We start from the raw sequence: 57,671 nt of genomic DNA, 5'->3' as shown, positions 1-57,671 counted from the left end.
CCAGCCACCGGCGGATCGTACTCGATGATGCCAGCATCAAGATCGGCCTGCCGGAAGTCACCCTGGGCCTGCTGCCCGGCGGCGGTGCCTGCGTGCGCCTGCCCCGGCTTCTGGGGCTTGAGAAGGCCTTCCCCTACCTGATGGAAGGCAAGCAGATCGACCCGCAGACCGCCCTGAAGGAAGGCATGGTCGATGAGCTGGCCTCCTCGCAGGAAGAGCTCCTGCAGAAGGCCCGCGAGTGGATCAAGGCCAACCCCGAGAGCAAGCAGCCCTGGGACCAGAAAGGCTTCAAGATCCCCGGAGGTGGCCCCAACCATCCGGCCATGGCCCAACGACTGGCCATTGCCCCGGCCATGCTCAAGGACAAGACCAAGGGCTGCTACCCGGCCCCCGAGCGCATCATGGCCGCGGCCGTGGAAGGCGCCAGTGTGGACGTGGACACCGCAGACCGAATCGAGGCCCGCTACTTCACCGAGATCACCTGCAGCCAGGTGGCCAAGAACATGATCAATACCTTCTGGTTTGGCCTGAACGCCATCAAGGCAGGCGGCAGCCGCCCGGATGCGCCAGAGAAGTCGAAGGTGAAGAAGGTGGGCATCCTTGGCGCCGGCATGATGGGCGCGGGCATCGCCTACGTCAGCGCAAACCGGGGCATCGAGGTGGTGCTGAAGGACGTCTCCAACGAGAATGCCGAAAAGGGCAAGGCCTATTCGGACAAGCTCCTTGCCAAAAAGGTCTCACGGGGCAAGCTGGATGAAGCCGGCAAGCAGAAGGTGCTCGACCGCATCAAGGCCACCGGCAGCGCGGATGACCTGGCCGGCTGCGATCTGATCATCGAGGCGGTTTTCGAGGACAGCGACCTGAAAGCCAAGGTCACCCAGGAAGCGGAGCCGCACCTGGCCGACAATGGCATCTTCGCCTCCAATACCTCGACCATTCCCATCACCCAGCTCGCGAAGGCCTCCGCCAACCCGGAGAAGTTCATCGGCCTGCACTTCTTCTCCCCGGTGGACAAGATGCCGTTGGTGGAGATCATCAAGGGCGAACAGACCGACGACGAGACCCTGGCGAAGGCCTTCGATTACGTCATGCAGATCAGCAAGACGCCGATCGTGGTCAACGACAGCCGTGGTTTCTTTACCTCGCGGGTCTTCGGTACCTTCGTGAACGAAGGCGTGAGCCTGCTTGGCGAGGGTTTCCACCCGGCGTCCATCGAGAATGCCGGGGTGCTGGCAGGCATGCCCGTGGGGCCGCTGGCCATCTGTGATGAGGTGAGCCTCTCACTGATGACCCATATCCGGGACCAGTCGAAGAAGGACACGGAGGCCGCCGGCGGCACCTGGGACCCGCACCCGGCCGAGGCCGTGGTGGATGCCATGGTCAGCAAGCATGAACGCACCGGCAAGGCCGCCGGCGCCGGCTTCTACGAGTATCCCCAGAACGGAAAAAAGTACCTCTGGCCGGAGCTGGAAAACCTGTATGTGGACCAGGACAAGGCCCGCAACGCGGATCTGACCCTGCTCAAGGAGCGGCTGCTGTTCATCCAGGCCATCGAGACCGTGCGCTGCCTGGAGGAGAACGTGCTGATGGAGGTGCGCGATGCCAACATCGGCTCCATCTTCGGCATCGGCTTTGCCGCCTGGAGCGGCGGCGCCCTGCAGTACATCAACCAGTACGGCCTGCAGGCGTTCACCGAGCGCGCGGATGAGCTTGCCGCGTCCTATGGCAGCCGATTCGAGCCTCCGAAGCTGCTGCGTGAAAAAGCCCGGGCCGAGGAAGCGTTCGCCTGATCAATCCGGGATGGACAGGCCCCGACATGCGTCGGGGCCTGTCGATTTGTTCACAATTGTTCGGGGGGCTAGCCCCGGTGACTTCCCTACCCTACAATTCCCAGGAGAGAGACTGTTATCTTGTATCCGATTTCCTGAGTCAGGAGCCTATTCAACCTTGCGTATTCGTCATCTTTTTCCCCATTCCGTCCTTCCGGTACTGCTGGTTGTCATGGCCCTTTCCGCCCAGGCCAGTACTGATACCGAAAGAACCTATGATGCAGTCGAGCCGACGTCCGATCAGTCGCGTGCCAACATCCTGATCGCCCGTCAACTGCAGTTCGGTCATTTCAAAGACCAGGATATCGACGATGAACTGGCTTCCAATACCCTGGACGCCTATCTCGATCAGCTGGACAGCCAGCGCCTGTATTTCACCCGGCAGGATATCGAGGAATTCAACGAGTATCGTGATTCACTGAAACGCTCACTGACATCCGGTCGCCTTGAGCCAGCCTTCAAGATCTATAACCGTTACCAGAAGCGCACCATCGAACGACTCGAGCATGCGCTCTCGCTGATCGAAAACGGCATCGACAAGCTGGATTTCGACGGCGATGACGAGTATCGGATTGACCGCGGTGAAGCCGACTGGGCAAAGGACAAGGCTGCACTCGACCAGATCTGGCGCAACCGTATCCGCAATGCCGTGCTGAGCATGCGCCTCGACGGCCAACCGGACGAAGCCATTAAGGAAACGCTGACACAACGTTATGAGAGCCAGCTGGACAGGACCTACAAGCCACGCAGCGAGGACGCCTTCCAGTACTGGATGAATGCGTTCACCAGCCTCTGGGACCCGCACACCCAGTATCTGTCTCCGCGCAACTCCGAGAATTTCGATATCAACATGAGCCTGTCCCTGGAAGGCATTGGTGCCGTGCTGCAGTCTGAGGACGGCTACACCAAGGTGTCGCGCATTGTTCCTGGCGGTCCCGCGTCCGATGAGGGAAGTCTTGGCGCGGCGGACCGCATTGTTGGGGTCGGCCAGGAGGATGAACGCATCACCAACGTCATCGGCTGGCGTCTTGATGAAGTTGTGGACCTGATACGCGGGCCCAAGGGTTCTACCGTGCGCCTGGAAATCATCCCGGCAGGCACCGCCAACGACATGAACACCGATACCATCAGCATCGTGCGCGATGAGGTCAAGCTGGAGGAACAGTCGGCCCAGAGCGACATGCTGGAGATGAAGCGTGACGAACAACCCTGGGATGTCGGGGTCATCGATATCCCCACCTTCTACGCCGATCTCAAGGCGGCACGCGAAGGCAAGAAAAACTACAAGAGCACCACCCGCGATGTCCGGGAGCTGATTGAAGGGCTCAAGAAGGACGGCATGGATGGTCTGGTCATCGACCTCAGGGACAATGGCGGCGGCGCACTCACCGAAGCCAACCAGCTTGTCGGACTCTTTGTTGAAAGCGGACCGACAGTCCAGGTGCGGGGGCCCGACGGCTCCGTGCAGGTCTTTGAGGACGAGGAGAACGGCGTCGCCTGGGACGGCCCCATCATCGTGCTGGTGAACAACCTGAGTGCCTCTGCTTCAGAAATATTTGCCGGGGCCATGCAGGACTACGACCGCGCCCTGATCATGGGGTCACAGACCTTCGGCAAGGGCACCGTCCAGGCAGTTCGGCCGCTGAACCACGGCCATCTCAAGATCACCCAGTCCAAGTTCTATCGCATATCCGGAGCAAGCACCCAGAACCGGGGCGTGGTCCCCGACCTTGAAATCGCGGACCGGATCCATCGGGACCGTGTCGCCGAAAGCGCACTGGACGGCGCCCTGGAGTGGGACGAGATCGATCCGGTTGATCATATGACCTACTTCAATTTTGACAGCGTCCTGCAGAAGCTGAGCGACACGCATACAGAGCGGTTCAATGCCGTCAAGGAGTACCAGCTCCAGAAGAAGGAGATGGCCCTGCTGGAAGAGCGCCGGGACAGAACCCACGTCAGCCTCAATGCCGATAAACGCCAGAAAAACCTTGAGCAGTTCAGGAACAAGCAGCTGGCCCTCGTTAACGAGCGCCGTGAACTCCAGGATAAGGAGACCTTCGACTCCTGGCAGGCCTACCAGAAAGATGCGGAGTCCCGTGCAGCCAAGGGGCGGCGTAGCGACCTGGCCGAAGATGGCCCTGATTTTGTTGTACGGGAAAGCGGCCAGGTCCTGGCCGACCTGCTGAATCTGAACGCCGCCTTTGCGTCCATCTACCATGATGGGGCGGAAAGCGAAACGGTTGCAGGCGAATGGGATAAATGACAGGGAGCCACCCCGGTTATGGCAACTGATGACGAGAAGTCTGAAGCGCTGGAAACACTGCTGAAGGATTCCCTGCATACGCTGGAATCCCTGGAGAAATTCCAGCAGATCGAAGACGAGGAGCAGGAAGGACTCGAGGACGACGACTCCGAGCCCTCTTCAGAGGAGCACAGCAGCCACCAGCGCCATAAATCTTCCCGTGACGCGGATGATGCGGATGATGAGGACGAGCCCTCCCTGCTTGATCGTCTCGCGGGCTACACCGGTTCCGCCTACAAACTGGCACGGCGCACCACGGGTACGTCCCTGAAGGTCGGCAAGAAGATCATGGGCAGCCAGGACCAGTTGCGGATGATGCTGGCGGCCGGCGAATCCCTGCGGGACCTGCGCGAGGTGGCGGGGCTCACGGTCAATGATCTTGCCGAAGCCCTGAATATTCGGGACAAGAAACTGATCGAAGCCGTCGAGGACGGCACCGCCACCCTCTCCTTTGAGCTTATCCTCCGTCTCGCAGCGGTCCTGGCGCGCAATGATCCGGTTCCATTCATCCTCAAGTACACCCGAACCTACAGCCCCGAAACCTGGCGGGTACTTAATGACTGGGGCGTTGGCCGGCTGCCGCTGCACTTTGAGCGCGAACGCCAGTTCATCAACATCTATCGCGGACACGACGAAGCCAGGGACCTGTCGGATGAAGGATTCCAGCGCGTACTGGAGTTCACACGCAAGTCATTTGAAATGTCCCTGCACTTCGTCGCCGAGCAGGAAGGCTACCTCAACCAGGCGCTGGATGAACTGGAAGCTGAACAGGATGCCGCCATCCGCGAGGGGCGCCAACCAGTAACCCCCAAGCGCGAACGCCGCCACAAGAACCAGAATAAGGATCAGGACGCGGACCAGAACAACCGGGCGAGCCGGAACAGTAAGCCCAAGCGCAAATCCAGTTCCAGCAAGGGCGGCTCGAGCAAGAACAGCTCGAACAAAGGCACTTCAGACAGAGAGAGCGGCTCAGACCAGTGACGCCAGTGGATTCGTATGCCGCGCGGGGTTACGGACAACGCCCTGCTCCGTAACAATCACGTCAATCAGTGCCGCCGGCGTCACATCGAAGACCGGATTGAACGCCGCCACTCCAGCTGGAGCAATATCCCGCTCCCCAACGCGGCGTAACTCATTCCCGTCACGCTGCTCAATCACGATGCCACTGCCGTCAGGCGTCTCTCGATCCAGGGTGGAAGCAGGCGCAACAACCATCACCCCGGCCCCAAAGTGCCGAGCCAGAATCGCCAGGTTCAGCGTCCCGATCTTGTTGGCCACGTCCCCGTTCGCCACAATCCGATCAGCCCCAACGATCACCCAACGCACACGCCCACTGGCCAACAAAGTTGCCGCAGCACTGTCCACATTCAGGGAACAGCGAATCCCCTCCCGCATACACTCCCAGGCCGTCAGTCGACTCCCCTGCAACCAGGGCCGCGTCTCGTCCATATGCACCATGGACAACGCACCCCGCTCATGGAGCGTACGCACCACCCCCAGGGCCGTCCCGTGCCCCCCAGTGGCCAGCGCCCCCGTATTACAGTGAGTCAGAACCTCAACAGGCCCGTCACTCCCCTCCTGAATCACATCCGCGCCCAACTCCCCCATCCGCCGATTCGCCGCCGCGTCTTCTTCATGGATCCGAATCGCTTCCCTTTCCAACACCGCGCAGGCCTCGGAACCGGACCCAATACCCTCCAGACACCCCTGCATCCGCCTCAACGCCCAGAACAGATTCACCGCCGTCGGCCGCGACTCGGCAAGTTCATCAATGGCCCGTTCAATCGCAATCCGCCAGTCAACCTCATCCCGCGCTGCAAAAGCGGCGAGCACCACACCATAAGCCGCCGAAATCCCAATAGCCGGTGCCCCCCGAACCTGCATGGAAGCAATCGCCTCGAATACACCCACTGAATCCCGATACGAATGCCAAACCTCCTCCCCCGGCAAACGCCGCTGATCCAGAACCTCAAGACAATCCCCCCGCCATATAACGGGAACCACCTGCTCCGACATACAAACTTCCTCTAACCTTAAGCGACATCGCAATGTTGAATGAGCCCTTGGAGGAGCACTTCCCGGGAAGCTCCGGAGCCATGGATGGCGGAGGGCAGCCTACAGGGACGTACTTGTGGCGATTCCCGGGAAGTGCTCCTCCAAGGGCTCAAGCTCGTAAAAATTACCCATAGAGAAGTCGCCGCCGTGCGCTAACCCCAAGGCTTCCGTTATAATGCGCCAACCACAAACCAGAGCACCAGGAAACCACCAGCATGAGCGAAACAGCCGCCGTCGACAAACTGATTTCCGCCCGCTGGGTCCTCCCCATGACCAACGATGGCACGGTACTCGACAACCACAGCATCGCCATCACCAGCAACCGGATCACCGACATCTGCCCAACAGAAACCGCCAGGCAGAAATACCAGGCCCAGGAAACCCTGGACCTCGGCAACCAGCTCCTGATGCCCGGACTCATCAACGCCCATGGCCACGCCGCCATGACACTGCTGCGCGGCCTGGGCAACGACCTGCCCCTGATGGAATGGCTCGAGGACCACATCTGGCCCGCCGAAGGGCGCTTCGTGGACGAGGAATTCGTAAGCGACGGCACCCAGCTCGCCATCGCCGAAATGCTTCGCACCGGCACCACCTGCTTCAGCGACATGTACTTCTTCCCGGAGACCGTGGCCGAAACCGCCCAGAACCATGGTATCCGGGTCCAGGCCTGTTTTCCCGTACTGGATTTTCCCACCAACTGGGGCAGCGGCCCGGAAGACTACTTCCAGAAGGGGCTTGCCCTGCACGACCGGGTTCGCAACAGCAACCTGGTAACCATTGCCTTCGGTCCCCACGCGCCCTACACGAACTCCGACGAACCCTTGAAGCGGACCGCCACCCTGGCCGAGCAGGTCGACCTGCCCATCCAGATCCACCTTCACGAAACCGCCGGCGAGGTGCAGGACAGCATCCAGAACCATGGCCTGCGTCCGACCCGCCGGCTTGCAGAGCTGGGACTGATGTCGCCACGGACCCAGTGCGTGCACATGACCCAGGTGGACGAGCACGACCTGAACCTGCTGAAGGAAACCGGCGCCCACGTCCTGCACTGCCCGGAGGCCAACATGAAACTGGCCAGCGGTGCCTGCCCCATCCAGATGCTCATGGATGCAGGCGTCAACGTCGCCCTTGGAACCGACGGTGCCGCCAGCAATAATAACCTGGATATGTTCGGGGAGATGCAGAGCGCCGCCCTCCTCGGCAAGCTCTCCAGCATGGACGCCGGCGCGGCGAAAGCCATTGATATCCTGCGTATGGCGACCATCAACGGTGCATGCGCCATGGGTATCGACGACCGTGTCGGCAGCCTGGAACCCGGCAAGCAGGCGGACATCATTGCCGTGGACCTGGGCGATATCCTGGCGCAGCCGGTCTACGACCCGGTCCCACACCTGGTCTACAACACCAACGGGCGCCAGGTGACCCACAGCTGGGTTGCCGGCGAACCACGGCTGATCCAGGGCGAACTCCAGCGCATGGACCTGCACGGGCTGCGCGAACGCGTTCAACGATGGCAGATCGCCATCAACGAAGCCGACCAACACTGAACGGGAAGCAACCATGACCGACACCACCAGCACGCGTGGCAATGTGGATTCCAGCGAGATCGCCAAGTTCGATGCCATGGCGAGCCGCTGGTGGGATCCGGAAGGCGAATGCAAGCCCCTGCATGAGATCAACCCGCTGCGCCTGGGCTACATCGAGGAACGCACCGGCTCGCTTCAGGATCAGAAGGTGCTGGATGTGGGCTGCGGCGGCGGCATCCTGAGTGAGGCAATGGCACGCCGGGGCGCGCACGTGACGGGCATTGACCTCAGCGCCGAGGCCATCGAGGTTGCCAAGCTCCATGCGCTCGAGTCGGGGGTCGAGGTGGACTACCGGCAACAGTCCGTGGAGGAACTGGCCACGGAGCAGCCGGGCAGCTTTGACCGGATCACCTGCCTGGAAATGCTCGAACACGTCCCGGAGCCCGGCGCCACTGTTGCCGCCTGTGCTCGCCTGCTGCGTCCCGGTGGACACCTGGTGGTCTCCACCATCAACCGCAATGCCAAGTCCTGGCTCTTCGCCATCATGGGCGCGGAATACGTGCTGCAGCTCCTGCCCAAGGGCACCCATGAGTGGAAGCGCTTTATCCGCCCCTCGGAGATGGACCGCTTCTTCAGGGCCGCAGACCTGGAAACCCGGGACACCACAGGCATGACCTACAATCCCGTCACGGGCACCTACAAGCTGGGCCGGGATATTGACGTAAACTACCTGATGCACGCCGAGAAACCCGAGGAGTCTGCATCCTGATGCCCCAGGAAGCTGTTTTTTTCGATCTGGACGGAACCCTCCTGGATACGGCGCCGGACTTTATCTGGTGCCTGAACCAGCAGCGGGCGCAGTATGACCTGTCACCACTGCCGGAACCGGTTATCCGGTCGGTGGTGTCTGACGGCGCACGTGGGCTGGTGAAGCTGGGGTTTGACCTGACCCCGGAGGACGAGGATTACGGGGCGCGGCGGGGTGGGTTGCTGGATCTTTATGAGACCCACATTGCCGTTCGGACCGAGCTTTTCCCGGGGATGGAGGAGACGCTGGCGTGGCTTGAGGCCAATGGCCTGCCCTGGGGGATTGTGACCAATAAGCCGCGGTTCTATACCACCCTGCTGCTTGAGGCGCTGGGGCTGGATAAGCGCTGTGGGGTGGTGGTGTGTCCGGATGATGTATCGCGGACGAAGCCGGATCCGGAGTGCCTGTTCCTCGCGGCTGAGGCTGTGGGTGCTGAGCCGGGGCGCTGTCTTTATGCGGGGGATCATCGGCGGGATATTGAGGCCGGGTTGGCGGCTGGGATGACGACCGTTGCGGTTCGGTATGGGTATGTTGGGGAGCATGATCCGATTGAGGATTGGGGGGCGCATCACCTGATTGATCATGGGTCTGAGTTTTTGCCTCTTCTTCGGGGGTAGATGATTGCTGTTGGCATTGGGGGTGGAGGGGAGTGGGGACTGCTTTCCGGGAACCGCCAACAAATACGTCCCTGTAGGCTGCCCTCCGCCCGTCACGCTGCGCAGTCCTGCTCCGCGTGCCGGTCCTGGGTTGCCATCCGTGGCAACCCGTCAGGCCTGTCGGCCTGACCCATGGCTCCGGAGCTTCCCGGAAAGCAGCCCCCACTCCCCTCTTCAGACCTTTGAGTATGCGGTCCGCAAAGAAATTCCAGTCCATTCGTAAATAACATTTGAGAGTTAACGGAGCTTTGATGAGCGCTAGAACGATTGAGAACTACGAGCCTGCATCCAACCTGCTGGAAGGGCGTTTGATCATGGTCACGGGGGCCGGTGACGGGATTGGGAAAACGGCTGCCATGAGCTATGCGGCGCATGGGGCCACGGTGATCCTGCTTGGGAAGACGATCAAGAAGCTTGAGAAGGTGTACGACGAGATTGAATCCGCGGGGTATCCGGAGGCGGTGATTCTGCCGCTGGATCTGCAGGGGGCCACGGCGGCGGATTATGCGACGGTGGCGGAGCGGATTGAGGAGGATTTCGGGCGGCTGGATGGACTGCTGCACAACGCGGGTATCCTGGGGGATCTGACGCCGCTGGAGCATTATGATCCGGAGACCTGGAACAAGGTGATGCAGGTGAATCTTACGGCGGAGTTTCTGCTGACCCAGGCGATGATTCCACTTCTGAGAGCTTCCCAGGACAGCAGTGTGATCTTCACGTCATCAAGCGTTGGCCGCAAGGGGCGTGCGCACTGGGGGGCCTATGCGGTGTCGAAGTTTGCCACCGAGGGGCTGATGGAGACGCTGGCGGATGAGATGGACGACAAGCGTAACAATGCACGGGTGAACAGCCTGAATCCGGGGGCCACGCGCACCTATATGCGGCACATGGCCTACCCGGCGGAGGATCCGGGGCGGAATCCGAAGCCGGAGGCCATTATGGGGACCTACCTGTACCTGATGGGCCCGGATTCCAGAGGGATCACCGGCGAGAAGTTCGACGCCCAGGTCAAGCGCTGACCAGGGCCGAGGTGTCTTCCCCGCCGAAGGCGTCCAGCAGGGCTGGAACCAGGCGGGCGAATTCGAGGGTCATCAGGGTGAAGGCGGTATCAAACCGGGCCGCCCTGTCCTCGCCCCCCTCATCGTCCAGCCGGTCCTTGAGACCGTCGCCGAACTTCAGGCGGCGGATGGTGAGCTCATCGTCGAGCACCATTTCCAGGTTGTCCTCCCAGTTCAGTGCCAGGCGGGTCACGCTCATGCCGTTGTCCAGGTGGCCACGAACCTCGTCACCGCCAAGGTCCAGCCCACGGATGCGGATCACACCACCCTCCTCGCTGTCATCACGGAGCTCGCACTCATTACCGGGCTGCAGCGAGGCCGGCGGTTCCACCTCGCCCCGCAGCCACTGCGTCATGATGAAAGCCGGTGACTGCTGCACAGCCGGCGGCCGCACAGGGAGTGAGCCCAGGGTCTCGCGCAGCTCGGACAGCAGCATCTCGGCCGCATTGGAACTCGCCGAATCCACCACAATCAACGATTCCTCCGGTGCCAGGTAGGCGTAGATGAACCGCGAACGCGTAAACGCCTTCGGCAGCAACTCCAGCGTCACCTGATCCTTGATCTCATTCTTCTCCTTGCGACGCAGGGGCCGGCCCTGCTCCTCCTCCATGTGCTCGACGCGCTCATCCACCGTCTCCTTGATCACGGCCGCCGGCAGCACCTTCTCCTCGCGACGCAGACAGACCAGATGGTAATTCCCCGAAGTGAACACCAGCTGCTGATCCTCCCGCCCCAGGGGCGGCACCCAGCCAATGCGCTCACTGTCCTGGGGCGCACAGGGCTTGAAAGCGCGCGCTGCGAGCGCCTCCTCAAGAGCCTCCGCAGACCAATCGAAGGCTTTGGTGATACGATAAAGACGAGCGTTACGAAACCACATGCACACAAATCCCTGCGTGTTGATTGATGAAGGCGGGGATTATCCGGGGGAACAAAGCATCATGTCCACAGGCACCACCCTCTATTTTTACGTCACCGACCAGTGCGAACTCTGCAAACAGGCCGAACAGGTCCTGGTCGAAACCCCAATAGACACCCCCATCCCGGTGGAAGTCGTGGATATCGCGGAATCCGAAACACTGGTGGAACAATACGGAGAGCGAATCCCCGTACTGAGAATGGAACCCCAGGGCAAAGAACTGAACTGGCCCTTCACCCAGAAGGATGTCATCAACTTCCTGGGCAACCACTAGCACAAGATATGGGGCAGGGAGCGAGGTGACGCTTCCCGGGAAGCTCCGGAGCCATGGATGGCGTAGGGCAGCCTACAGGGACGTACTCGTGGCGATTCCCGGGAAGCGTCACCTCGCTCCCTGCCAAGGCACAATGTTAAACTCAACCCAATAGAACCCAAGGAAGAATAGCCAATGTTAATGGTCGTCTCACCAGCCAAAAAACTCGACTACGACAGCCCCCTACCCACGGACAAACACACCCAACCCCGCTTCCTGGAAGACGCCCGGGAACTGATCGACGAACTTAAGACCCTGGAACCCTACCAGGTCAGTAGCCTCATGGGCATCAGCGAACCCCTCGGCGAACTCAACGCCCAGCGCTACCAGGAATGGCACACCCCCTTCACCCCGGACAACGCCCGCCCCTGCGTATTGGCGTTCAAGGGCGACGTCTACGAAGGCATGGCCCCCCAGACCTTCAGCGACAAGGACCTCGACTTCGCCCAGGAACACCTCAGAATCCTCTCCGGCCTCTACGGCGTCCTCCGCCCCCTGGACCTGATGCAGCCCTACCGGCTGGAAATGGGCACCAAGTTCGAAAACAGCCGGGGCAAGGACCTCTACGCCTTCTGGAAAGAAACCATTACCAACTCCCTCAAAGAAGAGCTCCAGGCCGACGACGGCGTCCTCCTCAACCTCGCCTCCAACGAGTACTTCAAGGCGATAGACCACAAAAACCTGAACGCCCGCATCATCACCCCCCAGTTCAAGGACTGGAAGAACGGCCAGTACAAGATGATCAGCTTCTACGCCAAGAAAGCCCGAGGCATGATGGCCGCCTGGGTAATCCACAACAAACTAACCAACCCGGAAGACGTCCAGAACTTCGACACCGACGGCTACGCCTTCAACGAAGAACTCTCAAGTGGCGACAACTGGGTATTCACAAGAGGCGGGTAACTACAGAACAGGCAGCCTGCACGAAGCAGGCTTGGGCGGGGTGGTCCTTTCCGGGAAGCTCCGGAGCCATGGATGGCGGAGGGCAGCCTACAGGGACGTACTCGTGGCGATTCCCGGAAAGGACCACCCCGCCCAAGCCGTCACCAAAGGCAGAAAACAACGAAATCAGATCGGCGGCAACTCCCCATCAACCCGATCCAACTGCCAATCCTCCCGCGGCTCATTCAAACTCAACCGAAGGTCCATCACCTCCTCGTCGTCGTTATAAGTCACCTTAAACCCAAGCGCCCGAGCCAACCCATTCATCGACTCATTCCCCGGCAACACATTACCCACCATTTCCAGAGTACCCCGCGCGCGACAGTACCGGATCATTTTCTCCATCAACACGCGCCCAAGCCCCTCCCCGCGCATCTCATCCCGCACCATCACCGCAAACTCGCAGTGGATGTTGTCCGCATCCGTCCAGACACGAACCGAGCCGAGAGTCCGTTCATCCCCATCCTCAGTCGACTCAGTGGCGATAAAGACCATCTCCCGGTCATAATCGATCTGCACCATGCGCGCCACATCCTCGTGGCTGAACTGGTTGCGGTACTGGAAGAACCGGTAACGGATCGTCTCCGGTGACTGACTCTCGTGGAATTCCAGGTGCCTGGGCTCGTCCTCCGCACGAATCGGACGCAAAAGCACCTCCCGACCGGACTTGAGTACCACGGTCTCCTCGAGCTCCCGGGGATAGGGCTTGATCACGGGCGAGACCGCCTCGCCCAGGTTGATCGCCACATCGCAGGCCACGGCACCCTCCGTGCCAAACAGCAGCGGCAGGATCTCCAGACCTCGCACCTCGGGGATGTCACTGATGATCTGTGACAGTGTCACCAGCGTCTGGCAAACCCCGCGGCTATCGTCTTCCGGATGGTGGCTGTATTCACGCAGCAGACGGTACATATAACTGCGGGAGACCAATTCATAGGCGAGGTTCATATTCAGGGGAGGCAATCCAACACGCCGGTCCGTCATCACGTTGACCCGTGCCCCCGCGGAGCCGCACACGATCAGAGGCCCGAATACCGCGTCGCGTGTGATGCCGACACTGAACCCAATCCCCCCAAGATGGGCATCCGTCTGATGAAGCGCAAAACCAAGAAAACCACTGTTGGGGAAATGCTTGCGGTACTGTTCCAGCAGCAGGCGACAGGCCTTGGCAACCCCCTGCTCGTCGTTGAGGCGACGGATGGTTGCCTTGTAGCGTCCACGACCCGTGGTCTCTTCCAGAAAGGGATGGCAGCCCGCCTCGTGCAGCAGGGTCACATTCACGGGGCCACCCCACTCCCGGAACGCCTCGATGGCGTCGTCCTCGTCATCGCAGTAGGCCGTCTCCAGGGTCTCTATACCATAGGCCGAAATCAGTTGCCGCGCCTCCTGGTGAAGAAGGTGGTCACGCCGGCTACGGATCACCCTCTGAACCATCTTACGCGCCTCCTGGCGGTCCACCTCGGGCTCCGGCCAGGACTCCGGCGTCTCCGCCAACAGCCGCTGGCCACGCTGGTGCTGCACGAAATGCATAAAGGCCCGAATCGCTTTCTCCGGGGAGAAAAAGGTGGGCAGCCCTTCCTCGTAGAAGGCTTCCCGGGCATCCAGCACCGTGGCCTGCCCCAGCCAGCAGGTGAAAACATTCAACCGTTGACGCTTAACCGCCTTGAGAACGGAGTCCGCTATGTGGAGGGTATCCTCCAGCAGCGTCGGCGTGTACATCACCATCACATTGGCAACGGCCGGATCCTTGCCCAGGATTTCAAGCACATCCGCGTACAGCTGGGGCGACGCATCAAAGCCAAGATCCAGCGGATTGCGGACGCTCAGATAATCCGGCAGGCGTTTCTGCAGAGCTTCCACCGTCTTTTCCGAGAAGCTGGCAAGCTGACCGCCCTGATACTTGAGCCGGTCCACGGCAAGAACCCCGGGGCCAACTCCGTTTGACACCACCACGAGCTCCTCACGCCGTACCTTGCGCATACGCGACAGGCTCTCCAGGCCATCAAACATCTCGTCCAGCCCGTTGACCCGGAGCACACCCGCACGCTGGAGAGCCGCATCATAGATGGGATCGCTCTGGGTGAGCCCATCCGGTAACGGCTGTGGCATGTATTCGGACTCAGGGTAACGCCCGCTCTTGACCGCGATCACCGGCTTGGTGCGCGAGGCGGCACGCACCGCCGAGATAAAGCGCCGGGGGTTGGGGATGTGTTCCATGTGCAGGAGGATAGCGCGGGTTCCGGGATCCTCCGCGAGGTAATCGATCAGGTCGTCGTGGCCGATGTCCATGCCATCACCCAGGGTCAGAAGCCTTGAAAACCCCACTCCCCGGGCAAAGGCCCAATCGATGACCGCACTGCATACTGTGCCAGACTGCCCCACGAAGCCAATCTTGCCGGGAAGCACGCCCATGTGCGCATAGGTCGCGTTGAGGTTGGTGGAGGGCGACATGATCCCGATGGTATTCGGCCCCAGAACCCGGATGCCTGCCTTGCGCGCCGCGTCACGCACTGCGTACATCAACGGCTGGCCATTACGACTGTGGGAGCGGGACATTCCGCCAGTCATGACCATGGCGGTTCGCACCCCCGCCTCCCCCAGCTGGCGAACCACCTTGGGCACGGTCTCTGGGGGTGTACAGATAATGGCAAGATCCGGAACCAGCTTCATGCTCCTGACGCGCCGTACACAGGCAACGCCATGCACCTGATCGTAACCGTGACGATTGACGACAAGGAGCTTACCGCCATAGTCACCGGCCATCAGATTACGCAGCACCATACCACCAAGGCTGGTGGCACGCTCCGAGGCACCAATAACGACAATGGAGCGCGGATTGAACAGTGCGTTGAGATTCCTCGTGGACATAGTGCTCCCTGTTGACTTGCCACAATACGGCCGACGGCCCACAATCCTTCCTACAGTGTAACCATCATGCAGAGTCCAGACGATGTCCACCGCATTTTTCCATCACCCCGACTGTGAAGCCCACGACATGGGCGACGACCACCCCGAGAGCCCGAAACGCCTCCGGGCCATCGAGGATCGGCTGACCCAGACCGGGCTCATGGACAAGTTGCTGGTCACTCAGGCAGAAGAGGCCTCCCGGGATGAGATCCGTCGCGCCCACCCGGACAAGTACATCGACCAGCTCGAGCAGATGGCCCCCACCAAAGGCCGGGTCATGGCCGACCCGGACACCATGATGACCGCCTACAGCCTCAGGGCTGCGCGGCTTGCGGCAGGATCCGGTGTCCAGGCAGTGAACCAGGTTTTGGTCAACCAGGCCCGTAATGCCTTCTGTGCCATACGCCCTCCGGGCCATCACGCCGAGCGCAGCCGGACCATGGGCTTCAGTTTCTTCAACAACGTGGCCATCGCCGCGCTGCATGCCTTGAGCTTCCATCACCTGGAGCGGGTGGCGATCCTGGATTTTGACGTGCACCAGGGCAACGGCACCATTGATATATTCCACCACGACCCACGGGTGCTTATGTGCTCAAGCTTCCAGCACCCCTTCTACCCCTACAAGCATTATCACGATATGCCGGACCATGTTGTAAACGTCATGCTCAAGGCCGGCACGGACAGTAAAACCTACCGTCAGGCCATCACCGAAGGCTGGCTGGATGCACTCGATCGGTTCAAGCCCCAACTGATTCTGGTGTCGGCGGGATTCGATGCCCACCGGCTTGATCCGCTTGCGGACATCGAGCTGGAGACGGAAGATTACCGCTGGATCACCGACACCATCACTGATGTGGCGAAGGCCCACTGCCGGGGCCGGGTGGTTTCCATGCTGGAAGGCGGTTATAACCTGCAGGTTCTGGCTGACGGCGTCGAAGCCCATGTGCGGGGCCTGTTGGCGGCGGGGAACGCCTCACTCTGACCCATCGCTGGCAGAGATCGTTCTGAAGCGCGCCTCAAGGAGCCTGTCCATGGTGCCGTCCTTATGCATCGCCTTCAGGGCCTCGGCGATAAGCTCGCTCGCCTTGTCCCGAGAGGACCGCCTGGACATGTACAGCTTACCTTCGTTGGGTTCGAGTTCCAGAAGGATTTTCAGGGTGGAATCATCCGTGTGTTCGGGGTTGTAACCCGGGGGAATGGCGATTTCCGTCGCAACGACGGCTTTGAGGCGACCACGCTTGAGAAGGCGCACTCCATGCGCCACGTCGTTCACGGGCACCTTGTGAATCTTCTCATTCTTCTCAAAGGCGCGGCCGTACCAGGTTCCGTCCAGATACCCAACGTTGTCGCCGTTGAGTCCGGCCAGAGAGTTGATGGACTCATCCCCGTCACGTCCGAGCACCAGCACCCTCGCCGTTGCAATATGCCCTACTCGTTCGCCGATTCTCTCAACCCCGGGGGTGGCAAAACTTGGCACAAAGTCCGCGATCCCTTCCTCGAGCTCAAGAAGCGTGCGGCCGTGGGGGCGGACGTGATAACGAAGGGGAAGGCCCGTGCGGGAACGCAGTTCCTTGACGATCTCAACGAGCACGCCCTGAGGTTCTCCTCCCGGCACCTCCCTGGCATAGGGATCAATGGCGGCAAGACTGAACACGATGGGCTCCTCGGCATCGCCACCATCCCGTGCAGCAACAGCGGGCGCAGAGAGGGCAAGACCAATAACGACAACAAGGCTCCACACCAGGGACGCCAACCGGTCCTGTTTGACAGGGTTCCAGCGCATGAAAAAACTCCGGTCCGCTTAAAATGTGAGCTGATGCTGTATTAAAGCACAGGGACCGGAAGCCGTCAGCCCCCAGGTGGCATCGCGGTTTCCGGACAGGGCATCAGCCTCTACTTCTCAGCGCCAACGCTGAGAAAACGAGCCCAGTCTTCGGGCTCGTCCACGTCCCAGAGGGGCGCCAGGCACTGGTACCGGAGTCCTTCCTGTCTGAGCCTCCGGCAGGTCTGCTCAAAAGCCCTGGGGGTTCCCCAGTCAATACCGGCAAGCATAGCGTCGGTGGTGGTTCGCGCACCGATGAGCACATAGCCCCCGTCGTCGGCCGGACCAATAACCACATCCGCATTTTCAAGCCCCTCAAGGGCTTTCCCAATGTAATCCGCATCCACCGAGGGGCAGTCACTGCCGACGATAATGGCCCGCCCGGCAGAACCTATCCCCCACCTGAGAGCGCGGGTCATGCGGGCACCAAGATCTTCCCCCGACTGGACCTTCTGGGTGATCCCGCTCGTTTCCAGAATTCCGAGAATCCCTGCCGCCTCATCGGGGGGCACTTCCAATGACCGATCCCACCAGAAACTCACCGGATAGCCCGTAGCCATCAGTTGATCCAGTACCGCCCGCGTCAGCGCAACATGAGCATCGAGGGCGCCCTGCTCCCCCAATGCCGCAGCCAGGCGGGTCTTTACCCGTCCCTTCTCCGGCCACTTGGCAAACTGGATCAGGAGTGGTTCGTCAGTCGCTGCCAAAGCAATACCCTATACGGATTTCTTCATGGATAGTAGCGGGCCCGAAGCTGCTCCGCAGGCACACCGCGCCAGTAATCCCAGCGCAGTCGCCACATCAGCAGGATTGTTCGCCAGGCGCCATTGGCCTCCCATCGCCGGCTGTCGGTCACCACCGGTGAAGGGATACAGAAAGGGCGGGAGTGTTGCTTCAGTCGCCCACTGAATTCCACATCCTCCATCAAGGGAAGTGGCGCAAACCCACCCAGACCTTCAAACAGGGAACGGCGCACGAACTGGGCCTGATCCCCCGTGCAGATGCCAGTCAGGCGGGACCGCAGGTTCATGAAGAAGCCAATGACCCGAAAAAGCCCCCGATTGCCGGAGAGCCGCACATCAAAACGCCCCCAGTCCCGGTTGCTTCGCCAGAACCGCTCCAGCCATTCAGGGGCAGCCTCCGGGAGCAGCGTATCCGCATGCAGAAACAGAAGCAGGTTGCCCCGGGCCTGCGCCGCGCCGGCATTCATCTGAGCCGCGCGGCCCGGCATGGCGGCCACCCATTGATCATAAAGGCCGGCGGCAGCTTCCCGGGTGCCATCGGTACTGCCGCCGTCGCAAAGAACCACTTCGTGCCCGCCTCGCCTGAGTGCTTGCAACGCCTCCAGGGTCCGGCGAATACTGGCGGATTCATTAAGCACAGGCATGATGATGGAAAGCTGCATCGGGTCCATGGGCGCCGAGTCTAATCCCGCTTCACGCCCACAACAACAATTGCATTTGAAGCCCGGGCCATGGCTCGCTACCATACGCGCTTCCATGCCCCTGTAGCTCAGTCGGATAGAGCATCCGCCTCCTAAGCGGAAGGTCGCTGGTTCGAATCCAGCCGGGGGCACCATATCCTGCCCGATGACTCACCTAACGGACCAAAACCATGCCTACTTTCGATGTGGTGTCTGAAATTGACGAAGTGGAACTGCGTAATGCCGTGGACAACGCCAACCGCGAACTCGGCACACGCTTTGATTTCCGGGGCGTGACCGCCAGCGTTGAACTCAAGGACCTGACGGTGACGCTGACCAGCGAATCGGATTTCCAGGTGCGCCAGATAGAGGATCTGTTCCGCAAGGCCTGCGCCAAGCGTGGGGTCGATACGGCCGGCGTGGAAATGGAGGATGAACCCGTTCACAGCGGAAAGACCTTCTCCCTCAACATGACCTTCCGCCAGGGCATCGATCAACCCACGGCCAAGGCTATTGTCAAGCTGCTCAAGGAGAAGAAGCTGAAGGTCCAGGCGTCCATCCAGGGGGACAAGGTGCGGGTCAGTGGCAAGAAGCGCGACGACCTCCAGGAGGCGATCGCCGCGCTGCGCGAGTCCAGTATTGAACTACCGCTTCAGTTCAATAACTTCAGGGACTGACTACTTACTGACGACCATAGATCGCCATCTCCGTACCACTGATATCCAGATGATCAATGGCGATGGAACCGATGCTTGCAGCACCGCTACTGTCGCCACTGCCAACATTGATCGTTGGCATCCAGATATCGCTGACAAAGTTATCAACCTGGACCCGCAGGGTCTCGGAGGGTCCCGAGGCAGAGATCGAACCTGCCGCCCCGACCCTCAGCTGCGCGTTCACCGGTTGAAGAGCCAGGCGCACCGAGTTTGTGTCGGGGAACGCCGCCTCTTCTATCAGGCCATTGCTGCTACTATCCGTACCTTCCAGCGACCCCGGACCACCCATGCGGAGCCCTTTCAGTGACACTGCGGCCACGTCAAAATCCACATCAAGGTTTTCAATAGCGAAGAAAGCGTCCATCGCGAGGGACCCCGAACCGCCAGTATTGCCCTGCAGATCCTCGACCCTCGCCAAAACATCAAATCCGCTCACCCACATGCGCATATCGAAATTCGATATGAGCGTTGCGGACCCCGAACTACCACTCAATCCGACCGAGCCAACAGAGACCCCCAGGTCAACCGGGTTGAAGCCCATTGGACCGAAACGCAACAGAGCGTCTCCGTTTTCCTGGAGATCGATGTCGATCTTGATATCGAGGTTCTCGGTAATCTGATCGTTAAGCGGACCGAAACCACCAATCTCAATGTTATTGACCAACACCGACCCCGTGGAAGGACCCTGGGAATAGTCAATCTGGTCGATGGTGACGCGCGTGTCGAGTTCAATCGTCACGCCCGCCTGCCCAGTCACCTCGCTCAAGGCTGCATCGTCCAGAGGCGTGGTCCCGTAGGCTAGCCAGGGCGCCGCTGCGATGGCAGCCCCCAGCGTTACTTTTTTCAGGCCTTTCATATAATGACTCCTACAGCATTCCATTGTTTGTTTTTTTCTAATTATTTGTTCAGTCCCGGAGGACCTCACTGTCCGACATTAACAAAGAGAAAGCCGATTTAATGTGAAAACCTACCTTTTCGATTACCCACATTTAATATTTGTGTAACAATTCATACTCTGAACCCTTTTTCATCTTTTACAGATATGTCTCTACGGGAATACAGGGATTACACGGCGAGGGAGAGCAACTTCCTGAAGGAGACGGTGAGCATCAAGCTCTCGGAGGTGGAGGGGAGCGGGGAACGAAGATTGGGGTACGAAGAACCGCCTGCGGGATGCGGTTCAGCGCCGCGACCTGATCATTCAAGCTGGAATGGGGTAGGATCGCCCTTCCCTTCCCGGATGATTCTGGGCATATCGCCGCACAGATCCACCACCGTAGTCGGCTCCATGCCACAGAAGCCGCCCTCGATGACCAGGTCAACATGGTGCTCCAGCCGATCCCGGATCTCTTCCGGGTCGTTCATGGGCCACTCCTCACCCGGAAGGATCAGGGTGGAACTCATGATCGGCTCCCCCATCTCCGCCACCAGCGCGTCCACGATCCGGTGATCCGGCACGCGGATGCCGATCTGGCGACGTTTCGGGTGCAGCAAACGCCTGGGGACCTCACTGGTTGCATCCAGTATCCAGGTGTAAGGGCCCGGGGTATGGGATTTCAGGAGCCGGTACTGGACGTTGTCCACCTTGGCGTAGGTGCCGATCGCGGACAGATCCCGGCATACCAGGGTGAAGTTGTGCTTGTCGTCCAGGTTGCGCAGCCACTGGATCCGCTCCGCCGCCTTTTTCTCGCCCAGGCCACAGCCCAGCGCGTAGGCGGAATCCGTGGGATAGGCGATAACCCCGCCACGACGCAGGATCTCCACCGCCTGGCGCACCAGCCGCGGTTGCGGGGTTTCCGGATGGATCTGGAAATACTGGCTCATATCACCTCGCTCAGCCGGCTTTTGAACCGCCCATGCAGGGCGGGGACTGGGGGGCACCGCTTTCGCTGTTCTGCCACTCCTCGGGAGTGTAGAGGTGCAGCGTCAGCGCGTGGATGCCATTGTTCATTTCCTCGGAAAGCGCGCCGTAAACGGCCTGATGACGGGCAATGCGGCGCTTGCCCTCAAAGGCCTCGCTGGCCATGACCACACGGAAATGGGTTTCCGAGTTGGCGGGCACCGCATGCTGGTGGCTTTCGTTCTCCACCTGGAGAACGGAGGGATTGAATCCTTCGCTCAGCCGGTTTTCAATTGCCGCCTGCAGAGACATAAACCACGCTCCGGATGCTGAATTCGTTACAATACCGGATTGAGTTTAACACCCTTCACCGGTACTGTCCCTAACCCACGGGGTCCCGATGCGCCTTTATATTGCGGAAAAACCGTCACTTGCACGCGCCATTGCCAGTGCCCTGAGCAACCGGCCCGAGCGCGGCCAGGGCTACCTGAAGTGCGGAGAAAACATCGTGGTGAGCTGGTGCATCGGCCACCTGCTGGAACCGGTAGAGCCGGCCCACTACAACCCCCAATGGCAGCGCTGGCGGCTGGATACCCTGCCCATCATCCCCGACAACTGGGAACGCCAGCCCCGCGCGGATGTCCGTGACCAGCTTGGCGTGCTTGAGAAACTGATCAGGCACGCCACGGACATCGTTCATGCCGGGGATCCGGACCGCGAAGGCCAGTTGCTGGTGGATGAAGTGCTGGAATGGTGCGGTTCTCCCGCCGGCGTGCGGCGCGTCCTGATCAACGACCTCAACCCCGAGGCCGTGCGCAAGTCCCTGGAAGCCGAGACCGCCAACCGCCGCTTCCAGCCGCTCAAGGCCTCGGCGGAAGCACGCCAGCGCGCGGACTGGCTGTATGGCATCAACCTGAGTCGGGCCTACACGCTCTATCATCAACGCAAGGGCCAGGAGGGCGTATTCTCGGTGGGCCGTGTCCAGACGCCCGTGCTCGGGCTGGTCGTCCAGCGCGACCGGAGCATCCGTGACTTTGAGCCACGCCCTTACTTTCAGCTGGACGCCGTCCTCGCCCCGGGCACGGAGCCGGACCACCTTTTCCGGGCCCGCTGGCAACCCGGTGAAGACGTGGCCCACAAGCTGGATGAGAACGGCCGACTGCTTGAGAAAGGCCCCGCGGAACAGGTCCGCGACCGGATACAGGGACAGACCGGCGAGGTGGTGGATGCCAGCTTCCGTGAGCGTGCGGAGGCACCGCCGCTGCCCCTGTCGTTATCCGTGCTCCAGATCACTGCCGCGCGGCGCCACGGCATGGGTGCCGAGCAGGTCCTGAAAGCCGCGCAGTCCCTCTATGAGACCCACCAGCTCATCACCTACCCACGCTCAGACTGCCGTTACCTGCCGGAAGGGCACTGGTCCGACCGGCATGAGGTGGTCGCGGCCATTGCCGCCACCCATCCGGAGCTGGTCGAAGGCGGCGTGCCGGAGGACATCGCCCGCCGGAGCAAGGCCTGGAGCGACCACGAGGTCGGTGCCCACCACGCCATTGTGCCCACCCAGCGCCATAGCTCACTCCGGAAACTGTCGAAGGACGAAGCGGCGGTCTATGACCTGGTGGCGCGGTTCTACCTAATGCAGTTCGAATCCGACGCCCTCCACCGGGAGGGGCAGCTTGACTGTCGCATTGGCGGCGAGGCCTTCAAGGCCCGGGAAACCGGCATCATCAGCGAGGGCTGGAAGCGGCTGGAGCCCGTAAGGCGCCGCAGTGACCACAGTGAAAAGGCGCCCACCCCACTTCCACGGCTCGAGCCGGGGGCGCAGGTGAGCTGTCACGAGGCGCGCTGCCTGGAGAAAACCACGCAGCCCCCGACACCCTTCACGGACGCCACCCTGCTGTCAGCAATGACCGGCATCGCGCGCTTTGTGCAGGACGCTGACCTGCGCCGGACCCTGCGCGAGACGGACGGCCTTGGCACCGAGGCCACCCGGGCCGCCATTATCCAGACCCTGTTCAACCGTGGCTTCCTGTTACGGGAGAAGCGCGCCATTCACGCCACTGACAAGGGCTGGGCCCTGATCGAGGGCCTGCCGGAGAGCGCCACAACCCCCGACCGCACCGCCATCTGGGAATCCCAGCTGGAGCGGATCCGTCAGGGGGACAGCGACCCGGAATCCTTCCTGGAACAACTCACCACCGATATACGCACGCTTCTGGATCCGGCTATTGCGGGTGCCAGGCCGGCGCCCGCTGAACACACGGGCGTGCACTGCCCCCGATGCCGCGCCCCCATGCGCAAGCGTTCCGGCAAATTCGGTGATTTCTGGTCCTGCTCGCGCTTTCCCGAATGCCGTGGTAGCCGGGCCGTGGAAGCCGAAGACGACAGCAGTGCCGGCGACGGCATGGACCAGGCGCCCGTGCCCTGCCCTTATTGTTTCGCCCCTCTGGTGAAGCGCTCCGGCCCCAAAGGCCCTTTCTGGGGCTGCAGCCGCTACCCCGCCTGCCGCACAACGCTCTCCGACCAGGATGGCAGACCGGATACCAACAGCCTGAAAACCTGAGCATCGGCCGGTCTTAAGACACGTTACCCTTTAAAACAAAAGGATTACTGAAGTGCAAGCATTGCTGTGCCATCTTTCACGGTGAATAACTTTGGAGGCGCCAATGCGCATCGCGTTGCTGGAAGACGAGCACGAACAGGCGGAACGCATCGCCGAGCTGCTCCATGACGACGACAAGACCTGTGACTACCTCGCCACCGGACAGGCCTTCCTGAGCGCCGTGGCACACAAGAGCTACGATCTGCTGATCCTGGACTGGCAGATTCCGGATATCGACGGTATCGAGGTTCTCCGGAATGTCCGCGCGACGCTGGACTGGCCCATCCCCGTGCTGTTTGTAACCCAGCGCGCCAACGAGCAGGACATCATCACCGCCCTGGACGCCGGTGCCGATGACTACCTGGCCAAGCCCCTCCGCCCCGGGGAGTTGCTCGCCAGGGTCCGCGCGCTGCTGCGACGCGTCCATCCCGAAGTGGAAAAGGAACACCTGGAATTCGGGCCTTTCACCATCGACAAGGGCAGCCGGGTGATCTATTGCCATGACGAGCCCATTGAGCTCACGGACAAGGACTTCGACCTGACGCTTTTCCTGTTCCAGAACCAGGGCCGCCTACTCACCCGTGAGATGCTCCTTGAACGGGTCTGGGGCGTGTCCAGCGACATCAACACACGCACGGTGGACACTCACATGAGCCGTCTGCGGCGACGACTCGGCATCAAGCCGGAAAACGGTTTCCGGATCAAGACGATCTACCAGCGCGGTTACCGCCTGGAAGCTGTGGATACAGAAGCCATGAGCGCCTGAAACAGGCAGTAGTTTTTATGCGGTATAAAGCAGTACGCAGACGACTTGAACCCATGACGGCAATGCTCCTGTTGTTGATGGCATTGGCTGGCACCCAGACGGCATTGGCCCGTGGCTCAACAAGCACGGAGCTTGAAACTGCTCCGCCGGTGCCTGAGCGTAGTGGCGACTGGACCTACACGGTACGCCCCGGCGACAGCCTCACGGGCATCAGCGACCGCCTGCTCGGCGCCGGCCGAGGCCAGAAAGACCTGGTCAGCTATAACAACATCAGCACCCAGCACCCCCTGAGGCCCGGCGCAGCCCTGAAGATACCGCTGACCTGGCTGGAGCGCAGCCCCAGACCCGCCCGGGCCACCTCCGTCACGGGCACCGTTTTCCTACACCCGCACCCTGCCACCGAACCTCAGGAGTTGGGCGTTGGTGACAGGCTCAACGTGGGGGATGAGGTCCGGACCACCGACGGGCAGGCGATTGTCGAGCTCGCTGATGGCTCCATCCTGAAGATCGAACGCCACAGCCGGATCACCTTCGACCGGCTTACGCAGTATGGCCGCTCAGGCATGGTCGATATCCGCCTGAACCTGGAGCGCGGGCGCGTCAATACCGATGTGGAGCCCTTTGAGCACCGGGGCTCCCGTTTCGAGATTGAAACGCCCTCGGCGGTCGCGGCTGTGCGTGGCACCGCCTTCAGCCTGGAAAGCGGCAGCGGCGGCACCCTGCTTGAGGTCCGCGAGGGCGAGGTCTGGTTTGGTGATGGCGAGAAGCAGAAAACCGTGCACGCGGGCTACTCCGCCATTCATGGCAGCAACGTGGCGCAGTCACTGGCCCGCTTGAAGCCGCCCCGGGAATACTTGCGCACAATGACACCTTCAGCAATATTGTCGGGGCAGTAACCGCTGAGGACACGCAACCCCGGGTTCAGCTGGAACCGGGTCAACGCTATCATGTGCGGGTAAAAGGCCTGGCAACGGATGCGATAATAACCAATGACTGGAGCGAGCCTTACGAAACCTCCGTTCAATAATGACCCCATGCGGAAAGGAACTCCCTGATGCGCTCCAGTGGCCTTTTTCCATCCAGGCGCCTGGCACGCTGGCACCTGATTCTTCCCCTGACCGCCCTGCTCGTACTGCTGACGGTCACCCCGGCAACGGAGCGCCTGGATCTCTGGCTCTATGACACCCTGATTCAACAGAGTCGCCTGGCCCCGCCGGACGAGCTGGTACTTGTCGCCATCGACGAAAAAAGCCTGGACCGCCTGGGGCGCTGGCCCTGGCCCAGGCAGTACCATGCCAGCCTGATTGATCGACTCGACCAGGCCGGCGCCAGCACCGTTGCGTTCGACATCCTGTTCACGGAACCCTCGGAACGCGGCGCCCAGGACCGGCAGCTTGCTGACGCCATGAAACGCCACGGCGACGTGGTGCTGCCCCTGCACATCTACCCCAGCGACGATGAGCAGCCCTTACGCGAGTTCCTTCCCATTGCAAGTCTCACCAAAGCCGCTGGTGCCCTTGGCCATGTGCATGTGGAGTTGGATGACGATGGTATTGTGCGCGGCTTTTACCGGCGGGAGGGGCTGGGGGAAGCCGTTTGGCCCAGCCTTGCCGACGCCGTGATCCAGCAGAGTGGAATGGAGACCCAAGGCTCGGACACAGCGGCAGTCGCCGCGGATGCCCCGTTCGTCAACGTGAGGCAGAACCACGTCCGTATTCCCTTTTCGGGCCGTGCCGGGCGCATGCCCTCGGTATCCTACATCGACGTCCTCGAAGGGCGGGTTCCGCCGCAGAAACTCAGGGACAAGGTGGTATTCGTGGGCATTACCGCCGCCGGCTTCGGGGATATGCTGCCCACCCCGGTCTCCGGACGCACGGCTCCGCTCAGCGGCGTTGAGTTCCATGCGAACGCCTTTTCGGCCATTGCGCAGGACCGGGTTATTCAGCCGGTCTCCGGCTGGGCATCACTGCTGCTGGGCCTCTTCAGTGTTGCCATCATCGGGGCCTGCTTTCCCCGCTGGCGCCCGATGCGCACCCTGGCTCTGGCGGCTGGCCTGACATTGCTGCCCATCCTGGTTTCCTACGGCCTGCTGCGTCTCCAGGCCCTGTGGCTCACACCGGGGGCGCCCGCACTCACCGCCGCCCTCGCCTTTCCCCTGTGGACGGCCCAGCGGCTTGGCCTCCTCAACCGTTTCCTCAATCGCCAGCTCCATGCCCTGGGTCGTGAACGGCGCATTACCATTGGCCGCCTGGAAGACCGTGCACCGGCCCAGTTACTGGATGAGCTCCAGGAGCTGCTCCAGGCCAGCGACAGTTGGCTGACCAGCAATCATCAGCCCATCCGTGGCCAGCCGCCCTCCGGCTCGGACACCCTCCTGCCCCAGAAGCAGGCCGGAAAATGGCACCATGAAGCCAGCCGCAGCCGGATCCGCTTTTTCCGCAACGGATACTGGCATGAGCTGGGCCTGGTCTGGACCAGCGAAGCCGACGCCGCCACCGTCAGACCATTCCTTGACAGCCTGCACCTGCATACCGGCACCACGGAACCAGTCATCGAACGCTCCCGGGAACGGGTCTCACACCACATCGAGCAGGTGCACAATGCAACGCTGGCGCTGGCCGGGATGCGCCGCTTTATCGGCTCCGGGTTCGAACGCATGCCGGACGGCGTCATCGTCACGGACGCGCTGGGCGTTATCCGCTACGTCAACGCCCGGATCCCGGAATGGTTCCAGCTGCCCCGGGAAAGCCTCACCGGTATGCCGCTGCAACGGTTGATGATCAGTGGTAGTACCGAGGAAAGCCGCCAACCAGAACGGATCTGGCGTGAACGCATCCTGACGATCCTTAACGAGCGCCACGAGGACGTCATCGACTATTGGCTGCGGGATCGCGCCCTGCTCATACACCTGGCGCCCTTCGATCTCCCCGAGCAGCGTCATCCGGGGCTCATCGTCAACCTCTCCGACATCACCAATCTGCGCGAGCGCCAACGCCAGTACCGGGAAGCCATCGACTTCATTTCCCATGACGTGCGCTCACCTCTGGTGTCCCAGCTTGCCCTTCTGGACCAGTTGCGACGGGAAGACCAGCCGGTGGCGCCGGAAACGCTGGACCAGATCGCCCGCCTCGCCCGGCGAAGCTACCAGCTGGCCGAAGAATTCGTGCAACTGGCCCGGGCCGAGGAACTCACCGACAAGCGGTTCTACGATTGCGAACTCCTGACCATTGCCGAGAATGCGGTGGACGCGGTCCAGGAGCAGGCCCTCGCCAACCAGGTCCGGCTCGAGCTTGATGGCCGGGAGGACCTGTGGTTGTCAGGAAACGCGGAACTCCTCGAGCGGGCAGTCATTAACCTGCTCACCAACGCCATCCAGTACAGTCCGGGCAATACCGTGGTCTCAGTCAGCGTGGAGAATGCGGGCCAGACGGGCGCCCTGAGTGTTACGGACCAGGGTCCGGGGATTGAGCTGGAAGACCAGCCCATGGTTTTTCAGAGATTCCGGCGTCAGAAGGGAACTGAGATGGGAGGGCCTCACGGAGCAGGGCTGGGCCTGGCCTTTGTCCAGACCGTGGCAGAGCGGCACCGGGGCGTGGTGGACCTTGTCAGCACCCCGGGCCGTGGCTCCACTTTCCGGCTCTATCTGCCACTGACAGAGCCGGATTGATCAGATCTTCTTGCTGGCCAGGTCCGCCTCGCGACTCACGTTGCCATCAGTATCGCGGGTCTGAACGGTAAAATACCAGGTTCCTTCATCAAGATCCTCGATCACGTGCTCCATGTCGGTGCAATTTACACAGGACACTTGCTCGGTGTTGGCAAGGGTATCCGGATCCTGTCCCCAGGAAACGATATAGTAATCAATTGACCCGACCTTCAGGGTATCCCCATTCTCACGCTGGGTCGGTGCATCCCACATCAGGGTTGCGGTTGTATCCAAGGTCGTTGTATCACCATCCGTTTCGGTTGTATCACCATCCGTTTCGGTTGTACCACCATCCGTTTCGGTTGTGCCGTCATCAACCGATTCGTCATCAGTGGTGGAACTATCGCCGGAACTGTCCGCGACGAGGTCGTCTTCGCTACTCGGCCGACTCGCGGTTTCCTGTGTATCATCCGTAACACTCTCGTCCTGTTGCGCGCTCTGACCGTTATCGCTTCCAGTATCTGAGGCACCATCAATCTGACAGCCAGCCAGAATAAAGAAGCCTGCAAACAGCACCCAGGTCGGGTTCTTGAACGTTTTCTTGGCGGGATATGACATGTTCTTGCACCAGTTCGTTGACATTTCACGAACTAGGCTACCCGCCAACTTTGTAAAAGTGTGTTTATTCAGGCAGTGTTTTGCTACATTTTACGCCATTTATTTGACACCCGCTTGATCCCGCGATCTCTTTCCAAACCTCCTGCAATGAGAGCTTCCGCTGGCGAAACTGTACAGGCGAACCATCGCCGGCATTGACGATGGGGTTATCCGCAACCGGATAAACAATGGTGAAACCAGCGGTAGGGCGTCTCGCAAGCGGGCTGCAGGCAGGCTATTACTCTGCTCGCAAAGAAGGGGGGGGCAATTACAGGGATTCGGGCAAATCATGCCTCACGTCCGGTGTTCCGGCGCACGGGCTTCAACCGACATTCGTATTGAACGGACGGTTATGGCCAGGGACCTGTGGTTCAGTCGACGATGATGGTTCCGCCGACGGGCTCGTCATCACCCGGTTGGGTCATAAACTGCACCTGTTCCGATTGCATCTGGAATCCATTCTAAAAAGGCTTTAATCCCACCTGCTGTGACCCGGTTAGCACTCCAGCAACAACAACCCCATGGATTTGTTAAATCCGGACATACTGTGACAAACCCATCAACGGCCACCCAACGTATGGAACCATGATGGGATTCACAACGACATAGTTCTTGATAGCGGGACAGATCACATTTCCGCAAAAATGAACTACAGTTTGTAAACAGGTGTTACAGGGCGTGTCAGACAGGACCGGGGGCGGGCATAATACGGCCAGATTCATCCAGGTCTGCAGTCTGACTGATTGAACCGGGAGGCGAGGCAGACGTGTTGCTGAAATCACTATGGCGCAAAACCAGCCGAAGCACCGCGGCAGCCGGCGAGCCGGAGCACGGGCACCCAGCTGGCCGATTCCGGCTCAGGGATCACCTCACTTACACGGGTGACTACCACCTCGAGCGGCTCAGCAAACTGTTGGAGCTGCGCTACCATCGACAGTTCCCCTGGAACAGCGACGACCATATCCGCAGCATGATCCAATTTGCCTCGCGCGTTCAGGATCAGGATATACAGCGTGAGCTGCTGCTTTTCTACCTGAACTGCTCTCCCACCGTGCAGGAATACCTGAAAACCGGCGGCATTGTTGATGGATCCCATTACATTCACAATGCGGAGAGCGGCAACGGTAACAGCAGACCGTAATACCGCAGGGCCAACCAACCTATTCCCGCATAACCAACAGGGAGCCGCTCGATGGAATACCTGCACACCATGGTCCGGATCAGTGATCTGGACGAATCCCTGCATTTCTACTGCGACCTCCTTGGCATGCAGGAGGTCAGCAGGCGCGACAGTGAACGGGGTCGTTTCACCCTGGTATTCCTGTGCGCCTCCGGCGACCGCGAAGCTGCCGAGAAGCACAACGCCCCCATGCTTGAGCTGACCTACAACTGGGACCCGGAGACCTATACCGGCGGGCGCAACTTCGGCCATCTCGCCTACCGCGTGGACAACATCTACGACACCTGCCAGTTCCTGAGCGACAGGGGCGTGACCATCAACCGCCCCCCGAGGGATGGCCGCATGGCCTTTATCCGTTCTCCGGATGGCATCTCGATTGAACTGCTCCAGAAAGGTGATGCCCTGCCCGAGCAGGAGCCCTGGGCGTCAATGGAGAATACGGGCACCTGGTAGCGTGAAAATCTACGCCAGCTTATGCAGGGTGTTATAGGCCAGCCGCTCTATACCCTCCCAGTCCCTGGCGGCGATCAGGTCCTGCGGCACCAGCCAGGTGCCGCCCACAGCCGCCACATTGGGCTGATCCAGATAGTCCTTCGCGTTCTCGCCGCCGACGCCTCCGGTGGGCACCAGCCAGGCCTCGGCAAAGGGACCCAGCAGTGACTTCACGGCGGGCACACCGCCACTGGCCGCCGCGGGAAAGAACTTGAACCCCCGATACCCTTCTTCAAACCCCATCAGGAGCTCGGACGCCGTTGCCACCCCGGGCAGCAACGGCACGGCCGCGGTAACGCCATAGTTCAACAGGTGCGGCGTCGACCCGGGCGAGACCACGAAATCAGCACCCCCATCGATGGCCGCATGGTAATCATCAATGGAACGCACCGTGCCCGCCGCCAGAGTCAGCTGGGGCAGATACTTGCGGATGCGCGCCAACGCTGGCAACGCCGCCGGGGTTCTGAGGGTAATCTCCAGGGCGGTAACGCCCCCCGCAACCAGGGCATCCGCCACGGAAAGCGCCGTAGCCTCGTCGTCAACGGTAAGAATGGGTATCACGTGGGCCCGCCGAATATGGGACTCAAGGTGGCGCTGAGGGCTGGGCTGGTAACCCGATTCCTTTTTCATCAGGGACTCCAGAAGACTGTCAGAGGCTCGGCAACAAGTCGTGCTACCGGATACTGCGCATAGTCCGGCTTCTCCTCCAGAATGTACTTCAGAAGCGCCCGCTTGTCGTCCCCCTGAACCAACAGAACCCGCTCGCCAACCTCCTGGAGCGCCGGCCAATTCAGGCTCACCCGCGCCCGTGGCGCCTCCAGCGCAACCGTCTCGACATAGCCGGGGCGCCCCTCCGGCGCCATTGCCACCAGAGAAGCGTCATCCCCCGGAAACCAGGACGCCGTGTGCCCATCCAGCCCCATTCCCAGCACCGCCACCACCGGCGGCCAATGCACCCGGGCAAGCGCCTCAGCCGGCCCCGGTGCGGACTCAAGAAGCGACACGAATACCGCCTCCGAGGCCCGATTACGAAGCAGGTGCTCCCGAATCAGAGCCTCATTCGCCTGAGGGGATCCCGGCACCACCAGCCGCTCATCCACGGGCAGCACCGCCACCCGCTCCCAGTCCAGTTCCTGCTCACTCAGCACCTCAAAAAACCGTGCCGGCGATCGTCCTCCTGAAACGGCCAGAGTTACCCCGGACTGCATCGCCAACGCCTCACGAAGCCGATCCGCCACATGCACAGCCAACCGCTGCGCCAGCGCCTCACTGTCTGTTTCCTCTACCCACCTCGGGGCAACCAATGGTTCCATGGCCATAAGATAAATCCATTGTTATTACAGAGTATCGCTACTTACTTTATCCTTTCTGGGTTCAGCTGACATGTCCGAAGGGCAAGCGGAACTCACATTCTTCATTCGTTTCAAGGCCAGACGTGATGGAACAGAAACCCGAAATCCTCGATACCCGCCTCGTCCACCGCAGCCGCCTCTTCGGCATCGAAGAAGTTCACCTGCGCTTCTCAAACGGCACCGAATGCCAGTTCGAACGCCTGCGCACCCCGCCCATCGCCGGCGTCATGTGCGTCCCGCTACTCGATGACAACACCGTCGTCCTGATCCGCGAATACGGCGCCGGCACCGAGGAGTATCACCTCACCCTGCCCAAGGGCGGCTACGAACACGGCGAGGACTGGCGCGAAGCGGCCAACCGCGAACTCCAGGAAGAGGCGGGCTACGCCTGTGGCAGGATGACCTTCCTCAAGGACATGACGCTATCGCCGGGCTACATGGGCCACCACATCCGCGCCGTGCTGGCCGAGGATCTGCACGAATCCCGGCTGCCGGGGGATGAGCCGGAACCACTCGAGGTGCTGACCTGGGAACTCTCCCGGCTGGACGAGCTTATGGAACGGGATGATATGAACGAAGCACGGGTCATCGCCGCCCTCTACATGGTCAGGGCCATGAAAGAGAGCGGCTGACGGAGGTCAGGCGTAGGCGTAGGGGCCGCCGGCTTCAAGCGCCCGACGGTACGCCGGGCGCTGCTGATAGTGCTCGACATAACGCTGAATATTTGGATAGCGTTTGCCCGCCATGCCCGAAGCGACCACCGCTTCCAGAGGAAAGCTCATCTGGAAGTCCGCCGCGGTGAGCCGCCCGGCAACAAACCACTCGTAACGGGCCAGATGATCCTCCACGAAATCCAGGTGCGACTGGATCATGGGCCCGAGAAACATCTTGTGGGTCTTGTCCACAATGCCCTTGGCCACCGGGCGCGCAAAAAAGGGCATGGGGCCGGACTTCACTTTCTGGAACACCAGCCGCATCACCAACGGCGGCATCAAAGAGCCTTCCGCGTAATGCATCCAGAAGGTCCAGTCCAGGAATCCCTCCTCTCCTTCTTCCACCACGAAGCGGCGCTCGTCGTCCTTGCGCACCAGGTAATCGACAATGGCGCCGGATTCGGCAATCACCAGGCCGTCATCCTCAATCACCGGGGATTTACCCAGGGCATGGACCCGCTTGAGACTCTCCGGTGCCAGGTTGGTTTTGGAGTCCCGCTCATGCCGGACAATCTCGTATGGCATGCCCAGTTCCTCCAGCAGCCAGAGAATCCGTTGTGAGCGGGAGTTGTTCAGATGGTGGAGTGTAATCATGGGAGCTCCCTGTCGTTTGATCCTGAATCAGCCATTCTACGAGCACCCGGCGCCGCTGGATCATGCGGCACTTCGACCATGGTCTAATTGCGGCCTTCCCGCATGCGACGCACGCTTTGGATGTCAGGGATCACTTGATCCCCGCAACCCGTGCCGATGTGCAGAGAAAGGAGACGACAACATGAACAAGAAGATGTCCATAACCGCCCTGGCCCTTGCCGTGGGCGCCGGCGCCGGAGCTGCTCAGGCGCAGAGCCTGGAAGAGCGAGTGAGCGCGCTGGAGAATACCCCGATGGCGAACACGAACTTCGCCGTCGGTGGCTTCGTAAAGGCCGACTCACACCTGACCCAGGCCACCGACGGGGACTCATCCGCAACCCAAGAGTTCCTGATTCCCTCGCTTATTCCAACCGGCGGTGACAACAGCAGCGTCAACTACAATAACAACGCGAAGCAGAGCCGGATCTTCTTCAAGACGACCTCCGATACCGAGATGGGCGATGTGGGCACCTACATCGAAATCGACTTCCGTGGCGCCGGGGGTGACGAGCGTGTCTCGAGCAGCTACGGGGTACGGCTTCGCCACGCCTTCATGACCTTCCAGGATTTCACCATTGGCCAGACCTGGTCCACCTTCTTCAACGTGGGCACGCTGCCGGAAAATCTGGACTTCGTTGGCCCGGTAGGGACCATCTTTGAGCGCCAGGCCCAGATCCGCTACAGCCCGGGTAACTGGGATTTTGCGCTGGAGAATCCGCAATCCACTTTTTACAACAGTTCCGACGCAATCACCCGCTCTGAGGCTGACGCCACCGTCGACGATCTAGGAGGTACAGCAAGTTACGATTCGAACCGTATGCCTGACCTTGTAGCCCGCTACAACGTTCCTGTGGATGCAGGCAGCCTGAGCATTGCCGCAATGGGACGTGAAATTGCGTATAAAAATGGTTTCGTCAACCCAGATGGCGACACTCGCGAAAGCGCCTATGGTTATGGCGTGTCTCTCGCCGCCAAGATGCCGGTCGGCGATAACGGCAGCGACATCCGGGCCCAGCTCAACGGTGGTAACGCCATGGGCCGGTACCTGAGCCTGAACGGATTCCGCGCGGCGCAGATTGAGGATAATGGCGACATCGAACTGATCGACCAGATGGGCGGCTTCGTTTCCTACCGCCATATCTGGAGCCCCCAGTGGCGCTCGAACCTTACACTGTCTCACTCTACCGCAGACAACCCGGACAGTGTTGCAGGGGGCGCAGCCAAGAGCTACAGCAGCACCCACGCCAACCTGATCTACTCCCCCATTTCCAACCTGGACCTGGGCGGCGAGATCATCTGGGGGGACAAGGAACTTGAGAACGGGAGCAACGGTGAGCTCCACCGGCTGCAGTTCACCGCCAAGCTCGGATTCTGAACCCACCTCTTCAGTTGGCCGCCACGCCCGTGGCGGCCTGTTTTATCCCCTCCATCGGCAGAAAAACCCCGCGAATACGTTCCTGTCGTGCCTGCTGCAGGTGCTCGACACGGGTCTCAATACGGTTGCCCAGATCGCGCTCCAGATTCTCACGGAAACCAGCCAGCCCCTCCTTCAATCGCGCTTCCATGGCATCCCGGCTCACGGCCTCCTCAACGCTCAGCAACGCCCAGTCAATGGTCAGCATGGCCGCCGTCCCCGCAACCAGCGCACAACCCAGTGCCACAGGCCCACTTGGGGCACAGATCATGGCACCCCCGGCAGCGCCGGAACCGGCACGCGTGATCACCCGCCCCGCGCCCTTCGCCGCCGCACGACGCCCGCCAACCGCCGCCGCTCCCCGGAAGGCGCCACGCCAGACCGCAAATCCCGCCAGGGTTCCACCGCCCGCGCTCAGGAAAGCCCGGTCATTGAGGCTCATCAGCGAATCCGCCTCCAGGCTGCGGTTCAGACCGTCCAGTGACACCGTATCCTCGATCCGGTGGGAGCTGCGTGATTCCGGCTTTATTGGAGCGGGCACCTCATGCTCGGACAACTGGCTCACAAGCCGGGCCATCCAACCCTCCCGGCTCCGCCGGTCATGGCGTACCAGCCCCCGGGTAAGATCACGATCCAGCCGCGCCAGGGACTGCTCCCAGCCCACCGCCTCAAAAAGCCGTTCGGACGCCTGCTCCTGCACATAGTTACGGTCGTCCAGACCGATGATGTTCAGCGCGGACATCCCCAGGCGGCTGTATTCCCCGCCCAGGCTGTAGTACCAGTCCAGGAAGGACGGAATACGGTTTTCAACGCGCAGAAAGAGCCTGTCCAGGTGCTCGCTCATACGCTCCCGAAGCACCCCCTGCCCCATGGAAGCCTGCGCCCGGAACCAGAACTCGGAATCCGCCCTGAGCCCGCCCAGCTCGGAGCGCGGGACCCGGAAATACCGATCCTCCAGGGTCAGTCTTACCTGGTCACGGGGGTCCCAGATCCGCTGTGTCTCCGCCCCCGCCAGCCACCAGAAGCCCGACAGGAGCGAGGCCAGCACCACGAGCTTAACGCCGGTTGCGAACAACCCATTAGGAGTCGAGCGCATAGACACCTCCAATGGCCTCGGGCGGCAGGCGGCTCAATACGCCGTTGCAAAGCAGCAGCAGAGCCGTCACGAACAGGGCCTGCTCCACGAACACCATCAGCCAGACAAGCACGACAATGGGCCAGCCCGCTACCGGAAACCCGCCCAGGTTCTGGGCCAGCCAGAGCTGGACGCCCTCCTTGGCAGCCAGCAGCCGGAGCCCCTCGTGAAGCACCCCACTACGTGCCGCCTCCTGGTCCACCTGGTGCCAGACGGCCTGGGCCAGCGAAGCCTCGGTAAAATCCGGCTGGGGCCGCAGGAAAGCCATCAGCACCAGCGCCACCACGAGCACCACGCCCGTCACCAGCAGACTGAGACGCCAGACAAATTCAGGCCGGTACCCGGGATTCAGGTCCGGCCGGAAACCACGATTCAGAAAAGAACGCACAACCACCAACCCCAGCACACCAGCCACCATTAACCGCCACAGATCCGGCTCCCGCAGGCGCACCAGAAGGGTCATGAGGAATGCGGACAGCACCAGGGCCTTCGCCATCTGCAGGGTCCACATGACAGGGCCGCCAGCCAGGCGTCGCTGCCAGATACTGGCTTCATGAAAATAGGCCCTCAACCAGGCCCGCCGTCGCAGCCGTTTCCGGGGAAAGAGCGCGGATACCATGAGCGCCGAGACCAGCAACCAGACGGCGGCAATCGCCGGCGTCGAGAGCACCGGCGCAAAGATCGCGTAACCCCAGAGCGCCATGACCACTGCAACAAGAACCAGCGCATGCCGCGGCACGGCACTGGCAAGACTGGATCGGTGTGACGTTGATAAGTCCATGGGTTTCATTCTGGCACATTTTCGATCAGGGCATCCCCGTGGATTCGACTACACTGCTAGAGGTGAATCCAGATTCCGTTCTTAGCGATTGAAGCCTATGCGAGTCCACCCTGTCGTCCTGTTACTGATCCTCTGCAGCCTGTTCCTGCCGACTGTGGCGACTGGCGCCTCCGATCCGGTCATGCTGGACACGGAATCAGAGCGTTACGACCTATCCCTCGCCCTCTCCTACCTTGAGGACGAGAGCGGGCAGCTGGAACTGGAGGAGGTCCGTGAACTGCGCCAGTCCGGAGACTTTCAGGGCGGCCAGTCCGAGGCCCTGAATTTCGGCTTCACCGAATCCGCCTACTGGTTCCACGTCCAGCTGGAGGCCGGAGCCCCACCGGATGAGGCGTGGGTCCTGGAATCGCTCTACCCCATCATGGACCATCTGGAACTCTACGTGGTCTACCCGGACGGCGACATCGCCCGATACTATTCCGGCGATTCCGTGCCCTTTGATCAGCGCTCCCGGGACCACCAGCACATCAATTTTGAATTCACGATCGAACCCGGCCAGACGCTGGACCTGTACATGCGGGCAGAGACCAGTGGCGCCGTCCAGATGCCCATGACCCTCTGGACCAAGGATGCCTTCTACAACAACGACCATGTGATGGGCCGCGTCTTTGGCATGTACTACGGCCTCATCCTCGCCCTGGCGGTCTACAACCTTCTTATTTTCCTGTCGATACGCGATGTGAACTACCTGCTTTACGTAGCCTACATTGCCGCCTACGGGCTCTTCCAGGCGTCGCTTAACGGCTTTGCGTTCGAGTTCCTCTGGCCCGACAGCCCCTGGTGGAACAACCGCTCCATCGCCTTCACCATGGGCCTGGGCATGGTGTTCATCATCGGATTCAGCCAGTCCTTCCTGTCACTGAAAACCAATGCCCCACGCGCCCACAAGCTGTTCAGCATCCTGATGCTGGCATTCATGGGGATCGCGGCCACCTCCCTGGTGCTGCCCTACGGCCCCGTCATCCGCGTGGGTACGCTGCTGACGGCCATCACCGCCATCGCCATCTTCGTCGTGGGCATGAAGTGCTGGCTCCAGGATTTCAAGCCTGCCCGCTACTTCATGATCTCCTGGACCCTGCTGCTGATGGGCATGCTGGTCTACACCCTCAAGACCTTCGGGCTGCTCCCGGCCAACTTCTTCACCGAATTCTCCATCCAGATCGGCTCGGCCCTGGAGATGATCTTCCTTTCCATGGCCCTGGCCGACCGCATCCGTCTGGTTACCAACGAGAACCAGCGACTCCAGCGGGTGCAGAACGAAGAGCTTGAGAAACGCGTCAGCGAACGCACGCTGGAGCTGGAAGAGGCGAACAACAAGCTCAAGGAGTTGAATGCCATCGACGGCCTCACCCAGCTCAAGAACCGCGACTTTTTCTATGAGACCCTGGATAACGAGTGGCGCAAGAACTCCCGGAAAGACAACCACATCTCCCTGCTCCTGCTGGACGTGGACCGCTTCAAGGAATTCAACGATGACTACGGCCACCTCTGCGGCGACGCCTGCCTCAAGCACCTGGCGCGTGTCTACGAGGACTCCGTCAGCCGCGCTGGCGATTACGTGGCCCGCTACGGCGGCGAGGAATTCGCCATCCTGCTCTGCCACACCACCCCGGAAGGTGCGGAAACTGTCGCCGAACGGGTACGCGAGCGGGTGGAGAACACGCCCCTTGAATGGGACGGGGAGCAAATTCCCGTTACCGTCAGCATTGGCGTCTCCAGCCATATCCCACGCCCTAAGGAGGATATGACCCTGTTGATCGGTGAGGCGGACCAGGCGCTTTACGAGGCCAAGGCCGAGGGGCGGAACCGGGTAAAGGTATACTCGGAACCGCCATCAGAGCCTGAAAAATAGCGTTACTGCTTTAACGGCAAGGCCCCAATATTCCATGGCGCCGTTCTTACGGCGCCTGTCGCGTCGGTTTCCAATGGGAACTCAGGCGCGTCACTCAGGTCCAGCCCGGCGCCCGCCGCGACGGAATCCTCGGGGGAAAGCCGGTAATCATGCTGGTCTTCGGCCACAAAGAGAACGGAGAGATTCCGGAAGTCCGGATCGGGTGACGACCCATCCGTGCTCAGGTTATTCCCGTGTTCGGTCCAGGTTCCGTAATACTCCTGAAAATCCACACCCTCGTTGTAGGCGACGAGGTTATTGAACACGCGTGCGGAATCGGTCTGGTAGAACAGGCCAATCGTGTTGTTCACGAGGGTATTGTTGTAAACGGCGCCATTGCCTTCAAGGCGAAGACCGGCAGACGTATAGGCCCCGGTAAACCCATGGATCACGTTGTTCTGGATAACGTACTGGCCCTGGTTGCTCGTCCGAAGACCGCCTGATGAATAGGGAGCCCCCGAATAATCCCCGGCGAGCCTCAGATTCTTGTAGTAATGGACGGCATCAGAGTCCGAGGGTTCGGCATCGATCGCCATAATGTCCTCATACCCTTTATTGGCCACGCGAATAACACCGCCTTCCCCGATCAACCGCACATGCCGGGACCGGACCTCAATCGCATCATCCGACTGGGCTTTGGCGGCGTAGTCCAGGGTATAGCCGGACTCAAACACCACATAAACGGGCTTGTCCTGGGTTGTCTCGAAGCCAGCAATAACCACCCGGCTGGTATCCGCCACGCCGGAGGAAGCCCGCAGCCGGAAAACCAGGGGTTCACTCAGGCTGCCCTGCTCGCCAGCGACCGCTTGAGCCAGGCTCGTATAATCGGCGTCGGCCTCCGGATTGGTGTCAACGTTGACAACACGCATCCCCGCGTATCCCTCCGGGGAAACAACCAGGCTGAATTCCTGCCGGGCAATACCGTTGTGCGCGTCCCTGACCTCGATCGTGATCCCGTATTCGCCAACCTGGAGCTCTCCCCGCTCCCACTGGAGCAGACCCGTCTCCGGATTGATCCTCATCCCGGAAGGCGACTCCACCAGCTCGAAGACCAGCTCGTCCGAATCCGGATCCTGCGCCTTCACGGCATACTCATAGAGGGCATCCTCACTGGCTTCAGCGTACGCAGGCGGCTCGGAGGTAATCTCCGGAGGCCGGTTGGTGGCACTGCCAACCGGCAGCGCACCAAGATGCCAGGCGCCCGTGCGCGGCGCGCCGGTCAGGTAGGTGTCAAACGGGTACTGCCCTGCCTGGCTCAGGTCCACGCCCTGGCCCATGGCATTCTCATCCCAGGGCAGCAACTGGTAGTCCCCGGCCTCCGGCTCCTTGAAATTGACGTTCCGCTCCCGGAACCCGGAATCAGGACTGGTGTCATCCTCGGACAGGTTTCCGGCAGTGTCGGTCCAGCCACTATCGCTGTAAGAGAATCCCCTTTTGTAATCCGCCCGGGCGTTGTTCTGGGCAATGTTATTGATGGCGGTCGCATCCCCCCATGCCAACAACCCAGTTCCATTCTCTACGAGCGTGTTGTTGTAAATGTAGGCATCCGTTCTTGACACAATCCCCGCGCCGTCGAAGCCCCGGATCAGGTTATTGCGGACTACCGCCTCACCGCCATTGCCTGTCTTGATGCCAGTGAACGCCTGGACGGAAGTGCCATTCACCCCCTCGATAACAAGCCCCTCCACAATCTGAACGGGCTGGCTTTCGTAAGGTGTGCCACGGATCGCCGTGACATAATCCATCCCATTGGCATCAATCTGAATCCGGCCTCCGTCACCCCTCAGGTGCACGTCAACGCCATGCAGATAAACACCCCTGAAACGATTGCCTCCCGCCTGGATAGCCAACCTGTAACCGTCCTGGAGAACAATGGTGATATTGTTGTCCGCGGTGGTCCCTATGCCCGACAGCTCCACGCGATGGGTATCCGGCAAACCGGAACTGGCTCGGGCATAAATCACGACGGGCCTGTCCAGGGTGGTCCCCTGCAGGGACTGCGCCGCCTCATGGAGGCTGTGGAAATGGGCGCTCGAGTCAGGGTTGGTGTCCACCACAATCATCTCGACATCGCCCATGCCCTCGGGCCGCACATCCAGCGTATAGGTCTGCCGGACCACGCCCCCATCCTGATCGGTAACCTCGACAACCACCTGGTGCACGCCCATCTGGCTTTCGCCGGGCTCCCAGCTGATCAGGCCGGTCTCAGGGTCCACACTCAGCCCTTCGGGGCCATTGAGCACCTGATAGCTGAAAGTATCATCCGTTCCGCCGGCCGCCTGGACCTGGTACTCGTAGGCCCCGCCCACTTCCGCCAGTGCCTCCGGTTCCGAGTCAATCTCGGGGCGCTCGGCATTCACCGACCACTCCAGCGCCCGCAGCAGTGCCGGGTCATCCTCCGGGTAACGCAGGGTCAGCGTATCGTTGGCCGCCACGGTGCCGCCGTTGCCCGTACCCGCAAAGGTCTGGCTCTGGCCGTCCACCAGGGTGATGTCCGACTGGCGCAGGGTCAGCGTGGCCTCGGCCGCGCTGATGCCACGACCACGGTTCACCAGGCTCGGGCGAATCTCATGCTCGACCACGCCCGGCTCAACGGTTTCCTTGCGGACGGTGTCGTAATCGCAGATGAAGAATTCCTGGTCCGCCTGCGCCCGGTCCCTGTTGGTGATTGCCACACTGGGCGTAACCAGCCCATCGAATCCGGCATCCCCGCTGGCGGTCTGCGCAAAGCGCAGGAAGTAGTTGCGGTCGCCGTGGGCCCGGCAATCGTTCCGGCCACGCAGGGTCACCCGCTGCGGTTCGGACCAGTTGTCGGCGGTAAACTCGAGGTATTCCTGGTCACCCTGAATCTCGCCGGCGGTTTCATCCGAAACCGACAGGCCCAGCACCACGGATTCCCCCGAGAAGGGCGCACTTTCGAGGCTGACATCGACTTCCGCGGTTTCCATGCCCCACTCATCGGTCACCATTTCGTTGACGGGCTCAACGACCACGCCAACATCCGCCGCGCGCTTGCTGACAACACAGCAGTTCTCCACCGTCACCTGGTGTTCGTCGTCCTCGATCAGCGCCGAAATGGTGTATTCACCCGGTTCAAGATCATCGATGTTCCACAGGTACTCACCGGCCCCGCCGTCCATTGTCTCGGGCAGGCCGGAGGCAATCACCTGGTCCTCACTGTGGAAAAGGGTGATCTCCGCCTCGCTGTCCGGGTCATGAGCCAGCCAGCGGATGGCTACCTCGCCGCCCTGGCGCACCAGGTCCTGGTCCGGTCGCTGGAATTCCATCTCGGGCGGCACATTGCCGCCGCCCTGGTTCACAAAGAACGGCTGCAGTACGCTCCACTCGCTATCGCCCTTGTCCGTTACCGTCCGCACGCGCCAGTAATACGACGAATGGTTGGACAGCTCGAACGACAGCGGCCAGGTCGGCTCCTGCCTCACCGTCTCGGCAACGCGGTCCGTCGCCTCTTCATCGCTGTAAAGCTCGAACTCATAGGAGACGCCAACGCCGTCCGGATAGGCCACCTCCTTCACCCAGAGGGTCGGCTGCAGAACCTGGATCCAGGCGTCATTGGCCGGGTTGGCGGGGGTGGGCACTTCAAGGGCCGTATCACCGGTCACCACGTCGAAGGCGCCCTCGGCGACCGGACTGTCCGTCTGGTCATCCGAGGCCCGCACCCGCCAGCGGTAGCTGGCGTTATCCGCCAACGCATCCGGCTGCCAGCTTGCCTCGCCGTTGCTGGGCGTGACCTCAGACTGCTGAAGCACACTGCCCTGCCCGTCCAGCAGCTCAAACCGGTAAACAAGGGAAGCCCCTGAGGGCGACGACGCCCCCTGGGCAACCAGAGAGGGCTGGCGCGAGTCGCTCACGTCGTCCGTGGCCGGCGCCACCAGTTCCGGGACCGTGGGTCGCGCATGGGACAGGTCCACACTGAAGTTGCCCGCCTCGCCGACGGACGACTGGCCCGCACTGGTGTTGGCAATGGCGACCCAGTAGTACTCCTGGCCGTCACTCAGGTCCGAGGACAGGGTCCAGTCAGTAACTCCCTCGCTGCCGGCGGGGATGCCCTCGGTCTCGGCGACGGGATCGGAAAAGTCGTCGTCATCGGCGTAGTAGACCTGGAAGTCATAGGTAACATCCGCGTTATCGCCATAACGGGCGTTGTCCACGGCCAGCGTCGGACGGCGGGTATCCACTGTGATGCCCTCGCGCGGCGAATGGATGCTGAAGGGGCGCGGCGAGTCCTCGGAAGCCGCCACGGTGAAGCGGCTGTAGACCCATTCGGTACCCGCCACCGGCGTATCCGCCTTCACGCGCCAGAAATAGGTGGCCCCGGGCTCCAGGGACTGCTCATCCAGGGTGACCGTGGTGGTCTCACCCTCTTCCATAATCTCGTCCAAGCGCAGGACCTGTTCCGTCATGGCCCGGTCGGAATAGACCTCGATGGTGTAGGTCACCATCTGGTCCGGGTCGTAATCCGTGGAGCGCAGCTCCAATGCCGGCGCGGCGCCAACGGTGGCATCATGGACGGGCGCAACGATCTGGACGGCCGCCGGGGCATTGGTAATGGGATCGGTGCCGCCGCCATCGCCCCCGGAACCATCATCCGAGCCATCGTCTGAGTCTCCGTCATCACCATCGGAGCCGTCGTCGCCATTCTCGCCGTCCGGATCGTCTTCCGGGTTAACGGTGATCGTGGTGGTACGGACGGCGCTCAGTGCGCCATCGCTGGCCTCAAAACCAACCTCGTAGTCCCCGGCCTGCCCAACCTCGGGCACCCAGTGGAATACGCCCTGGCCGTCCCCCCGGTCGGTGAACTCCGCACCACTGGGTAGATCCTGGGCCTCAAGGCTGACCTCGGTCCCGTTCGGGTCGCTCGCCTGGACCAGGAAGCCCACCTGGGCCGTCTCGTGGGTGGTGTAATCCGTAATGTAGGCAATCTCCGGCGGCAGGTTTTCCTCGGATTCGGTGCCGAAGACCAGTTCGTAGTCATTCGCCGGCTTGGCATCAAAGACATGCACGTAGTGGTCATAGGAGACGTTGTCATCCTTCAGGGACTTGCTTTGCCACATATTGGCCCCTTGCAGCAGGGAACCGTCGCCCCGGGTAGCACGCTTAAGGGGGCGCTTTCCCTGGTAGGGGTCCGGAACACGGACGTGCACAAACTCATCGGAATCCGCCACGGACAGCGAATGGCGCACGCCATTGGGGGTGCTTTCCCCGGCGCCCAGGCTCCCGGTGATATCATTAACCGGCGCGCAATCGATGCAATCCATGGTCTCCTGGCCGGTCGCCTCGGACTCAAAGACCCGCAGCTGCTTCCCAACACGCGCCAGATAGTCCCGCACCTGGTCCCGTCCGGGCTGGTTGACCAGCACATCCGACACCAGCGTGCGGGTATAGACGTCATCGATCAGTGACGTGAGTGCCCCGCCGTACTCCTCGGCATGGGTCATGCGGGCATCAAAATCCACGAACTCACCACTCAGGGTGGATTCCATGACCCACCGGCCCATGCGGTTCTCCTCGCCGGCAATGGTGCCAAAATCCAGCAGCAGAGTCCGCTTGGCGCTCTCCTCGTCGATGTAGCTGTCCGTAATCTCAAAGTCCACCAGCAGCCCCTGTTCGTTCTCCACGATCTCGGGCTGGGCGGATTCAATCTGGAGGTTGTGGGCCGCGCCACTGCCGGTGTTGGCCACGCGCACCCCCAGGGTGTAGGGCTCAACCGGTTCCACTTCGGTCGTCATGGGGTTGTCGCCATGAACCTCCTGGGGCAGGAAATAGTCCAGGACCAGGGTGGGCTGGGGCTTGACGCGAATGCTGTCCGGCGCCGCTTCCAGGGTCTTTGCCTTGCCGGCGTAGGTGAGATCGAGGGTGGCGCCCACGAAGAAGAGCTTGCCCTCATCCCCGTCACCGCCGGCACCGGCGGTCGGAATCATCAACCAGCGCAGCTGCCCCTCACCATCCGCGGGAATCACGCCATTGGTGACAGCACCCGCATCCCCGGTCGCCATGGATTCCACGCCACGGGAGTCATCCAGCCGAACGAAGAAATCCGCGCTGTCGCTGTTGGTATCCGAGGTGGCAACGACGGGATCGCCGTTCTCGTCTTCAAGATTCACGGTGATCTCGATATCCTCGAGCGCCACCCCATCCAGCGTATTGGCAATGCGCATGGTCGCCTCAAAGGCCTGACGCTCCATGGTCAGTTCCTGGGCGATCTCGATCTTGACCTCTGCGCATACGGATTCTTCCTCTGCATGAGCCGTCGCTGCAAGCAGGGCTAATACAACAACTAAAAAAATACCTCTTAGGGCGCGACGGTTCATGAACGACTCCTTTTTCACGCAATCCCTCTTACTGTCTAAAAATGACCTATTTGGTATCCCAAATGGTGTCCGGAAGTAATCAATAAAATAAGATTATTGATCATTTATACTCTCTAAAATTTCATCCGAAAATTTGAGACCTCTATCGATAGTCAGCATCATGAGATTACTGTTGTCATAATCATTAATTCGCGCTCTCCCGGCAGATTCTAAGAGCTGCGACGCTAAATATGACAAGACTTCCGCTTTCCTGTTGATACCGATAGGGTATCTTCTGTTTTCGACACAACTCTCTATCGTAGCTATCCTTTTCCTCCAAATTCTTGTTTGCCTACCTATTTTTTCATAAATATTCCGATAAGGAATCTCCGAATCGCGCAAACCGTTACGATAAGAAATCAGATTATCCTTTACTTCCTTTACAGCCCCAACGCATTCCAAATCTTGGAAATCGCCATCACCACCTCCGCCCCAAGAGTTCAAAGGGATAAGAAAAGCGGAAAAAATAAGAATTCTTATTACAGTCATAAGCATACCCTCACAAACCAACTATCTACGCCATTCACTTCTAGGGGATAGCCGACTGGGCCGACCAGGGGCAGAACAGACTGAAAAATCTTGGTGCAATTCTTTAAATCTTCTGTAATGCCGGATTGTTGCCTTTTCCATAAAGGCCTCAAATCTCACCCTAGCGTAAAATTCACACTCCAGTCTCGTGTCCCAGCATTGGTAGCGGAGACCAGCGTCATCTTCAAAATCTCTTTTGCATCGCCGAAGTTCAGCTATATACCATCCATAAAACATTTCCCAATCCTCAATAAATATTTTTCTCCGCTCTTTTAGGAGATAATGATCAAAATCCTGATCGGCGTGACAGCGAACATCATCTGCCGTTCCTACTAATCCCAACCATCTCCTCACCATTCGGAGAACCTGCAATGCCCTAAGTCCTAGAGGATCTGAGAATTTGTTTGGGTTCTGATACGCATAGCTATAGGGATTTATCCCACCATCAAGCCCAATTGGATCCGCCTGCAAATATCTACCTAGACTTGGGTGATAATCTCTATAATAATTATGATTTAGTCCTGTTTCTGCATCATGATACTGACCAGGAAATCTTAATGGATTAATCACCATGCCGTCAGCGATTTCGGACTCTCCGAAAGCATGAGTTTTCGCGTCCCAAACTACTGCACCATTCTTTGCAATTAGTTTTTGAGGGGTACCTAGTTGATCATTGTTGTAATAATAGATCTGGGCGCTCTTTCGCAGGAATAATGGGCGGGTCATCCAAGCCTCTTGAGGCATATAATGATACTCGCGCATCAAGTTTCCACTGACATCATATTCACCCACTAGCCCTGATTTATTATAGAAGAAATAGGTGCGAGTCCCATTAACCTCCTTCCACATGCGGCGGCCGAGCGGATTGTAACCATAGCGTGCTATAGTAGCGTCGTTACCGTCCTTAACTTGGACCAGACGCTCCCGGGCATTGTAGATGTACTCCTTGACCCCTTCCGGGCCTTCCTCACGTACGAGATTGCCATTGGCATTGTACTCGTAGTAGGTATCACCACGCTGGATGAGCTGATTAGCTTCGTTGTATTTGAGTGGCTCAAGTTCATCCTGCGGCTTGTCCGTTCTGGTGTGCTGCGTACGGTTGTCAACGCCATCGTAGTCGAAGGTTTCTTCGGACTCTCCCGGATAATCCGCCAAAGTCAGGCGATAGAGCGGGTCGTAGTCGTATTGGGTATCGCCCTCGCTGGTCTGTTTGCTACGGAGGTTATCGACGACATCATAGTCGTAAAGCATGGATAAGAGATCCATACCCGCCGAATCCACCAGACGGTTCTCGGTCATGCGCATCAAGCCGTCAAAACGGCGTTCGATGCGATTGCCGCCGGGTAGCTGAATAAGCTGTGCTCGGTGCCACTGCCAGTTTGTAAAGGTAATATCGCCTTCATTGGGGATTTCGATGCGCTGGATCTGTCCACCCGGTGTGTAATGATACCGGTAGGTGATGTTTTCAGGGTTGGTGTAGGTCTTCATCCGACCGACTGCATCGTAGCTATAAGTGATGGTTTTGCTGAAGGGGCCGTAATCCGTAGTGGCTTGAACCATCTGACCACGGGCGCTGTAGTCATAGCTGACGGAAGTGTTCTCGTCGCTGTAGCCCGCTATCTGGCCGAGGGCGGTATAGGTGAAGGTGATGGCACGAACCGGGCCGCTGTCAGCCTGGTTGTCATAGAGCTCGATGCCGATCAACTGAGCCGCATCATCGTATTCATAGATCAGCTTCTGGCCTTCCGGTGTGATCTCCTCCGTGAGGTTGCCATCCGCGTCGTAGGCATAAGTCCGCTCATGCTCCACGCCGGACTCAGGCGTGCGGATTTCAGCGGTCACCTGGTCATTACGATTGTACTCAAACCGCGTTACCCGCCCTTCTGGGTCCGTGACGCTGATCAGGTTGTCCCGGTAGTCGTACGCGAGCCGTGCCACGCCACCTTCAGCGTCCTGAATCCGGGTTACCCGTTCTAGGGCGTCGTACTCCCGGTTGGTGCTGTTCTCCAGCGCATCTGTTTCCTTCCGGATCTGACCGTGCGGATTGCGCTTGAATCGGGTCTCACGCTGACCGCCCGCCCACTGCTCTGCAATGGACTCGATTTGCCGCTCGCTGTACTGAAAACGCCGCTCGAAGGTAGGTAGATTGGCTTTCTTGAGCTGTACTCCATTCCATTCCATGTTCACAGTGTTGCCATCAGCATCCTGCATGCTCCTGGGCATACCCAGAGGAGTCTTTATCTGGCGGCTCTCGTGATCTAGCGGATTGATTACAATTCGTTCTCGATTCTCACGATCGCGTTCGATTTCCGTCCGGTGGTCATACGGATCGATGATCGCGGAGCGCGCATTACGAGAATCGTATTCGTACTGCGTTACAGCCTGATTTGGGGCGGTTTCGCGGATGCGATTGCCAGCTTCGTCGTAGCGGTATTGGGTCGTGCGTTCGAGCGGATCTTGCTCGTTCAAAAGATTACCCGCCTCATCATAACTGTAGCTGTAGCTGGCACCACTCGGCAGAGTTCTGGTCAGAACCTGGCCCTGGACGTTGTAGGTGTAGGTTGTGGTATTGCCCTCGGGGTCACGGCGCTCGATGACGTTGCCGTATTCATCCAGGATTTCCCGCACCTCGGTATCCGGACCACCGGGGCCGGAGCGGGTGATGACGCGGGTGCTGTCGTCGGGGTAGGTGTAGCGGGTCGTGCGCTGTACGGCCGTGCCCTCGGCTTCGATCATCTTCGCCGGACGGTTGTCATCGTTGTACTGGTAGCGGGTTACGGTGCCGCGGCGGTCGGTATGGGCTTTCACCTGGTGGCTGTTGGTGGCGTAGGTCCAGGTTTCCTCGGTGCCGTCGCTGTACCAGCGCCGGACGAGGCGGCCCTGGAGGTCTCTGCGTGAGGCTTGGAAGGTGCCGTCCGGCTGCCGCTCAAGGCGGTATCGTTCAGTAGCACTGTCGCCGACTTCCGTGGCGTAGACTTCTTCCACAAGCTCGTCATTCACGCGCAGGGAATAGGTTAGCGCCACCTTCTCGTCCGTGCCCGGCACACGGCGGGTGGTGTTCACGCTGTTGCGGCCATGGCGACGTTCGCGGATGGTGCCGTCCGGGTGGCGCTCGTAGACAACGGTAATGCCCTCATCGGAACTGTCCGCTCCCACGTTGTAATCAACCTGGTAGCCATCGGCGTAGGTGATGCGGTACTGGGTGTTGTCATCCAGGTCATAGCCGTAGCTGGTGGTATTGCCCCTGGGGTCGGTGAAGGCAGTGAGCTCGCCGTCGCTGTTGTAGTCGTACTGCCAGGTTTTGCCGCGCACGTCAGTTACTTCCGTGAGCTGGCCATCGGCGTCGTACTCGTAGCTGACGCGCCTTCCCGTGTAATCCTCAACGTAGGACGGATGCCTTGCCTGCTGGTCCGCATAGCCCACTGTTGCCAGGAGGCCGCCATCCGCGTTCCGGATTTCGGCGATGCGGCCCTGTCCATCGCGCTCGATCTGGGCATGGGTCTGCGAGAAGTTGCCGTAGGCAATGACTTTGCCGTCCTGGTCATAGCGGATCCAGTTGCCACCGGGGGATTCCCAGCGGTAGCCGTCCTCAAGCACCTTGATGGTGGGGCTGCCGGGGCGGACGTATTCGGGTGTTGCGTAATCACAGACCCATTCGCCGGACTCGTAGCCACAGCCCCCGCGTCGGCCCATTTTCCGGCCCATGAACTCCAGCTCGTTGCCGGGCTCGATGGGGCGTCCGCCGAAGTTGGTAGAGCCCCGGGAGAGGACGGCGGTGCCGTCCTGTTCCTGTTTGACCAGTGGCTGCCAACGCTGGTTCCAGTCCCATCGGGCCGATGAGTCCGGGTTGTAGCTGCGGCTGAAGCGTACGGTCGCATGCCGGCCCTCAACCGCCAGGTCGCGGGAATCCATCGTCAGCCCATTCAGGAAATGGATGGATCCCGTATCGGTCTGCAGCCCTGGGGCCGCCTGGGCCAGCGAGACGGCACAAAGCATGATCAGAAGAAAACTGTAACGCATGAATCTCAGTCCTTTGGTTGTCTGCACTGGCTGCTGTGTGTCTGCCTGTCCAATCATTAGTCGCCACCTCCCTGTGAGCACTGGCAACTGCCGGAGCTGCAGCTGTTGTCCTCACACGCGGAATCCTTGGGCTCGATGGGCGTTCCACCCCTGGGGGTGTAGGTGGTGCCGCCTCCGCCGCCACCGCCATAACCGCCCACAAACCCGCTACCACCGCCGATGCCGCCACTGCTGGTGCTGCTCTCGCAGGAGGAGCCGCCAACGGCGTTGAACAGCAGACGGGCCGCATTGCGGACAAAGGTCCCAACCGCGCACTCAAAGCTGTAATCACAGGCCGCCTCGTACTGGTGCTTAACACAGCCCCCGCCACTCGCGCTGCCATCCGCTTCCGGAAGGAAGTCCTTCAGTGCTGTGATGCGGTACGGAACGACCACGACCTGGCCAGGAGCGAGTACTTCGGGAATTTCCGTCAGGTATTCAAACCGTGCGTACTCATCCCCCTCGGGGAGGCTCGCGTTGACGTTCTCCGCTTCGACCTGGCCGTGATTGGAAAGCGTGAATTCCCCCTGGAATACCTCGCCCTTCTCAAGCATCGGCAGGTTGACGGACGCCGGCTCAAACACGACCACCGGAGCGGGGACATCGGTCTCGAAGGTGGACTCGAGGACGATGTCGTAACGATCCTCAATGGTGATTTCCTTGACCGAGAACTCCATCTGGATCAGTTGGTTATTCAAATAGACCTGTTCCCGGCGAGTGATGCCAGGGCGCACCTCAATCTCGCCGCTCGTGGACTCATGGTCGAAAGCGGAGGCCCGATAGGTATACCGCCCTGGAGCAAGGTCCTCGACGAGTGCTTCGCCATTGACGTCGGTCTCTACCTTGGTCTCATCCAGGGTTTCCTGATGCTGGAGCGTGATCTGGGCGTCAGCCAGCCCGGGGATGGGCTCGCCGTCTTCATCCAGGGTGGCCGTGTGTATGTCGACCGCGTGGAAGAGCACATTGCCCTCGCCGGACTGGGTGACGCTGGCGAACACCGGAATATCCAGGGCTTGCGCGTTATCTCCCTCCAGGCGGAGGCGGAACTCATGATTGCCTTCCGCCACCTCGCTCGTGGGCTCCAGGCGAAGCTGGATGTCCGTGCTCTCGTCAACCTCAAGGTTCCCCAGGTCGCTGGGTGACAGGAGGTTGAGCCAGTCCGGTGCGGGATTGCCCTGGTTGTCCTGGAGTTCCAGGCTCAGGTTTTCCGCCGATTCCAGGCCATCGTTGGTGATGGTGAAGGTCTCGCGCTGTTCCCCGTCGTGACTGATGCCGGTTTCCAGGTGGGTCGGCTGGGCCTGCAGCCTTGGCTTGGCTTCAGTGAGGTAGTAGTCGACCTTGACGGTATCCAGCGGATCTTCGCTGTTATCCGCCATAACATGGGCCCGTACAGTGCCCTGTTCCGGGGCCTGCTGGGTGCCGCTGATCACCATTCCGAGCGTGGCCCGTTCGCCGCCGGCAATGGTGAGCGGCCCGGCAAGATCGAGGTTCAGGCCGTCCGGCAGGGGCATGTCGTTACCCTCGGCATCCTGCTGTGGCGCGTGCTCCAGGCGGACATTGTTCAGGTCACTGCCCTTATCGGCCCGCACCTTGACGTCCAGCCGGTAGTCGTAGTTCCGGGGGAACTCCAGCTCCGCCCGGGTTGGCGAGACACCGGCCCCCTCGACCAGAAAACTGCCATGGTCGGGTCGGTCCGTAACCGACGGATGGAGGGCACTCACCCGGTAGCTGCCCGCCTCTCCGGAGCCCGGCGTAAAGCTGTGGCTGAAGGTGCCATCACTGCGGGTCTGCAGCTCGAATGTGCGCTCAAAGCCACGAACGTCCAGCACGAGATTGACGGGCACGCTGCTCAGCGGTTCATCGGTGTCCCGGTCCAGAGCGCGACCTTCGAGGGTCACGGTTTCCCCGGTGAACACCGTTTGCGGCTCCACGCTTTCCAGCTCGGCATAATAGCTGGTCTCGCGCAGGCTCACGTCGGAGCTGGCACGGCTTCCGCCAATGGAGACCGCGGTATCCCGGCCCAGCTGGTGGTGGAATTGATCCACTTCCAGATGGAGCCGCGCGTCTTCGGGGGAAGACATGGGCGCCAACACGTCAAAGGCCTGGGACTCGAAGGTGTCGCCGGGGGCAATACGTGCCACAGTGTCGCCGGAGGCATTGGTGACCACTGAGCCTGTCGCCTGCTTGGCGGCCTGGCTGCTGAGCACATTGCCGTCCCGGTCCTTGAGCACCAGCCGGATCTGGTCGCTTGGGTCGTTGCCGTTATTCCGGGCCGTGACGATCTCCATCTCCACGTCGCTGGTGTTCTCAAGCACCAGGCGAGCCTTGCCATCGGCACCTCGGACCATTTCCTCGGTTTCCACGTCCAGGCGGACACCGGACTGGCCGACACCTGCGGATTGCTCCTGCTGAATGCTCAGCAAGTGGCCGGGGCTGGGTTCGAGCACGATTTCAGCGTCCAGAGTGGCGTGGCTGCCGAGCTCCTCATAACCACCGATGACCACGGGCACGTCCGTATAGTCTCCGGCTTCCACGCTGAAGCGTTTGGACCAGTGCTCGCGCACCTCGCCGTCAACCTCGACGCCCACCCGCAGGCGCGCCTGGACCACTTCTTCGTCGCCGGCATTGGTGACGCGGTAATTGAGCCGGTTCATGACGCCACGCTCGATGGCCGAGTCCTGCTCGTCCAGCAACTCCATGGACAACGCGGGCAGTTCCAGGGTGTTTGCCACGCTTCGCTGGCCGTCCGTATTCACGGCCACCACCTGGTAGGTCCGGTCTTTCGGGGCACCGCTGAGTGACTCGCCGTCGGCATAGTCCGGATCGGTAAAGGCGGTTTCGGTGATCAGGTCATCGTGCAGCGGGACCGTCTCCTGGTTGCTGTCGAGATAGCCAACCTCGAAACCGGACAGGTTGGCGTTCTGGTGCTTCCAGGTGAGCACGGGGCGGCCTTCTTCCGGAATTGAGATCGCCAGTTCGCTGACCGGGAGCAGATCCGAGTCCAGGTAGTCGCTGTTGGAGGGGGCGGACTCATTGCCGGCCTTATCCACGGCGGTGACCACGTAATAGTGCTCGCTCTCCGAGGGCTCGGTATCGACCGCGATGGGCTCGGGGATGTCCGCCTGAAGCGGGGTCTCGTCCGCGAGATCCGGCGCCGGTTGGTCGGCGGCCAGGGCGAAGCGATAGAGGTTGTAGGTTACCTCGGAGTCGCTGCTGGCAACCGCCGGGTGCATCCACTGCGCGACAACTCCATTGCCCGCCAGTTCCAGGGCAAACTCTTCCGGGGCTTCCGGAGGCGTGCCCATGGCTTCGACTTCAACCACTTCGCTCTGCGCACTGCGCGATTGCTCGCCCTGATGGGAGCGGACGCTCGCCAGTGCGTACTGGTAGGTGCCGTCATCCAGGCCATCGGGCTTGCCATCAAGGTACAGGGGCTCCGCCGGGTTGCTCAGCTCCGTGACTTCACTGAGCTCGGATTCGTTCGGGCCCTGGCGGTAAACCACATAGCCGGCCGCATCCTCGACTTCGTCCCAGCTGAGTTCGACGATGCCCCCTTCCAGCGCTCGTGCTTTCAGCCCTTCCGGGATGTCGGTTGGCGGCAGATCACCCTGATAGACCTGGAAACGCGGGTCACCGTCAATGCCGGTGGCTTCGGTGCCCAGGTCATCAACCGCTGAATAGTCAAAATGCAGGTAGGCGATTCCCGGCTCTCCCTGCTCATCCAGGCCAGCGTCATGGGGAAGCTGCAGCTCGGTGGTGTAGACAGGCTCTTCGGGCGTCGATGCCTCCTCGTCCAATGCCAGGGTCAGGCCGCTGTCGTATCCGGGTATGATTGCGTCGCCGGCATCCTCCTTGAGCATCGGGACCAGGGTTGGGCTCGCGCCTGAAGCCACGGGCTCGGACAGGCGCATCTCAATCCCAATGACCTGCCCCTCGCCGTTGTCCCCGATCTCGTTGCGGATGGGGTCCACGGGGTTGGTCACGATGTCGCTGACTTCAGGCCCCTGGGCATCAATCACGATGCTTTCCCCGTCCAGCATGTTGCTGCCCCGGTTGCCGACTTCATCCCTTGCCGAGAGCACGCCATACGCCGTTCCGGATCGAGTGTCCTCCGGAATCACGAAATGCCCCTTGTAGGACTTCTCGTCGTTATAGTCCGGCTGAAGCTCCACAACGATGGGGTTGCCACCGCTTACGGTGAAGGCCAGATAAGGGGTGGTTTCAAGCGCTTCGTTGAATTCCAGGTCCAGGTTCACACGGCCGGGACCAAAGCGGTTATTCTCCGGATCGTGGCCGCCTTCGGGATCGAATTCGACGTTCTTGACGTAGGGCGCTTCGCTGTCTGAAACAGCATCGTCAGAGGGTGAGGGATCACTTTCCGTGCCCAGCTCGTTCACGGCGACGGCACGGTAGTGGTAGGTGCCATCCTCATCCGGAAGATCGGTATACCGTTCCCCCCGGACCTTTTCCTGGGTGATCCGCTGCGCCTCGGCGACGGCGGTGAAGGGCGCCGTGCTGCGATAGAGGTGGTAGCCCTGAATACGGTCATCGTCCGGAGCCGACCAGCTCAAACGGACCTCCCCCTGTGCCCGGCCGGTGGCGCTGAGACCCGCGGGCGCATCGGGAACCGTGTTATCGAGGGTTACTTCAATGGGGTCGCTGTGCACGCCGTACTCGTTCCGGGAACTGTACGCGGCCTGGGCGCGGATGCTGTTGTCACCTTCCTCCAGCGGTACCTCAGCACTGAATCGGCCATTACTCGTGGACGAGTTGGCATCCAGCACGGTGCCGTTCACCGTCAGTTGCACCTGGGTATGATCGTCAGCAGTTCCCGCGATCTCTACCGATTCGTTATTGGTAACGTGGCCGTCCGACGGGGTATCAATAACCGGCGGCTCCGGGGGTGCCAGATCAATCGTCAGCGGCCTGGTTTCCTGGGTCTCGTTGCTGTGGTTGTCAAAGACTCGCAGGTCGAGCGTATGGTCGCCGTCGTCAAGCCGGAACAGCTCCAGGTCAATACTGAAATCCGGGTTGGCGGTGAGGGACGAGCCGAGGATCTCGCTACCCAGCCTGAACTCGGCACGGGAGAGCCCGGAATCATCGCTTGCCTTCAGGTGGAGGGTGCCATCACGGGTAATGGTTCCGCCGTCCATCAGGTCCACTTGGGTGCCATCCACCTGCTGATAGACGAGACCTTCAATGGTGGGGCCTTCGGTGTCCTCTTCCGGCGTCACCTCGACACTGTCCACGCTGGGATTCTCCCCTCCGGACAGGTTCCTGGCGGTAACCGCCGCATGGTAGGTGGTGCCGTTGTCCAGACCAGCCACGCCTGATGCCAGGGTGGTTGCATCAACGTTGCGCTCGGGGTCCATGCCCTCAACCGACGTGAACGGCTGCTCAGCCACATACAGCCGGTAACCGTCGACAAGCTCAGACGGCTGGGAGGCCGGCCACTCCAGCGCTATACGACCGTCGCGGCCTTCCGCCGATACAGAGTCCGGGTTCGACAGCAGCGTAACGCCCTCATCCGACAGGGCACCGGATTCGTTGTCCGCCAGATCAAAGGCGGTCAGCGACAGCGGATGGGCGGTTGCGGGTGTAAGGCCATCCACGACGTACTGAGCGCGACCATCGCTAAGCGACACCTCATCGTTGGCAAGCTCATGGGTAACCTGCTCACCATCAATCTGTACCCGGATGCGGTAGCCCGCCAGGTCATCGTGGGGATCTTCTGAGGGAATCCAGCTCAGGCCGAGCTGGTTGCTACCGACGTTAACCTGTAGATCGGAAGGCTTTTCGGGGGAGACGACATCCACTGGGGTCAGCGGCTCGCCAGATACCTCGGTTTTCATGAGACCGCCGATATCCCGGGCGACAACAGCCACATAGGAAGGCCCGTCACGGCTCAGGCCACCCAGTTCATAGGCCTTCTCTCCAGCCGGAACCTCCGCTTCATGGGTAAGGCCTTCTACGGAATCGAAAGGCTCCGATTCCACGAAGATCCGATATTCAGCAATGTCGTTGCCGTTCTCGAACTCATCGTAATCGGGCCAGGCTAGGTCAACCGTCGTACCGTTCCCTTCCACATCGGCCTGGAATTCAACAGGGCCGGGCGCCTCACTGTTATAAAAGATATCCGCCGTTACCGGTTCGCTTACATTGCCGGCACGATCCCGCTGGCGGAAGCTGACGGTGTTATCGCCTTCCTCGAGGGGAACCTGGGTCTGCCATGTTGTCCCGTCACCCTCGGCCTGGACTGCCTCGCCATCGACCAGGATGGTGGCATGCTCTTCCCGCTGGCCGGAGAAGTTGTGGGCGTTGATGGTGGTGTGGTCCGGGTAGTCGTCGAGGACGACGGGGTTCGGTGCGGTGGTGTCCAACGCAAAATCAAACGTCTGCTGCCCATCCGGCGGGGTCGTGTTCCCCCGGTTGTCCGCAACGCTCGCTTGAACCTGGTAGGCCCCTTCCGTAAAGGGTGTAGCGGGCGTAAATTCGATGCGGTCGTTCTTGAGCTGCAGATCCCCGGTGACCGGATTGCCATCCCGAAGCACCTGGATATCCGAATCGGCCAGTGAAATGCCGCTGCCGTTATCCGTGGTCAAAAGGCCGACCGCGCCGGGAATCTCGTTGGCATGGCTCGCCTGTGTGATCCCGTCAACACGCGGTGCGATGGAATCCACGTTGATGTCCAGAACAACCGGCTCACTGGCGATTCCGGCTTCATTGACCGCCTTGAGCTCAAGGGACTGCGAGCCTTCCGCCAGATCCTGCTCAACCTGCCAGTTGTCCGTTCCGAGAACCACGCGCAAGCCATCATCAAGCCAGATGGCAACTGGGTCCTCCCCTGTCCGTTTCCCTTCAAGAACAATGTGGCGCCCGTCCAGCTTGATGGTGGCGGTGGCATCATGGGACGTCAGGACGGGTTGGGGCGGACGGGTGTCATCAATCTCAAAACTGAACTGGTAAACATCGCTGACGGTTCCCGCATCACCATCCCGGTTCTGGTCCATACCCAGGCCATCCGGCGTCTGGATATCCGGCCCTACCTCCAGCACATAGCTGCCCTCAGGCACGGGATCCGTGAGCGTGACCCGGTACACGAGCTTATTCAGGGCGTTGATGTCGGCGATGGAGACCGACCCCAGATTCGCGCCGAAAAGGGAGACATCACTGGCGGACAAGGTGGCTGGATCAATTTCGGTGGCGAAGTGCAGATCAATCGTTTCGATCGAATCCACCATCAGGGACTCAAGACTTGTCTGGACAATGCGGGTGGTTTGCGGGACGCGGTTGATGACAATAGAGCCGTCTTCGCCTGGGTTCCCCGCGGTTCCGCCTGCCGCCGACACCATGGTTTGTTCGTTGAAATCCAGGGCGGTGCCGTAGTCGATGGCGATTCGACCGCCGCCGCCGCTGCCACCATATGAGTCGGTTCCGGCAGCACCTCGCGCTTCAACCATTGCCCCTTCCGCAGCGGTGAGTGTCCCAACATCCAGCCACAACGAACCACCCGCACCGCCAGATCGGCTCGATGTTCCATTTGCTTCGATCACTCCATTCAGCTCGAGCGTTTCCACTGTCAGCTTGAATGCGCCACCACCATAGGCGCCGCCATTACCACCCTGGCCCAGGGTGGTCGGCGCCTCGGCGTCCCCGTAAGCCGCAAGGGACTGCTGGCCGCTGCTCCAGGAATCATTGCCGCCACGACCACCATGGCTGCCTCCCACATATCTGTATTGCCCATCAACATGACCTTGGCCAAGGCTGGAAACGGACAGGCGAGCATCGCTGTCTATAGAAAAATATTCTGCGGCAAGACTTAAGCGGCCACCCTCTTCTGTACTCTCGTCAAATCGGCGAGTCTTTAATATCGCACCTGAATGAAGCTCCAAACTCTTTATGGCGTAATCCTCGCCCAGGAATCTCACTCGACCGTATAGGTCCACACTCAAATCTGAAGTGCCTTCAGACAGTGAAGTAACCTCTGACCATGTGCGACTCCCCCCGGATGTATTACGAATGATCAGCCGCTTCGATGAAGCGCTACGATCATTACGGAAAACAGTGCCTGCACTACCTACGTTATTATCAGTTCCTCCCTGAACGGAAATAAATCCGGACCAGCTTCCGTGGAACGTATCGTAATAGACCGCAACACGACCACCGCCGCCGCTGCCGTCATATATTCCGTCCCCACCAGCGCCATTCGCCTCAATCCTCGCCTCTTCCGAGGCGGTCATTGTCCCTACATCCAGCCACACCGAGCCACCCGCAC

At 60.6% G+C, this 57,671-nt stretch carries 38 protein-coding genes and 1 tRNA gene (1 of these 39 only partly in view); 21 read left to right on the top strand and 18 right to left on the bottom strand.

Annotation, left to right across the window (positions count from 1 at the left end; all coding sequences use genetic code 11):
- The 3 genes from DES49_RS13005 to DES49_RS12995 form a co-directional block, all read left to right on the top strand.
- A protein-coding gene (locus DES49_RS13005) for a 3-hydroxyacyl-CoA dehydrogenase NAD-binding domain-containing protein (protein WP_133736851.1) crosses the window boundary here: on the top strand, positions 1-1,790 show its 3' portion. 361 nt of this gene lie to the left of the window's left edge; 1,790 of the gene's 2,151 nt are visible here — the last part of the coding sequence; the start codon falls outside the window, past its left edge; it ends in the stop codon at positions 1,788-1,790.
- Between the two features lie 157 nt (positions 1,791-1,947).
- Entirely contained in the window at positions 1,948-4,095 is a 2,148-nt protein-coding gene (locus DES49_RS13000) for a carboxy terminal-processing peptidase (protein ID WP_243865045.1), read from the top strand.
- Between the two features lie 18 nt (positions 4,096-4,113).
- Positions 4,114-5,115 carry a helix-turn-helix transcriptional regulator gene (locus tag DES49_RS12995; RefSeq protein ID WP_208297043.1) on the top strand — a complete coding sequence of 334 codons (1,002 nt, stop codon included), beginning with the start codon at positions 4,114-4,116 and terminating at the stop codon, positions 5,113-5,115.
- Here the strand turns inward: DES49_RS12995 and mtnA are convergent.
- Entirely contained in the window at positions 5,104-6,150 is a 1,047-nt protein-coding gene (gene mtnA, locus DES49_RS12990) for an S-methyl-5-thioribose-1-phosphate isomerase (RefSeq protein WP_133736850.1), read from the bottom strand. The two genes, DES49_RS12995 and mtnA, sit on opposite strands and share 12 nt — an antisense overlap.
- A gap of 254 nt (positions 6,151-6,404) precedes the next feature.
- Between mtnA and DES49_RS12985 the strand changes: the two genes are divergently transcribed.
- The 4 genes from DES49_RS12985 to DES49_RS12970 all read left to right on the top strand — a co-directional run bounded on the left by DES49_RS12985 (position 6,405) and on the right by DES49_RS12970 (position 10,201).
- Positions 6,405-7,739: a TRZ/ATZ family hydrolase gene (locus tag DES49_RS12985; RefSeq protein WP_133736849.1), complete on the top strand. Its 1,335-nt coding sequence runs from the start codon at positions 6,405-6,407 to the stop codon at positions 7,737-7,739.
- A 13-nt stretch (positions 7,740-7,752) separates the two neighbouring features.
- On the top strand, positions 7,753-8,487 hold the full coding sequence (gene ubiG / locus DES49_RS12980; RefSeq protein WP_133736848.1) for a bifunctional 2-polyprenyl-6-hydroxyphenol methylase/3-demethylubiquinol 3-O-methyltransferase UbiG: 735 nt from the start codon (positions 7,753-7,755) through the stop codon (positions 8,485-8,487).
- Complete coding sequence (locus tag DES49_RS12975) at positions 8,487-9,143, top strand: HAD-IA family hydrolase (protein ID WP_133736847.1); 657 nt, start codon at positions 8,487-8,489, stop codon at positions 9,141-9,143. The genes ubiG and DES49_RS12975 overlap by 1 nt, the downstream gene beginning before the upstream one ends.
- A gap of 305 nt (positions 9,144-9,448) precedes the next feature.
- Positions 9,449-10,201 (top strand): YciK family oxidoreductase, encoded by a 753-nt coding sequence (locus DES49_RS12970; protein WP_133736875.1) that lies wholly within the window; start codon positions 9,449-9,451, stop codon positions 10,199-10,201.
- On the opposite strand, the gene rdgC is transcribed toward DES49_RS12970, so the two are convergent.
- Positions 10,191-11,117 (bottom strand): recombination-associated protein RdgC, encoded by a 927-nt coding sequence (rdgC, locus tag DES49_RS12965; RefSeq protein WP_133736846.1) that lies wholly within the window; start codon positions 11,115-11,117, stop codon positions 10,191-10,193. The two genes, DES49_RS12970 and rdgC, sit on opposite strands and share 11 nt — an antisense overlap.
- On the opposite strand from rdgC, the gene DES49_RS12960 reads away from it, so the two are divergent.
- Both DES49_RS12960 and yaaA read left to right on the top strand, forming a co-directional pair.
- The gene (locus tag DES49_RS12960) at positions 11,116-11,430 is read left to right on the top strand and encodes a glutaredoxin family protein (RefSeq protein ID WP_424955239.1); all 315 of its coding nucleotides are present in this window, start codon (positions 11,116-11,118) and stop codon (positions 11,428-11,430) included. The genes rdgC and DES49_RS12960 overlap by 2 nt on opposite strands.
- A 174-nt stretch (positions 11,431-11,604) precedes the next feature.
- Entirely contained in the window at positions 11,605-12,372 is a 768-nt protein-coding gene (yaaA, locus tag DES49_RS12955) for a peroxide stress protein YaaA (protein WP_133736845.1), read from the top strand.
- A 165-nt stretch (positions 12,373-12,537) separates the two neighbouring features.
- Here yaaA and DES49_RS12950 read toward each other — a convergent pair whose 3' ends face one another.
- Positions 12,538-15,279 carry a bifunctional acetate--CoA ligase family protein/GNAT family N-acetyltransferase gene (locus DES49_RS12950; RefSeq protein ID WP_133736844.1) on the bottom strand — a complete coding sequence of 914 codons (2,742 nt, stop codon included), beginning with the start codon at positions 15,277-15,279 and terminating at the stop codon, positions 12,538-12,540.
- Between the two features lie 82 nt (positions 15,280-15,361).
- Here DES49_RS12950 and DES49_RS12945 point away from each other — a divergent pair, with 82 nt between their 5' ends.
- Complete coding sequence (locus tag DES49_RS12945) at positions 15,362-16,300, top strand: histone deacetylase family protein (RefSeq protein WP_133736843.1); 939 nt, start codon at positions 15,362-15,364, stop codon at positions 16,298-16,300.
- Here DES49_RS12945 and DES49_RS12940 read toward each other — a convergent pair.
- From DES49_RS12940 to DES49_RS12930, 3 genes are all read right to left on the bottom strand, one after another.
- Positions 16,292-17,101, bottom strand: coding sequence for a substrate-binding periplasmic protein (locus DES49_RS12940; RefSeq protein ID WP_133736842.1), 810 nt, complete (start codon positions 17,099-17,101; stop codon positions 16,292-16,294). The genes DES49_RS12945 and DES49_RS12940 overlap by 9 nt on opposite strands.
- Before the next feature lie 110 nt (positions 17,102-17,211).
- A complete protein-coding gene (locus DES49_RS12935) occupies positions 17,212-17,847 on the bottom strand; it encodes a TIGR04282 family arsenosugar biosynthesis glycosyltransferase (protein ID WP_133736841.1) in 636 nt (211 codons plus the stop codon).
- 23 nt (positions 17,848-17,870) lie between these two features.
- Entirely contained in the window at positions 17,871-18,554 is a 684-nt protein-coding gene (locus DES49_RS12930) for a TIGR04283 family arsenosugar biosynthesis glycosyltransferase (RefSeq protein ID WP_166646084.1), read from the bottom strand.
- 87 nt (positions 18,555-18,641) lie between these two features.
- Here DES49_RS12930 and DES49_RS12925 point away from each other — a divergent pair.
- Together DES49_RS12925 and DES49_RS12920 are read left to right on the top strand one after the other, a co-directional pair.
- A tRNA-Arg gene (locus DES49_RS12925) sits at positions 18,642-18,718 on the top strand.
- A gap of 36 nt (positions 18,719-18,754) precedes the next feature.
- Positions 18,755-19,240, top strand: coding sequence for a YajQ family cyclic di-GMP-binding protein (locus tag DES49_RS12920; protein ID WP_133736839.1), 486 nt, complete (start codon positions 18,755-18,757; stop codon positions 19,238-19,240).
- 4 nt (positions 19,241-19,244) lie between these two features.
- Here the strand turns inward: DES49_RS12920 and DES49_RS12915 are convergent, their stop codons facing one another.
- The 3 genes from DES49_RS12915 to DES49_RS12905 all read right to left on the bottom strand — a co-directional run bounded on the left by DES49_RS12915 (position 19,245) and on the right by DES49_RS12905 (position 21,431).
- A complete protein-coding gene (locus tag DES49_RS12915) occupies positions 19,245-20,135 on the bottom strand; it encodes a DUF6160 family protein (protein ID WP_133736838.1) in 891 nt (296 codons plus the stop codon).
- Between the two features lie 341 nt (positions 20,136-20,476).
- Entirely contained in the window at positions 20,477-21,103 is a 627-nt protein-coding gene (locus tag DES49_RS12910) for an L-threonylcarbamoyladenylate synthase (RefSeq protein ID WP_133736837.1), read from the bottom strand.
- A 10-nt stretch (positions 21,104-21,113) separates the two neighbouring features.
- Entirely contained in the window at positions 21,114-21,431 is a 318-nt protein-coding gene (locus tag DES49_RS12905) for a BolA family protein (RefSeq protein WP_133736836.1), read from the bottom strand.
- 88 nt (positions 21,432-21,519) lie between these two features.
- On the opposite strand from DES49_RS12905, the gene DES49_RS12900 reads away from it, so the two are divergent.
- The 4 genes from DES49_RS12900 to DES49_RS12885 all read left to right on the top strand — a co-directional run bounded on the left by DES49_RS12900 (position 21,520) and on the right by DES49_RS12885 (position 28,151).
- The gene (locus DES49_RS12900; RefSeq protein ID WP_133736835.1) at positions 21,520-23,679 is read left to right on the top strand and encodes a DNA topoisomerase III; all 2,160 of its coding nucleotides are present in this window, start codon (positions 21,520-21,522) and stop codon (positions 23,677-23,679) included.
- Positions 23,680-23,782: 103 nt separating this feature from the next.
- Positions 23,783-24,484 (top strand): response regulator transcription factor, encoded by a 702-nt coding sequence (locus DES49_RS12895; RefSeq protein ID WP_133736834.1) that lies wholly within the window; start codon positions 23,783-23,785, stop codon positions 24,482-24,484.
- Between the two features lie 53 nt (positions 24,485-24,537).
- Positions 24,538-25,380 (top strand): FecR family protein, encoded by an 843-nt coding sequence (locus DES49_RS12890; protein ID WP_166646083.1) that lies wholly within the window; start codon positions 24,538-24,540, stop codon positions 25,378-25,380.
- Positions 25,381-25,538: 158 nt separating this feature from the next.
- The gene (locus DES49_RS12885; RefSeq protein WP_133736832.1) at positions 25,539-28,151 is read left to right on the top strand and encodes a CHASE2 domain-containing protein; all 2,613 of its coding nucleotides are present in this window, start codon (positions 25,539-25,541) and stop codon (positions 28,149-28,151) included.
- Here DES49_RS12885 and DES49_RS12880 read toward each other — a convergent pair whose 3' ends face one another.
- Complete coding sequence (locus DES49_RS12880) at positions 28,152-28,748, bottom strand: fibronectin type III domain-containing protein (RefSeq protein ID WP_133736831.1); 597 nt, start codon at positions 28,746-28,748, stop codon at positions 28,152-28,154.
- A gap of 805 nt (positions 28,749-29,553) precedes the next feature.
- Between DES49_RS12880 and DES49_RS12875 the strand changes: the two genes are divergently transcribed.
- Together DES49_RS12875 and DES49_RS12870 are read left to right on the top strand one after the other, a co-directional pair.
- Positions 29,554-29,928, top strand: a complete 375-nt coding sequence (locus DES49_RS12875; protein ID WP_133736830.1) for a hypothetical protein — start codon at positions 29,554-29,556, stop codon at positions 29,926-29,928.
- 51 nt (positions 29,929-29,979) lie between these two features.
- Positions 29,980-30,420, top strand: coding sequence for a VOC family protein (locus DES49_RS12870; RefSeq protein WP_133736829.1), 441 nt, complete (start codon positions 29,980-29,982; stop codon positions 30,418-30,420).
- 9 nt (positions 30,421-30,429) lie between these two features.
- Here DES49_RS12870 and eda read toward each other — a convergent pair whose 3' ends face one another.
- Together eda and pgl are read right to left on the bottom strand one after the other, a co-directional pair.
- Complete coding sequence (gene eda, locus DES49_RS12865; RefSeq protein WP_133736828.1) at positions 30,430-31,089, bottom strand: bifunctional 4-hydroxy-2-oxoglutarate aldolase/2-dehydro-3-deoxy-phosphogluconate aldolase; 660 nt, start codon at positions 31,087-31,089, stop codon at positions 30,430-30,432.
- Positions 31,089-31,778, bottom strand: a complete 690-nt coding sequence (gene pgl, locus DES49_RS12860; RefSeq protein ID WP_133736827.1) for a 6-phosphogluconolactonase — start codon at positions 31,776-31,778, stop codon at positions 31,089-31,091. Before pgl ends, eda begins: the two co-directional genes overlap by 1 nt.
- A 119-nt stretch (positions 31,779-31,897) precedes the next feature.
- Between pgl and nudE the strand changes: the two genes are divergently transcribed.
- On the top strand, positions 31,898-32,443 hold the full coding sequence (gene nudE, locus DES49_RS12855; protein WP_133736826.1) for an ADP compounds hydrolase NudE: 546 nt from the start codon (positions 31,898-31,900) through the stop codon (positions 32,441-32,443).
- 6 nt (positions 32,444-32,449) lie between these two features.
- On the opposite strand, the gene DES49_RS12850 is transcribed toward nudE, so the two are convergent.
- The gene (locus DES49_RS12850) at positions 32,450-33,118 is read right to left on the bottom strand and encodes a glutathione S-transferase (RefSeq protein WP_133736825.1); all 669 of its coding nucleotides are present in this window, start codon (positions 33,116-33,118) and stop codon (positions 32,450-32,452) included.
- 181 nt (positions 33,119-33,299) lie between these two features.
- Between DES49_RS12850 and DES49_RS12845 the strand changes: the two genes are divergently transcribed.
- Entirely contained in the window at positions 33,300-34,532 is a 1,233-nt protein-coding gene (locus DES49_RS12845; RefSeq protein WP_243865044.1) for a DcaP family trimeric outer membrane transporter, read from the top strand.
- Between the two features lie 10 nt (positions 34,533-34,542).
- Here the strand turns inward: DES49_RS12845 and DES49_RS12840 are convergent, their stop codons facing one another.
- Together DES49_RS12840 and DES49_RS12835 are read right to left on the bottom strand one after the other, a co-directional pair.
- Positions 34,543-35,667 (bottom strand): hypothetical protein, encoded by a 1,125-nt coding sequence (locus tag DES49_RS12840; RefSeq protein ID WP_133736824.1) that lies wholly within the window; start codon positions 35,665-35,667, stop codon positions 34,543-34,545.
- Positions 35,651-36,487, bottom strand: a complete 837-nt coding sequence (locus DES49_RS12835) for a hypothetical protein (RefSeq protein ID WP_133736823.1) — start codon at positions 36,485-36,487, stop codon at positions 35,651-35,653. The genes DES49_RS12840 and DES49_RS12835 overlap by 17 nt, the downstream gene beginning before the upstream one ends.
- Positions 36,488-36,584: 97 nt before the next feature.
- Here DES49_RS12835 and DES49_RS12830 point away from each other — a divergent pair, with 97 nt between their 5' ends.
- A complete protein-coding gene (locus tag DES49_RS12830; protein WP_133736822.1) occupies positions 36,585-38,399 on the top strand; it encodes a sensor domain-containing diguanylate cyclase in 1,815 nt (604 codons plus the stop codon).
- 2 nt (positions 38,400-38,401) lie between these two features.
- Here DES49_RS12830 and DES49_RS12825 read toward each other — a convergent pair whose 3' ends face one another.
- The 3 genes from DES49_RS12825 to DES49_RS12810 all read right to left on the bottom strand — a co-directional run bounded on the left by DES49_RS12825 (position 38,402) and on the right by DES49_RS12810 (position 57,123).
- Entirely contained in the window at positions 38,402-44,770 is a 6,369-nt protein-coding gene (locus DES49_RS12825) for a putative Ig domain-containing protein (RefSeq protein WP_133736821.1), read from the bottom strand.
- A 549-nt stretch (positions 44,771-45,319) separates the two neighbouring features.
- Positions 45,320-49,357, bottom strand: a complete 4,038-nt coding sequence (locus DES49_RS12815) for an RHS repeat domain-containing protein (RefSeq protein ID WP_166646082.1) — start codon at positions 49,355-49,357, stop codon at positions 45,320-45,322.
- A gap of 56 nt (positions 49,358-49,413) precedes the next feature.
- The gene (locus DES49_RS12810; RefSeq protein ID WP_166646081.1) at positions 49,414-57,123 is read right to left on the bottom strand and encodes a fibronectin type III domain-containing protein; all 7,710 of its coding nucleotides are present in this window, start codon (positions 57,121-57,123) and stop codon (positions 49,414-49,416) included.
- Between the last annotated feature and the right edge of the window lie 548 nt (positions 57,124-57,671).

The organism is Halospina denitrificans (genome assembly GCF_004364635.1).
Lineage (GTDB): Bacteria > Pseudomonadota > Gammaproteobacteria > Pseudomonadales > Oleiphilaceae > Halospina > Halospina denitrificans.
The sequence above is the reverse complement of the archived record's forward strand: the minus strand, read 5'-3'. Positions and strand labels throughout refer to the sequence as shown.

Coding starts and splice junctions, on each gene's coding strand:
- DES49_RS12995 (WP_208297043.1), top strand. CDS start 4,114: ATGGCAACTGATGACGAGAAGTCTGAAGCGCTGGAAACACTGCTGAAG.
- mtnA (WP_133736850.1), bottom strand. CDS start 6,150: ATGTCGGAGCAGGTGGTTCCCGTTATATGGCGGGGGGATTGTCTTGAG.
- DES49_RS12985 (WP_133736849.1), top strand. CDS start 6,405: ATGAGCGAAACAGCCGCCGTCGACAAACTGATTTCCGCCCGCTGGGTC.
- ubiG (WP_133736848.1), top strand. CDS start 7,753: ATGACCGACACCACCAGCACGCGTGGCAATGTGGATTCCAGCGAGATC.
- DES49_RS12975 (WP_133736847.1), top strand. CDS start 8,487: ATGCCCCAGGAAGCTGTTTTTTTCGATCTGGACGGAACCCTCCTGGAT.
- DES49_RS12960 (WP_424955239.1), top strand. CDS start 11,116: ATGCACACAAATCCCTGCGTGTTGATTGATGAAGGCGGGGATTATCCG.
- rdgC (WP_133736846.1), bottom strand. CDS start 11,117: ATGTGGTTTCGTAACGCTCGTCTTTATCGTATCACCAAAGCCTTCGAT.
- yaaA (WP_133736845.1), top strand. CDS start 11,605: ATGTTAATGGTCGTCTCACCAGCCAAAAAACTCGACTACGACAGCCCC.
- DES49_RS12950 (WP_133736844.1), bottom strand. CDS start 15,279: ATGTCCACGAGGAATCTCAACGCACTGTTCAATCCGCGCTCCATTGTC.
- DES49_RS12945 (WP_133736843.1), top strand. CDS start 15,362: ATGTCCACCGCATTTTTCCATCACCCCGACTGTGAAGCCCACGACATG.
- DES49_RS12940 (WP_133736842.1), bottom strand. CDS start 17,101: ATGCGCTGGAACCCTGTCAAACAGGACCGGTTGGCGTCCCTGGTGTGG.
- DES49_RS12930 (WP_166646084.1), bottom strand. CDS start 18,554: ATGGACCCGATGCAGCTTTCCATCATCATGCCTGTGCTTAATGAATCC.
- DES49_RS12920 (WP_133736839.1), top strand. CDS start 18,755: ATGCCTACTTTCGATGTGGTGTCTGAAATTGACGAAGTGGAACTGCGT.
- DES49_RS12915 (WP_133736838.1), bottom strand. CDS start 20,135: ATGAAAGGCCTGAAAAAAGTAACGCTGGGGGCTGCCATCGCAGCGGCG.
- DES49_RS12910 (WP_133736837.1), bottom strand. CDS start 21,103: ATGAGCCAGTATTTCCAGATCCATCCGGAAACCCCGCAACCGCGGCTG.
- DES49_RS12905 (WP_133736836.1), bottom strand. CDS start 21,431: ATGTCTCTGCAGGCGGCAATTGAAAACCGGCTGAGCGAAGGATTCAAT.
- DES49_RS12900 (WP_133736835.1), top strand. CDS start 21,520: ATGCGCCTTTATATTGCGGAAAAACCGTCACTTGCACGCGCCATTGCC.
- DES49_RS12895 (WP_133736834.1), top strand. CDS start 23,783: ATGCGCATCGCGTTGCTGGAAGACGAGCACGAACAGGCGGAACGCATC.
- DES49_RS12890 (WP_166646083.1), top strand. CDS start 24,538: ATGACGGCAATGCTCCTGTTGTTGATGGCATTGGCTGGCACCCAGACG.
- DES49_RS12885 (WP_133736832.1), top strand. CDS start 25,539: ATGCGCTCCAGTGGCCTTTTTCCATCCAGGCGCCTGGCACGCTGGCAC.
- DES49_RS12880 (WP_133736831.1), bottom strand. CDS start 28,748: ATGTCATATCCCGCCAAGAAAACGTTCAAGAACCCGACCTGGGTGCTG.
- DES49_RS12870 (WP_133736829.1), top strand. CDS start 29,980: ATGGAATACCTGCACACCATGGTCCGGATCAGTGATCTGGACGAATCC.
- eda (WP_133736828.1), bottom strand. CDS start 31,089: ATGAAAAAGGAATCGGGTTACCAGCCCAGCCCTCAGCGCCACCTTGAG.
- pgl (WP_133736827.1), bottom strand. CDS start 31,778: ATGGCCATGGAACCATTGGTTGCCCCGAGGTGGGTAGAGGAAACAGAC.
- nudE (WP_133736826.1), top strand. CDS start 31,898: ATGGAACAGAAACCCGAAATCCTCGATACCCGCCTCGTCCACCGCAGC.
- DES49_RS12850 (WP_133736825.1), bottom strand. CDS start 33,118: ATGATTACACTCCACCATCTGAACAACTCCCGCTCACAACGGATTCTC.
- DES49_RS12845 (WP_243865044.1), top strand. CDS start 33,300: ATGAACAAGAAGATGTCCATAACCGCCCTGGCCCTTGCCGTGGGCGCC.
- DES49_RS12840 (WP_133736824.1), bottom strand. CDS start 35,667: ATGCGCTCGACTCCTAATGGGTTGTTCGCAACCGGCGTTAAGCTCGTG.
- DES49_RS12835 (WP_133736823.1), bottom strand. CDS start 36,487: ATGGACTTATCAACGTCACACCGATCCAGTCTTGCCAGTGCCGTGCCG.
- DES49_RS12830 (WP_133736822.1), top strand. CDS start 36,585: ATGCGAGTCCACCCTGTCGTCCTGTTACTGATCCTCTGCAGCCTGTTC.
- DES49_RS12825 (WP_133736821.1), bottom strand. CDS start 44,770: ATGAACCGTCGCGCCCTAAGAGGTATTTTTTTAGTTGTTGTATTAGCC.
- DES49_RS12815 (WP_166646082.1), bottom strand. CDS start 49,357: ATGCGTTACAGTTTTCTTCTGATCATGCTTTGTGCCGTCTCGCTGGCC.